Origin of the sequence: Bacillus cereus group sp. BfR-BA-01316 (genome assembly GCF_022664195.1) — a bacterium.
GTDB lineage: Bacteria > Bacillota > Bacilli > Bacillales > Bacillaceae_G > Bacillus_A.
In genome coordinates this window covers 57,672-98,894 of sequence record NZ_JAKUGX010000014.1, presented here as the reverse complement: position 1 = coordinate 98,894, position 41,223 = coordinate 57,672, and the positions used below count along the sequence as shown (strand labels likewise).

Sequence of the window (41,223 nt, the reverse complement as noted above, 5' to 3'; positions counted from 1 at the left end):
AGCTTAGTCTCATTAAGCATCAGCTTAGTCTCATTAAGCATCAGCTTAGTCTCATTAAGCATCAGCTTAGTCTCATTAAGCATCAGCTTAGTCTCATGAAGCATCAGCTTAGTCTCATGAAGCATCAGCTTTCTCATTAAGCATCAGCTTAGTCTCATGAAGCATCAGCTTAGTCTAGCAAAAGCGTAGTTTCGTTTGACGATAGGTCAAATTGTTTTGAGGAAGGGATAGCCCACGTTCTTCCATCATTTCAACTAAATCACGAAAACTGATGCTATACCGTAGGTACCATCTCACGGTTAATAAAATAATATCCGGTTGAGAATGTTTCCACTTGAATAGATTTTTCTCTTCCATACCAATCACATCCTTTTTTAGAGTACTAGTATCAGTATGTCCAAGTTTAGCAGGTCATTGACAAGCGTTTTGGAGTGTTTGCATCAGAACCAAAAAAACTTTATCTGAAGTTCACATTACTCCGTAAATCAAAAAGACGAATCTGCATCATTTTGCAGATTCGTCTTTTTTCTTCGGCATTTCAATCGGGATAAAGATCTTTGAAAAACCAACGCAAACATATTTATAATTCTCTCCGCCTAAATCAAACTCGGTCGTATAGGTTGAGAAGAAAATATAATCATTTCGCTTTGTATAATGATCGATTAATAATCCAACTTGTGGCTCAACATACTTATTTGCCAGTTTTTTACCCGCCGATGCTAAGTCGCCAAGTAAACCCTCTTTATTTTCTTTCTCAACCTCGTCTAGCTTCTTACTCACATCATTACGCTTCATAAATTGTTTTGCTGCCCAATCTGTATATTCTCCCTTACTCGGATTACTGTTTGCTAAATAAACTAAGAGAACAACCGCTAGAGCCATAATAATATACTTTTTCTTCATGATATATCACCGCCTACTCTTTTCTCTTTTCATATATATGTACAAGCGCTGCAAATTAGAAAGACTATCATCTATTGATTGTAAACGAACAATAAAAATTTACAATACGCAACAGAAGATTAATAGAGACTTCTCACAATTCGCATATAGTTATATTGGGAATAAAAATTATATACGGGAGGATTTAAATTTATGGATAATGAAAATGATATTTTTATTTCTAGTTCTACAATGATGATCGAAATTTATAAGTACCCTTATTACCGCACAAAAATCATCAACAGTAGTGGAAGCCACCTACACTCATGCCAAACAGCTCTCCAACTCATAAAGAAATCCTGTCTAACACATGTTCATTCTACTTATCAAGGTAGACGTGCTGCAGTCCAAGCAAAATTTAATTTCAAACAAAATGTGCCAATTCCAATTAATCATAGAGAATATATTTGTACTTTTCCAACAGAATCTCCTTCGTCCCCAAACTGTATATGGTTGTTCTACAACCGTATACAGGATATAGAAATTTTCAAAAAAACTAAACAAGCTAAAATTTATTTTTCAAACGGAGCTACCGTAACGATACAAATCAGTTCCCATAAGTTAAGTCAGCAATTATGGAAAGTCGGATATGTATTATCCCGAATGAACATGCAAGATTCACTACACTTAAAAAACTTTATGCCACATTTACTACCTTAAAATGAATAGAATGGAAGGTAATATTTTTCATGCCTTCCATTCTACTTATTATTTTTATCCCTTTATACTATCTCGCATTTTCTCAAGCGCCTGTCGATATAACCATCTCGTTTGATAGTACGTCATCCCCATTTCATAGGCTATCTCTCCCATCTTTTTCCCTACAAAGAATCGCTCTGAAATAATGTGCCTCTCTCTCATTTAACACACTTATAAAATCTTGTGCTCTTGTTCCCACATCTTCAAATTCAAATCGTTCATCATACTCTCTAACACACACATACCTTTCATAAGCATGCCAAAGACCTATTAAACCACATTGATAATATTCTTCATGATCTTGATAAATATTTAATCTCTTTATTTGATTTATAATCATACCTTCATACAAAACAACCGTATCTGCAAAAGTCACTGGCTTCACACAATACCCATTTCTAAAAGGTATACCTCTCTATTATTCCGCAGTACCTCTACAATATAAGAAGAGAAAAGAATTTTCATTGTAGTTAATTTCAAATGCTGTTGCTGGAATTTGAAATAGGGGTAAAAATAAAAAGGTGACTCTCAGAAGAGTCACCTTTTCAAAATAATATGTTATGCACCAAAATCAGAGAACATGCCGCCTAACATACTAAACCCAATTGTAAGGATAAAGAATATAGAAATTAAAATTATTGCTTGTTTTTTACTTAAACCAGCAACGATATGCAAGCCTAAGCCAGTTAAAATTAAGCTCCAAATGTTAAAGACTTCAAATGCGGAACCAATGCCATATGCAATTGTTCCTTGTTCAAATAAAGGCCCTAAACTTGTATATTTATCAGCACCATTCCCACCAAGAATATATCCTAAAGCTACATTAAGAAGACTACCAACATAAAAGACAACATTGGCATATATATAAATAGATAATATCTTCATATATGGAGTATCATTGCTCATAAACATCATAATAACTTTATAAAATCCTGCTACCACAAAAAGACCAACAGCTGTTCCAACTAGACCTCCAATAGCTCCAAATCCAAGTGTAGTCCACTTCATTATCCCCGTCGCATCATCCTTAACCAGCTTCGCTAGCTCCGGAGTATTAAGTAACCCTAAATAAGCTACCGCTGCTGATAAGATTGTCCCCATTAAAAGAAATAAGAAAAATCCTCCCCAGACTGGGCTTTTCGTCTTCATTCTCTCAAACTGTAAGCCTGGAGAAGTAACCATTCCAAATAATGACGGCTTCTTCGCACCTTCATCTTGCGTATTAATATTCATTTCCATTATAACGCCTCCTTCTATTTATATCCCGTTCTAACGGGCGGTTCACTTCCTCACATAGAGGCTACGAACCGCCCACTAGAACGGTAATGTGTAGTAGAGAGTCCCTCTCTACTACAACTTATTCATAACGTAGTGCTTCAATCGGATCTAACTTCGCAGCTTTGTTTGCTGGAATTAATCCGAAAATAATACCTAGTGTCATAGAAAACAGTACGCCTCCAACAACAACTTCCCATGAAACGAGCGGTGGCCATTTTGCGAATGTAGAAACGATATATGCCCCACCATATCCAAGACCAATTCCGATTAAACCACCTAGAAGCGTTAACATAACGGCTTCAATTAAAAACTGTAATAAAATTTTACTACGCGTTGCTCCAAGTGCTTTACGTATCCCAATTTCACGCGTACGCTCCGTTACAGATACGAGCATGATGTTCATAACTCCAATACCACCAACGACTAATGAAATACCAGCGATACCGCCGATGATCATCGTCATGATATTAGTAACTTTAGAAACATTTTCTTGGAATTCTTTTAAATTCACCAGTTCATATTTACCTGGAATTTCACTTGGCTTACGACTATTTAATACATCAACAGCTTGTTTCCCAGCGGATTCTAAATCGTCTACATTTTTAGCTTGAATTGCGATATTTTGAATATCATCTGTTCCGTATAAAACAGGCCATAACGTAAGGGGGATTAACGCTTCTTCCATTTCAAATCCCATAAACTCATTATCAGATCTATACACACCAATAATTTGCATTGGCTGCCCCTTCATCTCAATAATTTGTCCAACTGGGTTTACGTCCTTAAATAAAGTCTCTTCTGTTTTTGTACTAATCATCACAACGTTATTTGCATGAGAAATATCTGATTCATTTAAAGTACGTCCCTTTACAACCTTTACTTTATTAACTGCAAAATATTCATTATCAAGACCAATAACATTCAGATTTGCTTTTTTATCATTTACATCAAGCACCTCTGAATTCTGGTTTGTCGTAATAACGTGTGAAACATCTTTCACTTGTTTTACTTCCAAAATATCCTCTTCAGTTAACTTTGGTATTTCAAATCCACCCATAGCAAACTCATCATTAATATCTGGTTTAAATTGAATTGGCATAAGGTTATTACCGCCAGAACCTGCGAATTTCGACTTCAACATCGCTTCCCCGCCTTGCCCAATGGCAACGACAGTAATAATAGAACCTACACCAATGATAATACCGAGCATCGTAAGAGCAGATCGCAATTTATGAGCTAAAATAGAAGATAAGGCAATTTTTATACTATCTAGTAAACTCATACTGCACACCTTCTATCTTCTGTAACTTTCCCGTCTCGCAGTACAATACGGCGGGAAGAATAAGCCGCAACCTCTTCTTCATGCGTAACCATAACAATCGTCGTACCTTCTGCATTGAGCTTCGTGAAAATGTCCATAACTTGCTTACCAGACTTCGTATCAAGCGCACCTGTCGGCTCATCGGCCATAATGAACGTTGGATTATTCGCAATCGACCTCGCAATAGCGACACGCTGCTTCTGTCCACCTGATAACTCATTCGGCAAATGATGAACTCTGTCGGATAAACCAACTTTACCAAGTGCTTCCAAAGCCCTTTGACGACGCTCTGCTTTCTTCACGCCACCGTATACGAGCGGAAGTTCAACATTTTCTACTGCTGAAAGACGCGGCAGCAAATTAAAATGCTGGAACACAAAACCGATATATTCATTACGAATTAAAGCAAGCTTTGACTCGTCTGCTGTTAAGATATTCACATCATTCAGCATATATTCGCCTTCTGTTGGACGATCTAAACAACCAATAATATTCATAAGTGTTGATTTACCAGAACCAGACGGTCCCATAATAGAAACAAACTCACCGCTCTGAATTGTTAAACTAATACCATGTAAAATCGGCACTGCCAATTTCCCTTGATAATATGTTTTAGAAATATTATTTAGCGTAATCATTTCTCTTTCACTTCCATTCCGTCATACACGTTGTCGGAAGGATTTTTAACCACCTTTTGCCCCACTGTTACGCCTTCAATAACCTCTGTCCAATCTCCATCATTCGCACCTTTTTTCACATTTTTCTTACTAAGCTTTCCTTTTTCTTCGATATAAACAAATGCATCTTCGCCTTTTTCTACAATGCTCTTACTTGGAACAGCAATCATCGTCTTATTCTCTAAATTTACTTGTAAAGAAACGTGATAACCTGGAGATAAACCATCTTGGCTATCAAGACTTGCCTTATATGTATATTGAGACATATTTTGAGTTCCCTCACCAGCAGCTTGAGCCATCTCCGCACTCGTTGGGAATTCACTTACTTCTGTAATTTTACCTGTCCACTTCTTCTTATTATTTGCTTTCGCAGTTACAGTAAACGTTTGATCCTTTTGAATTTGTGACTTTTGAAGTTCTGTTAAAGTCCCTTGAACTTGGAACGGATCTTTAGAAGCTACTTGTAAGAATGCTTTTCCTTGACCACCTAAAGCTTGGGATGAACTTTGCGCTGCATCTTTATCTAACTTCTGTACAACACCAGCAAAATTACTATAAATCGTAAGTTCTTTCTGTTTTTTATTTAACTCTTCTTTTTGTAACTTTCCTTTTTCCTTCTCAAGGTCAGTTGTTTTTTGTGTCATTTCTAATTCACTTACTTGCTCTTCCATTGGGTCTGTTACTTCTTTCCCAGCCCCGCTATCTTTCACCTTCTTAATTTCTTTCTTCAACGAATCAATCTTCTTTTTCCCTTGATCATAACGCATATCAGCCATCTTCTGATCAAGCTCAGCTTGCTTCATTTGCAGATTAATTTCTTCATTATCATAAGAGAATAATTTCGTTCCCTTTTCTACCTCTTGTCCTTCTTTCACTTCAATATCTTTCACTTTTCCTTTAGTCGGATCTGCATAGAAACTTTCAATATTCCCTGGCTTCACCTGACCAGAAATTAATTTCGTATTATTAAGCTTACGCTCTGTCACTTTCTCAAAACTTACAGCATCTGTCTTCGCTGTGCCTTTCTTCTTACCTTGCATAACAAAAATATTAACTGCTGCAACAATAACAATTAGTGCAATAACCCCGATAATAATCCATTTCTTCTTCTTATTTGGAGTACGAACCGTATTTGGTAACATATTCTCTCTCCTTTTATATCTTATAGTTTAATAGATATTTAATTGTATAAAACTTTCTGAAAATAAATATTCCACTTACATTGTTACACTCATTTTACAAAGTTTTACACAATCATTTATATTGTAACAAAAATTCCAATGATTAGAAATATGACATCTTATCTTTTAAGATAGTTTTAAGGAAAGATTATCCTATAAAAAAAGCGATCCAAAATAATGATTGGATCGCTTTTCCGAATAAACTATTATGCCACTTTAGGACCTTTTCTCTCATGTCCACGTTGAACGATGAATAAGAAGATTGTTGATAAAATACCGCCCGCTAGTAGTAAGATGAAACAGCCATCCCAGCCAGAACGATCAACAATAACACCAATTGCTGCGTTTGCTACAAGACTTCCTCCTACATAACCGAACAAACCACACATACCAACTGTTGTACCTACTGCAAACTTCGGCACTAATTCCATTGCACTTAAACCGATTAAGAATTGTGGTACGTAAATTAAACAACCGATAATAGAAACTGCAATACTTACAACAAGTACGCTAGATGCTTGCCAATATACAACCGTACCTATAACAACTCCGGCCATACTAATAATACATAATGGCATACGTTTCCCTTTAAATAATTTATCACTTAAAAGACCAACGATTAACGAACTTGGAATTGCCATACCTTCAAAGATCGCGTATGCAGCATGTGCTTCTGCTTTTGAAAAACCTTTAACTGTTGTTAAATAAAGTGGAACCCAGTTAATAACACCGAAACGAATTAAGTAAACAAATGCATTCGCAATACATAAATACCAAACGAACTTATTTTTCACTACATATTTCATTAAAATTTCTTTTGGTGACATCTTGTTAGCATTATCTGCTTTTTCAAGATTTTCATAGTCATTACGATACTCATCAATCGGAGGAAGACCTTCCGATTCTGGTGTATCCTTCGCATTAATCCAAACAAGAACTGAAATTACCATTGCGATAATAGCTGGGAAAATAAACACGCCGCCTTGCCAATGGTTTTCACCGAAAATACCTACACCGATTCCGACAAGTGGTGGTACAAGCATTCCGCCAACGTTATGTGAAATATTCCAAATACCTGTTTTCGTACCACGCTCTTTCTTCGAGAACCATTTTGTCATAACGATACTACAAGGTGGTGCTCCCATACCTTGTACAATACCGTTCAGGACAAGTAATGTAACAATCATTCCAAATGAATTTGCAAATCCGAAGCAGATATTTACAAGCCCTGATAAGAATAATCCGACTGCGATAAAGCGCTGGGCAAAAGCTTTATCTGATAAATTCCCCATAAAAAACTTACTAAATCCATAAACAATTGCCATTACTGAACCTAGTAGTCCAATTTGAGCTGTACTAAAACCATATTCTTGTACTAAATACGTACTTGATAACGTAAAGTTACTACGAACTAAATAATAAGCAGCATACCCAACTGAAATTCCAATTAGTACACGAATACGCAGTAATGTATATACTTTAGCAATCATATCCGCTGGTAATCTCTCAATTGCAGGTGCTGGCTTAAGCCATTTAAACATATTTTTTCGTCTCCTTTTCTCACTTTTGAGAGAGACGCTGTCTATTCCATATCTCGATTATTCCACTATTTGATATATTTTGGTTCGTCCTTCTAACTGGCTGGCCTTCTATTTCTTTCTCGTTCTTCGCAAACATCGTTGGTACACCAAACGACACTTTTTCTAGAATATGCCCCGCTTCTTCTGATAAACAATAATCAATAAATAAATCCGCAATAATACCACTCGGCGCACGTTTTAGTTTTGAAATCGCATTGACAGACAAACCTGTTTGCTCAGGTACGTTACTTAAAATCGGAAAGCCTTGTTTTTGAAGCATTCTCTGATCTCCCACGAAATTAATGCCTATCATATATTCACCGCTCGCTACAAGTTCCGCTGGCATATAACCATTCACCGTTACTTCACCAACTTGCCCTGCAAGATTCTTTACATACGCTTTTGCCTCTTCTTCACCTAAAGTATCAATAAGTGATTGAAACAGCGTATATGCTGTACCCGAAACGTTTGGATCTGGCATGACAATCTTTCCAGTGTACGCAGAATGTAATAAATCTTGCCACCTTGATGGATACGGCAGACCAAGCGGCGCTATTTCTTCGTTCCACCGCTCTTTATTAATTGCGATTGCCAATTTCTCCACTTCGTAACCGTACCAATAACCATCTTTATCTTTAACAGTTTTTGAAATACGATTCGCATGCTGACTTGTCACAGGAATAGAAAGATTCTTTTGCTTCATCATTTGATGTGCATCTACTGTGCCACCAATAATAATATCCGCTTTCGGATTTCCAGATTCTTCTTCCACTCTTCGAAGAAGTTCTTCTGTCGAAAGACGAATAAATTCATACGTACATCCACGCGGTTTACAAAATGATGAAAGCAAAGCCTCACCAACCTCCTCACGAGCTGCTACATACGCAACGAGATGACGATCATCCAAAATAGGGAGACCACTTTTATTATATTTAATAGAGGTTGTATCTCGAGAGCAACTAGACATCGCTCCTCCGATTACTAGCAAAAAGAAGAAAAAGGCTACCTTTCTCATGACACATTCTCCTTTACAAAGAAATCTGCTAGGGATCCTTTCATATACATGACATTCCCGTTATTATCACCGAGATATTGCACAACAAAATACGATGGATACACAGAAATCGTAAGAATATCTTCTCGCTCATTCTTAATACGCTTACCTGTTTTATAAGCAGTAATATAAGCGATAGGATCCTTCTGCGATTGCAATAACTTCTGAATTTCTCCGTAATCTGTAATTTGTTTTGCGTATCGAATAGAATCAAATATTTGCGTAAGATTTGTAGTACGTATTACATCCCCTTGCCTCACTACAACTTCCTTTGCCTCTGCAAAGAAATTGCTAATGCGCTCTGGTGTATAATACAGACTTAACAAATACGTTTGAAATGCTGAGATCATCGGATCCGTGCCATTCTTTCCGTATACGTTCGCCTCATACTGGAACAAGTCACCTACTGCAAAAGTACGTTTATGTCCATTCAAGTACGTTACTTCTCCAGTAAATACTTGTTCTTGGCTCTTAGCTTCTCTCGGCTCTATTCGAATTCGGTCAAAGAATGAAACAATCGTATGCAAACGAACTTCATCCGTTACAACAATTTCTCCCCACTTTTCATGCCTTACTTTCACTTCAGTAGGAAGAGATTCATTCACTCTTTGTAAAACAACCTGCTTGTCATCCACAATCCTGATTCGGTTATATATTTGCTTCTCAATAACATAAAACAAAATAAGAGAAACAATAATACAAAAGACAAACATAACAATTTGAAATGATAGCCTTTTCATTTCTGCCTACCTCCAAGATAAAAAAACGTTGTTTCGAAAATACCGCATAATTGTTTCATAAATGTATCATTTAACCGCTTTCAAGTTTTTTATGTCTTCCATCCGTCTCGGAAGTAAAAATGTAATAAATATTGTAGTCCCCATCTCTTCGCTGCTCTCAATTCGCATACTTCCGCCCTGCTTATTCATAATCTCCTGACAAATATACAAACCATAGCCATTCCCGTAACTAGAAGGAAGTACCTTACCTCCTGGAGACTCATTCCACTCCGCAAGCACACCTTCATCTATACCGATACCATCATCATGAACAAAAATCTTCGCCTCATGCTCATTTACAATTACATTCATACGAATTTGCGAGGCATCACTATATTTAATCGCATTATCAAGCACATTTAAGAAAATTTGCTTCGTCTTATCAAAATCCGCAACGACATGTACATCCGTTAACTCATTTATAACTTCAATTTCAAACTGCTGCAAGCGAGGTCTCACAATCGAAATTGCCTCTTCAGCCAAATCCTTAATATTCACAACCGTAGGTGACACTTCAAACGTGCTCGTCCCATACTTCGAAGATTTAAGTAATTCTTCTACAAGTGATAATAGACGCTCACTTTCTACAGTCACATAACGGAGACTCTCCTGAACATCTTCCTTCGATTGTAACTTCGGAATTAAATCGACATAACCGATAATCGCTGTTAGCGGTGTTTTCAGCTCATGTGTAATTCGGTCTAAGAAATCTTTCTGCTTCTCTTTTTCTTCCTTCAGTTGCTTAATGTGCAGTTCAATTCCATCAGCCATCGCATTAAAAGATGCTGAAAGCTGCGCAATTTCCACATACTCATTTAGCTCAATTTTACTTTCATAATCTCCATTCGCAAGCCGATGTGCCATTTGCCTTAATTGATCAATTGGTTTATGAAGAGACTTCGCCAAACGAATCGCAAAGAAAATACCGGCAGCCACTAAACAAAGAGACGTCATTAAAAACGTCCAACTCACATTTGTTAAAACTTCCTTCTCATCCGTTAGCTCATTTATGAAACGAATGCTCCCAATGACATCGTTTCCATAATAAACCGGACTTGAAAACAAAAGAATTGGAGCTGGTTCTCCCTCCTCGAAAACATAAGATTTCTTTCCCTTCAAAGAACTCTCAATGTCGATATTTCGATGAAGTAATGCTCCCTTTTGTGTATCTGCCACAACATCTCCATTCTTCCCAATCATCTGCACACGGACATCCATTCGCTTTGCTAAATAAGAAGCAATTAAAAGCGAATTCGGACCTAGCGTCTCGACTTCCGCTTCCTTCTCTAAATAATTCATCGTATAAATTTGTGCTTCCACACTTAATTTCTCTAAGGAATCTGCCGCATTATGATACACATTCTTCTCCAGTGCAATATACACAACTGCATACAAAAGAACAAGAATTGGAATCAGCAATCCAACTATTCCAAACACCATATTTCGTTTTAAAGACATATCATCACCTTTTAGCAATCAAGCTTATATCCAACACCATAAATCGTCTTAATATACTCCCCACTCTTCCCGAGTTTCTTCCGAAGTCTTTGCACCATAATATCAACCGCTCTCGTATTTCCGATATACTCAAAGCCCCATACTTTCTCAAGTAACTCATCTCTCATAAACACACGCTGAGGATTCGAAACAAACAACTGACATAAATTAAACTCTCGATACGTTAACTGAATTTCTTGCCCACTCACATGTACCTTTCTTTCCTTTGGACAAATTACCAATTCTCCTGCTCGAATCACCCCATGATTAGAAGACACTTCCTCCTTCTTTACACGACGACTCATATTTTTCACACGAAGAATAAGCTCCGCATAATTAAAAGGCTTCGTCACGTAATCGTCTGCACCAAGCTGCAGACCAAGCAATTTATCATTCATCTGACTCTTCGCTGTCAGCATAAGGACCGGAATATCACGATCCTTCTCTCGGAATAAACGTAATAACTCATACCCATCCGTATCAGGAAGCATCACATCTAAAATGAGTACATCTGGCTGCTCATTCCATTTCTCTAAAGCTTCTCTCCCGTCAGCTGCCGTCAATACTTCATATCCTTCCATCTCTAACTGCATCCGAATCAAATTACGAATACTCGATTCATCATCAACTACAAGTATTTTCATCATTCTCCTCCTTCCATCCTGTATTATAGTACAGTTTAGTATAGCAAAAATCATACAAAAAAAGAGAGGGTATTGTCGAACATATGTTGAACGACGATCCCCTCTCTTTTTTATTTTTACTTACTTCTCATAACCATGAGGTTTCTTCTGATGCCAATTCCACGCATGCTCAATAATTGTCTTCACATTTACATGCTCAGGATTCCACCCTAACTTCTCTTTCGCCTTTTGAGAAGAAGCTACTAAACGTGCTGGATCTCCTGCTCGTCTTGGTGCAATCTCTGCTGGAATTTCATGATTCGTAACTTCACGAACTGCATCAACGATTTCTTTCACACTGAAGCCATTACCATTCCCTAAGTTATAGAAATCACTTTCCCCGCCATTTTGTAGATCCTTAAGTCCAAGGAAGTGTGCTCCTACTAAATCATCAACATGAATATAATCACGGATACAAGTACCGTCTGGTGTATTATAATCATCACCAAACATCATAATCTTCTCACGTTGACCTAATGCAACTTGTAAAACAAGAGGTATTAAGTGTGTCTCAGGGCGATGATCCTCACCAATAATGCCACTTGGAGTTGCACCAGCTACATTAAAGTATCTGAAAATCTTATACTTTAAATTAGAAGCTTGGCTATACCAATGAAGCATCTTTTCGATCGCTAACTTCGTCTCTCCATACGTATTCGTTGGATTTGTTACCGTCTCTTCAGTAATAAGATCAACATCTACCTCACCATAAGTAGCCGCAGTAGAAGAGAAGATAAACTTATCTATTTTGAACTCATCCATTACTTCTAGCAAGCAAAGTGCACCATACACATTATTATTATAATATTGAAGAGGTTTCTCCATACTAACGCCAACTAAAGAATCAGCTGCAAAATGCATAACCGCCTCAATATTTTCTTGTTTAAAAACATCTCTTAGAAAACCTTTATCACGAAGGTCCCCTTTATAAAACTTTGCACCCTCTGTAATCGCATCTTCATGCCCAGTTTGTAAATTATCAACTACTACTACAGATAGGCCTTCATCTATTAATTTTTTTACAGCGTGAGAACCGATGTAACCAGCTCCGCCACATACTAAAATTGAAATCATGTTCTTCCTCCTGCTCATATGTTAGAGTCTTATAGTTACTTCCCTATTATAAAAGGTATACGATTCAACGTATACCCTTTGGCACTTGGGAAACCGAACTCCTCTTGTAAGTACGGTAAAATCTCCTTCGTAGTTGCATTTGGCCATGCTTCCCAATGGTCAATATATGCATAACCATTTTACTTCGCAAATTGCTTTAATGCTTCAATTGCTTTCGGATAATTTTTCGCACCATACACTGGGTTTGATGGTTGGATCATAATCGTATTGCCTTTTGCACTACTAGAAAGTTCTCCAACAAATTTTTGTGCATTAGCGACAGAATTTCCATTACCCGTTTTATTATTGTCTGTAATGAACGGTGCTTCAAATAAAATAACATCTGGATTTTCTTTCGCAATATCTTGAGCACGTTTATTCGCAATTAGTTCCTCAGTACTTTCATTCTTATATTCCTTAACCGTCACATTCCATAAACCTTTTCCATAATTGGCATCTAAATTAGATACAAACTTAGACACCCAAGTATCCTTCGCAGGTGAAGAAGCTTCATCACCAACAATAACAATGTTTACTGTCTTCTTATAAGCTGCAGCTTTCTTTAATTTCTCTTTTACTGCATCTGGTAAATTTTTTGCATATGCTTCGTTAAAAGATGCCTTTGCATCTTGCTTTTCTTCTTCCCTTTTCGTCTTCGTATTCTCTACTTTAGTCTTTGTCTTTGTCATTTTCACTTCATTTGTTTGTACTGTTGCATTAACAACCTTCTTATTCCAGTGTATCTTACCACTTACAATAGCAGCTACAAACAATACGAACATAACAAGGACCGTTATTGCTTTCTTACTCATCGATTCACCTTGTCTAATAATCTTACATTATATAATACTAATATAAAGACATAAAAAACAAACCCAGCTCTTTCCAAAAGAGTCGGGTTTATTCGTATTATTACTTATTTTAACTCTAGATGCGTTCTTAATTTATTCGTTAAATCTTGTTTCGCTGCTTCTGGAACATAGTAATACCAAATACCATCAGATGCTTTATGACCATCACCTGGGATTTGAATATCCTCACTATTTTGTAAGCAATCTTTATAATTCTTTTGCATATCAAACATTTGATCTTGCGTTAAGTTTGTTTTCACATTCTTTTGAATCGCTGTTAACACATCACCATAACTTGTAAGTGATGTGAAACTTGCACCCTTTTTAATAACAGCTTGCATCACTTGACGTTGACGCATTTGACGACCGAAGTCACCACGTGGATCTTCTTTACGCATACGAGTGAATGCTAAAGCTTGATCACCTGTTAAATGAATATTTCCCTTTTGGAAGTGCTTTCCTTCAAGAGAGAATTCCAAGTCATTATTTACATCAACACCGCCCACAGCATCAACAATGTCCTTAAATCCTTCCATATTCACTTCTATATAATAGTTAATAGGAATATTTAATAATTTTTCTACTGTCGCAACAGACATATCTACTCCACCGAATGCATAAGCATGGTTAATTTTATCACTTTTTCCTTTTCCAACAATTTCTGTATATGTATCACGAGGGATACTTACTGTCTTCATAGAATTGTTCTTCGGATTTAACGTAATAACCATTAAAGAATCTGAACGACCTTTATCTTCACCACGTTCATCCGCGCCTAATAATAAGATTGAAACAGGCTCAGATTTATTAATTTTCTCTTCTTGTTTATTATTTTGATCACGTTTTAAAGGTTGATGAACTGTATCTAATGTTTTTGAAACTGAGGAATATATATTATAAGCGTAAACTCCTCCACCTATAATCAGTACTCCTATGATTCCTAATATCCAAAATAGAATTTTCTTTTTCATTATCTTACCCTTCTTTCTTAGATTTCCAAAGGAATAAAGTGCCAATTAAATTATACATGGAATTAGCTCTCTTCATCAAATGAAGCTATGTTTCATATCTAACATCTAACTTATATATTTCCTCATATAACCTCTTATCTATACACTAGATAAAACGGAGAATTCCTTTTATTAATACAAAGAAAGCCCAATTGCACAAATAACAATTGGGCTTTCCTTCTCAAACTAAGATTATCTCCCTAAATCTGGATTAGACACAAGCTTCGTATACACAATAAAACGATCTGGTGCGTCACCAATATACTCAAACGGATAGCACGTTGTTAGCGTCAGCGTCTCATAATCAGTTGGAACAATAATTGTTTCATCGTTTGCTCTCGTAATTTTAAAGTCTGTGATTTCATACACAAAATCACCATATGGTGTTGCGAATTTGATTTGATCACCTTTTTTCACATCTTCCAACTTACGAAAACTTGTATTACGGTGTCCACTTAACACAACATTTCCGCCTTGCCCTGGTAACATACTTCCAGAAAAATGTCCAACTCCTGATTTTAACTCTTTCGGATGCGTTCCTTCTACAACAGGAACCTCATATGAAAGAGATGGGAACTTCAGGTCACCCAGTTTCTCCCCTGGATCGGGAATCTTAGACCACATTTGTTTAAACTCTTTTTCCGCTTCCTCTGGCTCATACGATGTAATCACTGTATGAGCTAACAATGTTGTTTGCTTAGTAAGTTCCCAGCCAAAAAAAGCAACAATACCAAGACCTAACAAAATAATGGAAACGGGAATCCCAATGATTACCCATCTCCATTTTGATTTACGTTTATGTACTTTCTTTCTCTTCTTCATAAAATGAATTATGCTTGCTCTGTCTTACGAGCTAATCGCATCGCTGGAACTAATGCAGCTGCACCTAGAAGTACAATTAAGCCACCAATTAACATATACGTTTGTTCATTAGATGCTGTATTTGGCAGTTCAGCATTTGTCATTGGAACAAAGTGACCAGTTGCGTTTAGCTCACGCTTCGCTTCCATCGCAACTTTCAATGCATTTACCATGCTTTTGAAGTTAGCTGCTTGTACCATTTCTCTTGTTGGGTTAATTGTCGCAAGCAGTTTTCCATCTAAATCTTTTAATTGAATTAATAAGTTATTATCCTTACTAATTGTATAGTTTAAAAGATCTAACGACTTCCCACTTTCATCTACAAGTGAAACTTGTAAATGTGCAAGTTTCGCACTATCGAGGAATAAACGAAGCATTTCTACTTTTTGCTCATTCTTTAAACTCATAACATCCTTCGCACCTGAAAGAATTTCACTCACTCGAGCTGCATTTGCATTAATTTGAGCTTGCTCTTGATCAGTTAAGCCCGTCTTTTGTAAATATGCATATAAATAGTCCACGTGATCAAGATTTAAAGTTTTTAATGCACTTACTAGCTTTTGTGAAGCTTCTTTTCCATTCGTATCCGCATGTGCAGCTGGTGCAGCAAACGCTGTTAAGCTAAGACTAAGCGCAGCAACTAATGAACCTTTTTTCATAATGTCTTTGAAATTCATGGTTGTTTCTCCTTTTTATAACAATTTGGTAATTTAAATATATCACGAAGAATCCTATGAGGGATAACTTAAACATGATTTCTCATTATCGGAGTTAGTATAGTCATATGGACACAACTTAGTTAAGTCCTTACAATGGATTTCAAGGAGGAAGTGTCCGTATGACAAACAAGAAATTTAATGAAGACTTTAAAAAAATGGTTGTTGAATTATATCGTTCGGGACAGCCCGTAAAAGAATTAAGCATATACAAGTCAATAATTCCAAAGCATACTCATGAATTATAAAATAAAGTCTTCTTTCAGTAAAAAAGGGTGCCCTTATGACAATGCTCGTATCGAGTCGTTTCATGCCATTTTAAAGAAAGAAGAAGTATATCGTACACAATATGTCACGTTTGAAGAAGTAAATCTAGCACTATTTCAATACATCAAGGGATGTTATAACCGTAAGCGAATCCATAGTAGTATTGGTTATAAAACTCCCCAAGCAATAGAAGATCTAACTAAAGAAGTAGCTTAGATCTTCTATTGTTTGTGTCCAAAATATTGACTCAAATCCACCTTTTTAGTAAAAAACTATTTTGACCATGCTCATTTTAACTTAGCACTTCTTCCCTGTTAGTTATCTGTATACTAATTCCTTAAAACATCCGATTCCTTTTTTATTAATAAAGCTGCAGACTTTTTCTCCCTTGCCAAAATATATCCATAGGTTAACAAATAAAATAAAAAATAATTAGCATTATTTTTCACTCCAAATGAATTATATCCGGAGAGTGCAAAAATAAAAATTATCGCTAATATCTTATACTCTATTCTGCATAGGATAAGAATTAACAAAAGAATGTAGAATAATATAAAATACCCCACATCAAAAAATAAAATAATCCAAGGGTTTTCAGGAATTATAGGGGTATTGTATTGACCGATTATTCGAATATTCTCTGAAGCTCCACCTAAACCCATAATTTGGAATGAAAACAAATGTTTTATAAAATAGTCTATTAACATAAAGCGTGCATCCGTAGAATCACCTGCATTACCAACTCGACTCATCAAAGTAGATCCTAAAGATGTATTAAATGTCAATAAAAATGCAATCCCCATTACACATACAGTGATAAAATATTGCTTAATTTTCTTCGATCCATCCTTGAAACTCTGTCCATTATATAAAAGCACCATAAATGATATAACAAAGATACTTCTTGAACCGGTTAGCAAAATATCGATTACAAATAATAGAAGTAAAGTATACTTTAACTTATTATCCTTAACCCTCATTTGAACAATAATCATTGAAAAAAGGAAGAATACAGCATTATCTAATGGATGTCCAATTATGGTTTTAATTCTGTACCCTTCACGGTATGTTGACTCTAACCATGTCGCATTGCTTGTACTATAAAGTTCTTGAAAAATATTAATTTCTGTAAAATATTCAAAAATCCCTAGTAACCCAATTAATACTGAACAACAAATCATAACATTTACTGCCTTATTGACCTTTTTAATATTAACTTGCTTTTTACAATAAAAAAACAGGAAGAATGCGATAGGCCCAAGATAGTTATGAATTGCTAGTGGTAGTCCATCCATTCCTTTAACAACAAAAGTAACTCCAAAAAATGAAAAGAGTACTAATATACATAACAGAAAAATCTTATCAAAAATTATTTTTTTTGTTAATAAATTTTCTATAAAAAATAGAAAGAAAACAACTAACCAGGCAAGTACAAAAGGATGAATCTTTAATGGATTTAACTCATTATTATTATAAAAATCAAGAAGGAAAAAATCCCCTGTTAAGGCCAAAGCAATACTAAGTACTGGAATTATAAATAAAAAAGGGGTTTCCCGCCCTAAAAATTTTGTTAATAAATAAAAAATAAATCCAAGCAACAAATATATAAAGTATGCATAATAATTTGTTCCCAGTAAAAAAGAAAATGCAATAATGCAAATTAATGGGAGAACCAAATTAATAATAACTTGCTTTAATTTTATTTCCATATTTCCCCTCAACATCTGCTTAATATATTTAACTGAAAAATGTTTCCTTTATAGTATAGGTGTAAAGTGAATTGCACCACTGAACTACTACCCATACCGTATAAGCACCTGAAAATTCATTTATCAAAACACTAAATCAGTTATATATTTAATTATGTTTCAACCAACTACTTGATTGAACTAAACGATATACTTTATCTAGACATTAAGTAAACCATCCATAAAACAGTTAAAAATATTTTTTCCCATTTAAAGTGATGATACTGAATACTCAATGTGTTTTTGCAAACAAAATACAAAAACCTAATTCGAAATCTGCTGGACACAAAGTTCCTACAAGGACAATTCACTCATCTAGACGAATACATTCGATGATACTTAGGCGGCTAATCTAATTTAACATCAAATGTATTTTTCATTGCACTACTCTATAACAATACTTCTTTTCTATAATTTACTTGGTTTCATTAAGAATGTACCTATTTTTATAATTTAAATACATTTTTATTAATATTACCGAATATAATAATCGTGCCAGTGCCACACTAATTGCAGCCCAAATCACTCCAAAAGAAGGTACAGTAAGGAAAATCAAAAGTATAATTAGCCCCATTTGAATATACTTACCTAAAGTAATGAACATTGGTTTTCCTAAGGAATAAATAGCCTGTTCAATAGGAACAATAATAAATCCTAATATTGCCGAAATCAACATTATTTGAAGAATAGTAACAGCCCCTAAATACTTTTCCCCCAGAAAAAATGGGACAATTAGTGGTACTAAAGGTACCATACATAACATGAGGACAGAAACTATTACTGTAGGCTTTATAATTTTTTTAGTTTTGCTCACTACTTCTCGCCCATCTAGCTCTGACATTGTAGGTAGCATTACTTTTCCAAAAGCAAATGGAAGAAATGAAACAATGGCCGATAATTGGAAGGCAGCGTTATAAACTCCAATTTGCTCATAAGTAACCCAAATAGAAATCATAAAGAAATCAATTCTACCTAAAACATTATTAGGTATAGAAATCATTAACATCCACTTTTCATAATGAATAATCTCTTTTAGTAATTTTTTAGGGAAATGTGAAGAAAAGTAAATTTTAATAAATTTAAAATACTTAAATGCAAATGGTAAGGAGATTATAATTGGGATGAAGTATAGAATAAATACATACTTCAATAACAACATATTATTTAATAGTAAACTTAAAACTATAAGTATTAAAGTAAAATACCTAAATATGTTAATCAATGCTCTCAACTTGAATTTTTGAATGGCTTGTAAATAAGTATCATTAACAAATAAAAGTGATTCTCCTATATATCCCACGATTAAATATGGGATATATTGAATTATTTCATCTTTACCTTGGCTAGAAAAAATATGACTGCCAAATAAGATTAATCCTGTAATTACAGTTGCAGTAATAATTATTTTTGTGAAAAAATACAAACCAAATATACTTTGCATTTTCCCTTTATCTCTTGCTGAAAATCTTACTGCTGTATTCTCCATACCAAAATCAAAGAATGCACTACAAAAAGCTACAGTGACAAATACAAATGAATATTTACCATAATCTTCGGGACCAAGTTGCCTAGATAAAATTAAAATACTTATAAAACTCAATGCCTTTGTAATAATACTTTCTAAGAATACGATACTAAGATTTTTGAATAAAGAATGATTGACATACTTGTTTAAATTAACTTTTAAACTTTTCATATAAAAATACCTTTATCTTCATTTTTCATATTTAGTTTGTACATAATCCTCTATAAACTTCGTTATATCTCTGAATCATTTTTTCTAGAGAATATTCACGATTTAAATATTCTAAAGTTCCGTTATTACTCTCATACCGCTGGCGATAATCTTTATCAGTTACTAAATGATATAATTTTTGGGCTAGTTCTTGATGATTTTCCTTTTCAAAATATAAACCATACTCTTCATTTTCTTTTACAATCTCAAGAGGTCCCTCAAGTTTACTAACAACTACCGCACAACCAGCTGCTAAAGCTTCTACTACTACTAATCCAAAACCTTCATATCTAGATGGCAAAACAAAAATATCTACGTCTTTATATAACTTTTCTATATTCTCTACATTGCCTAGAAATTCAACATTTTCTTCTAAATGATATTCTACAATTAAATCATTTAATTCATTAATATGTTTTGGATCTGCCGCGCTTCCAGCAAAAAAGCAATTAAATTTAGCAAACCCATACCGATTCTTTAAAATATTAAGTGCTTTAATTAAAATATCTTGACCTTTTTTTTCTGGTACGATACGAGCGACACAGGCAATATTAAATGCATCTTTATTTCGAACGTTTAACTCTCGGCTACCACCAAACTTTTCAAGGTCTACCCCATTATAAATTAACTTTATTTTTTCTTTTGGAACGTATTTATTCACAACATTATAGACCGTTTTCGAAATAGTAATGTACATATCAACAGGATACTTATTTAATGCTTCATTATATATTTTAGTATCGTGTACAGTAAATACCAATTTTACTTTCATAATTTTCTTAAGCAAATATGCAAACTTTAAACTAAACGTATCATGACAATGAACAACATCAATTTTATTTTTCTTTATAAACTTACACGCTTTATAGATAGTACCTATATTTATAATGGGATTTCTCGTTCCTTCTTTTCTATTACATAATAAAAGGGAGTCTTTATTAAGAATTTCTATATACTCTTGACTCCACCTATCATTTATCACGCAAAGATAATGAGGAATTTCACTGTTTTTCACCATTAAGTCTACAATAATTCGTTCTAAGCCACCGCCAAGAAACAATTCGGAATTCAAATGCATTATTCTCATCCTAATTCTCCTATTCTACTTTAAGTTTAGCCTTTCTTGCTTTAGAATATCCGAATTACATGATATATTTATTCATTTGATTCACAAATACTAAAAATGTAACTACTTGATCTTTTTCAAGTGTACTCCCTTCCCTAAATAAATCTGCACAATCATTTTTTAAAGTCGTATCCTGGATTAAATTAATATTTTCATCATATCTTTCCTCATAAAACTCTTTTAGATATTTATTTGTTCTATACCAATAATCCATCGGATGCATATGATTTTTTGAATTTAATTTTAAACCCAGTTTATTTTTAACTAATTTAATACCTGCTGCTGGAATGCTCGTCCAAGGAACTGGAACTCCCTTCACAGTTATTACTTTTTTGTTTATTTTACCTTTTACTTTTTCATAAATAAAATCTGCAGCTTCCGGATAATATTCGTTTATCCATTTAATATAAATTCTGTGTCCTTTTCTATACTCTAGTGGCAAAGTTAAGCAAAATTCCATAAAATCAATATCTAAAAATGGAGAAATTGTCTCAGTATATTGGAACATAGGCTTTAATCCAGTATTTACTCCTGTAAATCCTCTATTATAAAATTTAAAAACCTCTTGGTCTTCTAAATGAAAAGCCTTATCTACATCGTACTCCACCTTATCAATCAGTTTAGTAGAATATGCTCCTGCGCCTGGTGCAAAACTTTTTCGTTCGCCCTTATCATAAAAAGTTCCAATTATTGCATCGCCAATTTGTCCAGTATGGATTATCCCATATTTATCTAGGTTGATATTACTAACCATACTTAACGTATGGGCAATAGTACAAGCTTGACTCCTCGCCCCCGATATTTTAACTGATTCATCAAAATATTTATAAATATATGTTCCATTGTCTAATGCTTTAAACATCCACTCTGTTTTTAATTTATCAGAAATTTGTTTGGGTATTTTTTCATCCAAGTAATCTGTTTGAGAGAAAGTATAGTTAAGCATATTAGTATATCCCATAGTATGAGCAACCCAGGCGGTCATTCTAGAATCTAATCCACCACTTAATGCTACCAAATGTTTATAACCATACTCTAAATCTTTTTCGAATGCTCTCTTAATTGCATTCTTAAAAAGAACGTCTAATTTTTCCAACGCCTCTGCTTCTGAAATCTCAATAGGCCTATTATTTAAAGTATAGTAACACTTTTTGTCAATTCCACTTGTAGAATACTCAATGTAATGCCCCGGTGTTAACCTATACACATCTTCAAACAAAGTTTCATTACACAACACATGAGAATGCGTCATTAAACTATAAGCAGCATTATGATTAATACGGAATTTTCCACCTGTTTTTTCACAAACTAACTTTATAAGCACTTCAAATTCAGTAGCAAAATAAAGTGTGTTCTCCTTCTCATGAATATGGTAAAAAATCTCTTTATCACCTACATGATTTGTATATAGGGTAAAGAGATTTTCGTCTTTGTTAAGCAAAGCCCCTCCAAAACTTCCTCTAAACTTTTGGAAGAACGTTTTAGGATCTATATTAGACATCTTATTTAGCAACGTCTCTATTCTGTCTTCATTAACATTATATTCTCTATACAAATCGCCCTTATTTAAAATAACACCATCTAAAATGGAGAAATGATTTTGATTTTCTTTAAACATTTTATCTTTTTCAAATTTCTTAATTGTATTTCTGAAAAATTTCCCATATAACAGTGGAGTAGTAATTTTTCTTTCCTCTTCAATTAAATGCTGATTTTCATCGATAATGTCATAAATATTAATATCCTTATCTAATATCTCTTTTTTATTTGAAATAAAGCCAAAAAATCCAGGCACTACGCTCAACTCACTTTAACTAAAATTTTTAGCTATAACTTTTATTAGGGTTTTTTTATAACTTTTTCATATAACGCAACAACATGATCTAACGAATTATAAACATTATATTTTGAACTTATTTTCTCAACATTATGTTCGCTCATTGAATTACTTATTGAATTATCATTCAATAGGTAGATGATTTTATTTTTTAACTCATCTATATCTCCAGGCTTAATAATGAATCCATTTTCCTTCTCAACTACAGAAGGAATAGATCCAACGTCAGTAGATATAACAGGTAACCCATAGCTCATTGCCTCTAAAACAGACATGGGCATACCTTCATTGTACGATGGTAATACATATATAACACTTTTGTGATAAATGTCTTCTATTTTCTTTTCATCTGATACCCAACCAGGAATAATAAACAAATCATCTAAATCTAATTCACTGATTTTTTGCTGAGCTTTTTCAATTTCACCATCACCAGCTAATACAAACTTATATTTACTATCTATTTTTCCTTTTAGTTTCGCACCAACTTCAATCAAATCATATGTACCTTTTCTCTGGGAAAGTACTCCCATTGTTGTGATGTATATTCCTTCTTCGGAATTATTGGACACCTGTTTCGGAAATACGGCATTGTCCAATGACACAACTTCCGTTTTACAGATTGACTCATAATATTCTTTCCACTGTTCTCCTAAAGCTAGTATAACAGTAACTTTATTTAACGTATCTATGATTTGTTCCTTACGTTTATCTGAGCTTTCATTATAAAAATCTTTAAATTGTGACCCATGCATATGTAATATGATAGGAATATTTTTTCGATTCAATAACTGTATAATCTTTCTCTTACGTACAAAACTACCTCTATAAGACATATGAATATGTGCTACATCATACTTACGACTTAATACATTCAGTTGGAAAAATAACTTTATATATTGACCTATAAAGTACATGATATTCACGAAATGATTGCTACCATAATACGTTGGGAAATATTCTAGATTTGTTTTTTTATTAAGGCCAGCTTGCATATAATTTTTCACCACTCTGGTAATCCCACCTGTTACTTTTAAGTGAGATCCGATCATGATAACATTCATTGATTCACCTTTTTTCTGATATTTTTTCTAAATCTCTTTTCCAATAAAATTATTAGGATACATCTTAATTTTTTAATGGAAAATTATACGTTTTCCATTAAAAAATTCTCTAATACACCTATAATGTTTTCGGTATTAGACTCATATTTTCTAAATTTCATATCCTTTACGGACTTTAATGCATTTTCTATTTCACTAACATCAAAAACTCCGTATATTAAATTGGAGTTTTTGAACTGCTCTATTATTTCAAATTGGTGATTGTCTACATGTTCACCATGTTCTACCATTCTAGGGATACCAATAACCTTTTTCTCTTTCTTTACTCCATTAATAATGGATCCTGTTCCTCCATGGGTAACAATTATTTCACTTTTATCTATTAAATTTAGAAATTCTTCCTTATTTAAAAATTTTTGATATGAATAAAAACGTGGTTCATATGTCGAATAACCAATTTGAGCAAATACGTCTTCAGAACTCACTTGTTTTTCTTCAATCAAACGATCAATTTCTTTTAATAGTCTATCAAATTGAAACTTTTGGGAACCTACTGTAATAAAAATCAATATATTCCACCTCCGTACTTTGCGTCAGGATAAAACTCCTTCATATCTTCCCATTGCACTAAAAATAAATCTGCATGCTTATACAATAATTTCCCAGTAATAGTCGGCGAAGTTATCTTAGAAAAGGATTCAATAAATATTAATTTCTTCCTAAACAATTTAGCTAATAGGCACATTGGCACTGTCGCTAATGCACCAGTTGAAATAACAACATCAGGTTTTTCCTTTAATAAAATTATTAAAGTTTGTACAAATAAAATTATTAATTTAAAAAAGAAAGTAAACTCTCTTCTGTTAATTTGAACTACATCATAATGCTTAATATCTCTTGAGTTAAATTGATAATTTGTTTTTTCTGTCAAAATAAAACTTTTATTTTTTTTCATCATGGGATATAACATCATTAATTGCTCTAAATGTCCCCCTGATGAAGCTGCAAAACATATTTTCAAAGCTCTCCCTCTTTCACTGGCTTTTCCTAGAAAATTAGTAAACTGGCGTATTTGCTATTCTTACTTCTATTTACTTTTTATATTAATGAAATCAAACACACACTTGTTTTTTATCAACTGCTCTCCTTCCTATAGAACGATACTTGATATCACTATTTTGAGCATCTTCTATTGCAAAACAGTTTCTACCATCGTATATATTTACTTCTTTCATTTCATTTTTAAATGTTTCTAGCGATATAGATTTTATTTCATCCCACTCTGTTAAAATAAATACAATATCAGTATCTTTAATGGCCTCAATGACTTCGTTCACATATTCTACTGCATCCGGTAATGCTCTCTTTGCATTATCCATTGCAATTGGATCATAAGCTTTTACATGAACCCCCATTTTGACTAGTTCTGGAACAATGACTAAAGATGCTGCCTCACGAATATCATCCGTATTTGGTTTGAAAGCTAATCCCAGTACACCCACTTTTTTTCCGTCCAATGTACCAAAATCTTCTACCGCCTGATCAAGTAACCTACGTTGCTGTTTATTATTAAACTCAATTACTGCGCTCAATAAACTGAAATCATATTCTACATTTTCTGCAATTTTCTTAAGAGCCTTCGTATCTTTAGGGAAGCAAGAACCACCGTATCCGATACCCGCCTTTAAAAATTGATTACCTACACGACTATCTAATCCCATTCCTACCGCTACTTGCTCAACATCTGCCCCTACTTTTTCGCATACGTTAGCAATCTCATTAATAAAACTAATCTTTGTAGCTAAAAATGCATTAGATGCATATTTAATCATTTCTGCACTACAAATATCAGTCTCATATATAGGAATACCAAATGGTTCATTAACCTTACGGATAGTCGCTGATGCCTTTTCACAATCTGATCCAATTACAATTCGATCGCCATTAAATATATCATACACTGCAGATCCTTCACGAAGAAATTCTGGATTTGATACCACTTCAGCTTTAACACCTTCTGATAACAGTTTATTTAATTTGCTTTTAATGTAATGGTTCGTCCCTACAGGTACGGTACTTTTCGTTACCACAATCACGTCCTGTTGAACATTTTGAGAAATTTGTTCTACAACTTGATTAATATAAGTTAAATTTGCAGTTCCATCTTCATTTTCTGGGGTACCTACTGCAATATAAATAATGTTCACTTCTTTAAATGCTTTGAAATGATTAGTAGTAAATCTTAGGCGCCCTGCTGCGATATTTTTCATCATCAAAGTATCTAATTCAGGTTCATAAATAGGTGATTGTCCACTTCTCATTTTTTCTACTTTTTGTTCATCCGTATCTATACAGACAACATTATGTCCCACTTCTGATAGACCGACGCCTGTAACTAACCCTACATAACCAGTTCCTACTACTGCTATATTCATATTAGTGTATCTCCCTTGCAATCATTCTTTTTTGAATACAAGTTAGAGCGTATGCCATAACTTTTTATTAAATATGTATCCTATTGGTAATTCTGATGTATATTCCATGCTATTAGAAAGCATCTTTAGATCCAAATAACACCAAAACTGTTTTAAACATCAATTTAACATCAAACCATAAACTACGATGTTGTATATATGTTAAATCCAGTTCAACCATCTCTTTAAACCCAACACTATTTCTCTCCGTCACTTGCCAAAGCCCTGTACATCCTGGCGTAACAAGTAATCTCTGTTTATCATAAGAGGTATATTCCTTCACTTCTCTTGTAAGAGGTGGCCGTGGCCCAACTAAACTCATCTCACCTTTTAAAACATTTAATAATTGAGGTAATTCATCAATGCTTGTTTTGCGAATAAATTTTCCGATTTTTGTTACACGAGGGTCATCTTTCATTTTAAACATGGCACCCGATACTTCATTATGTTGTAATAAATCTTTTAATTTCTCTTCTGCATCAGTTATCATAGAGCGAAATTTATACATCTCAAATTCTTTCTCATTTTTCCCAACTCGGTTTTGTTTAAAAAAGATTGGACCCTTTGGATCTTCTAACTTAATAAGTAGTGCAATGATAAGAAAAATAGGCGAAAGAAGAATAAGACCACATAACGCACCTACTATATCCATTAAGCGCTTCATAAATAAATATAACCACTTTTGATTTACCTCTTCAGCAGCAAGTAATCCATTTTTCTTGACCGTTTCACCTGATACTTTCATTAAGGCCACTGCTATTCCACCTCACCTTTTATACATATACATTTTCTTTTTGTACAAGCTCATTCATATATTTAATTAATTCGTCTTTTAGCTCATCGTGCTGAAGTGCCATTTCAATCGTCGTCTGAATAAATCCTAATTTCTCGCCAACGTCATAACGTTTACCTTCAAAATCATATGCAAATACACGTTGGATTTCATTTAATCTTTGGATCGCATCCGTTAACTGAATTTCTCCACCGGCCCTTGTTTCTTGATCCTCTAGGAACATAAAAATTTCTGGTGTTAATACATAACGTCCCATAATTGCGAGGTTTGATGGAGCTGTTCCTTGTGTCGGTTTTTCAACAAATCTGCTCACTTGATAACTACGCCCTTTTTGTTCTAGTGGATCGATAATACCATAGCGATGTGTTTCATTTTCTGGAACTGTTTGGACACCAATTACCGATGACTTTGTTGCTTCATATTGATTCATTAATTGACGTAAACACGGTGTTTCCGCTTGAACAATATCATCACCAAGCAATACGGCAAATGGTTCATTCCCAATAAACTTACGTGCACACCATACTGCGTGTCCGAGTCCCTTTGGTTCTTTTTGTCTTATGTAGTGAATGTTAATTTTGGAAGAAGCTTGTACTTTTTCAAGCATTTCATACTTCCCTTTTTCTAATAAGTTCTGTTCCAGTTCAAAGGAATGATCAAAGTGATCTTCGATTGCACGCTTTCCTTTACCAGTTACAATAATAATGTCTTCAATTCCAGATGCAATGGCTTCTTCCACAATGTATTGAATCGTTGGCTTATCAACGATAGGTAACATCTCTCTCGGCATTGCTTTCGTAGCTGGTAAAAACCTTGTCCCCAGTCCAGCAGCTGGAATAATTGCTTTCCTTACTTTTTTCAAATCAGTACCCCAAAGCATTTTTTCATATATATGTATGTAGCGATAACAAAAAACCCTATCTATAGAGTCATATTTATAACCTCATAGGTAGAGTTTCTATCATAAATAAATTATGGGCATCTAACCCTACCTCACATCATGCTTTTGACAACAAACGCGTCTAAGGTAGAAATTTACTCTACCCACAGCATAGCCGAGTGTCTCCATTGATATTGGTTAGGAGGCATCACCAAGTTGTTTTCTCTTTAAAAGAGACCGAATATTTTTTTTCGTCTTATTTTCTCGGGCTCTTCTCGATAAATCATTTTTCCACTTATTAGTTCATACGTATTTTCCTTGAAGTAGTACAATGTAGAACTCCCAAATGTTTTCTCTACTGTTTCATACGCAGCTTGCAAGTGAAAGGACCGCGTTGTTGTGTTATGAGCATCTGATGATATGACATGTGTTAAATGATGCTCAATAAGTTGCAATGAAAACTTATTGATTTTCTTTCCGAACTTCCCTGTGACGCTTCCTGCGGTAATTTGTGTTAGTGCCCCTTGATTGACGAGCTTATACAACACATCGGGGCGTTCAATAATTTCCATATTCCGTTCTGGATGAACTATAACCGGCGTGATCCCTTTCACACGTAATTCATATAACATTTTTTCTGCATAGCGCGGGACATGGTTTGCTGGAAATTCAATTAATATATATTTATCGGTACGATTCAGTGTAACAATACGTCCCAAATCATAGTCTTCTAATAACTCTCCGTACAACCTGATTTCTTGACCAGGTAAAATGGTTAAATTGATATCCTCTTCTTTTAATCTTTCATTTAACTGCTTTACCTGATGAAGAATGCTTTCTGCTAGATTCATATAAACCCCATTTTGGTGATGAGGAGTAGCAACGATTGTATGAATTCCTTCTTCGCATGCTGCCTTTGCCATTGCAATGCTGTCTTCGATTGATTGTGCTCCGTCATCGACATTAGGCAAGATATGACAATGTAAATCAATCATTCTATTTCATCCCCTCTTCACATATTCTTCACATACTGAATACAAGAAGAAAAGATGAATGTTCACCTTTCCTTCTTTTGCATTTAGTTAGAACCGTAATAGTAATATTCGGATCCATTTTGTTCTTTATCATTTAAGACAACGCCAAGTAATTTACCTTTTGCGCTATCTAATGATTGTTTTGCTTTAAGTGCCGCCTCTTTTTCTGTTGCACCACTTCGAATAACAAGTACAGAAGCATCACATTGATTTGCCATAATTTGTGCATCTGTAACTGGTAAGATTGGTGATGAATCAAAAATGACAAGGTCATACGTGCCATAAGCTTCTGAAAGTAAATCTTTCATCGAGCTTGCACCCAGTAATTCCGCTGGATTTGGTGGGATTGGACCACATGGTAAAAATGTTAAATTACCGATTTTCGTTTGTGTCACACATGTTTCTAGTGTTTTACTACGTGTTAATACACTTGTTAAGCCAAATATATTCTCCACTTGCATCATTTGATGTAATGCTGGTTTACGTAAGTCTGCATCGATAAGTAATACTTTCTTACCTTGTTGTGCGAAAACAACTGCAATATTAGCAGCCGTTGTTGTCTTTCCTTCACTTTGATTCGCAGATGTTACGATAAGAGAACGAATCTTCTTATCAATAGATGCAAATTCAATATTTGTTCGTATATTTCGGTATTGCTCTGACACAGATGATTTTGGTTGTTCATATGCAATCAGCTGACGGCGAGCACGTAATATTTTTTTCTTAATAACCAATTGTATGACCCCCTACTCTCTTCGTTGCTGATAAACTACCGCTCTTTGTACCATCTTCCTCCATATGAGAAACGACGCCAAGAACCGGTACACCAAGTAGTTTTTCAATATCTTCTTCTTTTTTCATCGTGTTATCTAAGTACTCTAGTAAGAATGCAATTCCAACAGAAGCCATTAATCCAACAACAAATGCAATTGCTATATTTAACTTTTTATTTGGTTTGATTGGTGACTGACCTTCTGCTACTTCTGCTTTTGATAAGATCGTTACGTTATCAATACTCATAATTTTTGCAATTTCGCTTTTGAATATTTCCGCTGTTGTATTTGCGATATCACGAGCTAGTTTTACATCTTTATCTTGAACTGTAACAGCTATTACTTGTGAATCTTTCTCATTTTCTACATTAATTTTTCCATTTAACTCTTGAGTAGACATGCCTAACTTTAATTCACTCTTCACCTTATCTAAAATTACAGGGCTTTTTACAATGATCTTATATGTATTAGTTAATTGCACATTGGTTTGCACTTCGTTATACTGAATGATTTTCTCATCTTGTTTCTTTTGGTTAACAAGAATTTGCGTCGAAGTCTGATAAATCGGCGTTATAAAGTAGAAACTTACGATCGCGCTTACAAGTGCTGCACCAATCGTAATTACAAGGATCATAACTAATCGTTTTCTTAAAATAGCAAATAACTCTTTCAAACTTATTGTTTCTTCCATGCCTTCCTCCAGCTTTCAATAATTTGTTATAAAAACTTCTGAAAATAAATAATTTGTCAGGTTTTAGGCTGACAAAAAAAATCTGGTATCTAGCCCTAAAGTTGTTTAGCGATAAATAACCATTTAACATATTACAGAACTTACATTAGTATAGCAAGAATGGTTGAGAAAATTGTTGGAGAAATTGACAAATATTATACTGCCGAATATGACGAATTTCGACACAGTTTTTAATGTATAGGTTTTCATTTGTTATATACTGTCGATATATGGGTATTATTAATATTACTAGTGAATATACCATTGATTGATCTGTGTATTTATACTATCCTGTTCATAAAAATCTTACCTTTGTTAATTTTTATTTTGTTTTTTCTTAATCTTTCAATATCTTTTTCAGACTTTAGTTGATAAACTTTTTTCGAAGGTCCCCTATATTTTTTAATCAAACGTTTGTTTAAAAGTAAGAGAACTTACCTATCGACAAATCCTCTTACCTTTCGTCCATTTCTTCATAATTCGCTTCAATAACAATAAAAAAGATGAATGACCATACTCTCTTCATTCATCTCCCAACGTAAAGTTATGTTAACAAATCTTTATTCTTTCTTATCACCAATTGCAAATGTGATTTCAGCTTCACAAGCGATTTCACCATTTACAGTTGCTACTGCTTTTCCTTTTCCAATCGGTCCACGGACACGTGTCATTTCGACTTCTAGACGAAGTTGATCACCTGGGCGAACTTGACGTTTGAAGCGGCAGTTATCAATACCAGCAAAGAATGCAAGGCGACCGCGATTTTCTTCCTTCTTCAGTACCGCAACAGCACCCACCTGCGCTAATGCTTCTACAATTAGAACACCTGGCATCACAGGATAATCTGGAAAGTGTCCATTAAAGTATTCCTCATTTGCCGTTACATTTTTAATCCCAACCGCACGCTTTCCTTCTTCTACTTCTAAAATTTGATCGACTAGTAGAAATGGATAACGATGTGGAATAATTTCTTTAATCTGTTGAATATCTAGCATATCATTCTCTCCTTATATACCAAATTGGTCATACCACCAACACACTGTCCTTATTATCCCATTCTCCATTGTTTTTGTCACGAAAAACAAGAAATGCTTTCTACCCAAAATATCTATTAGGACTATTCATACAAAAAAGATACACCCTTTTCCCTTCGCTAATCGGTATAACAAAATAATAGCAATTAACACGGAGGTTGGAAAAAGGTGTATATCAAAGTTAGGGAGAGAAAATATACATTATTTTCCTCGTATGTCGTATTCATAGCTCATTATAAAGGACAAAAACAAGAAAGAAAAATTCAATATTTACTCCTTTTTACCATCATACCCTTAATTTTCTACAAATTTCTACAAATTTCTTCATTTTTCTTATATTATCTTAAATAGCATATCTAGAAATTAAGATTCGTAATCCAGAACACTATGCTTTATAAAAAAATAAATCTTCGTGGATTAGCCTTTAATAAAAACCCTATAAAATATCATCACAAAAGATACATTTTCATTTTACATAAATGTCCAATATTACATATAAATTCTTTTAAATCTATTTAACGATACATGAAAATAGAGTATAACTAATAAGAAATTGTTACTTTTCCTTGTTTATCTGTTAAATAAGGCATTCCGGAGTATTTGAAAGAAAAATTCAAATGAAATTAAAAGAAATACTTATATAATATTCTTCACTATCTCTCTTTCATTTCCTCAAATCGTTTCCCTTCTTAATTACTTATATAAAATTAGTAGCAATTCAAAATACCAACAATTCATTAGGCACTACCTCTCATTAATCACTGACCATAAAAATGTCTACAAGGTGCTTCAAAATATATTATCACAACTACACTAATAAACCTTTATATACAAAAAGCAGCGAGACCTCTAGTCCTAAAGACGAGGGGTCTCGCTGCTTTTTGTATATGGTATAAATAAAATCAGGTTCCATGTTAAATTATAACACGGATATTTATACATGTATATAGATGGTATATTAATAAGTCACAAAAAGTATTTCTAGTTTTTTTTACTGGTCACACAATTAAATTAAGCTCATATTTCCATAAAAAGACCAGTACACAAATACCAATTATCCCCCAAACCATAAATAATCAAATTGTGTTACCGGCCCGAAAGAAATAAAGGCAGTGTATTCCTTAAATTTATAAAAAATAATTGTGACTAGTCATATTTAAATGTTTACCTTAGCCTGTTGTCCAAGTAGACTACTAAATAAACCACTTTCATCTTTTGCCAGTTGTGCGAAACTACCGTGTTGAATAATTTGTCCTTGATCCATTACAATTACTTGGTCAGCTTTACGTATAGTAGATAGTCTATGTGCAATGACAATAATTGTCATGCTTCCTTTCAATCTTTCCAATGCTTCTTGTATTTTCGCTTCATTTTCAGCATCTAACGCACTTGTTGCCTCATCTAATACTAAAATAGAAGGCTTTCGAAGTATCGCTCTAGCCAGAACAAGACGTTGTCGTTCTCCCCCTGAAAGTTTGACTCCCCTATCGCCAATCAGTGTATCCAATCCTTGCGAGAGCTTGCTAACAAACTCAGCGGAAGCAGAAAATTCCAAAGCTTCCCAAAGCTGCTCCTCACTTGCATTTGGTTCAACCATTCTCAAATTGTCTCTTATACTGGCATTGAATAGAAATGGATCTTGAGGAACATAGCTAATAGATTTCCTCAATGATAATAGGTCCTTACTTGTCAACGGTTTGTTATCTATTAATAACTGACCGCTCTCCGGCTGCATAAGTCCCATTATGATATCAATTAATGTACTCTTTCCAGCACCGGAACGCCCTGAGATAGCCGTCATACAATTTGCAGGAATACGCAAATTAATATCTTTAAGTGAGTACACAGCATTTTCTTTATTGTAGCGGAAAGAGATATTTTGACACTCAATAGATTGTTCTATCTGCATAGGATTTATACAATCATAATCCTGCTCTATATCTTGCAATTCTATACTTTTCTTACACTCTTCCTGTAATTGCAGCAAATCTTTAAAAGCGGGAAGATTCGCTGCAATTTGTTCCATGTTTGATTGTATACCTGCAAATCGTGGCCACAAACGAGAAAATATAAGAATAATTAATAATAATTGCTCCGTTTTCGTCTGAAACAGCTTAACAGATAAAAAGATAAGAATAGCAATGAAAACAGCTGATGCAATTTTATAAAAGAGTTGAGAATTATTTCTCACCTTAATATATGCAAACTGTTCACGTTCCACATCTTCTACCCAATTACGTAACCACATATAACGAGATCGTTCGAGTGTATTGCTCTTAATATCCTTAATTCCATTAAAATGATCAGTTATACCTGCAAGATACGCTTTTGAATTCTCTGAGGTTCGACCACCTAATCTTTTTGATTTTTTAATAAATCTTCGTGAAAGAAAGGCAAGTACCACAGCGCAACATAGTAAAAAAATTGTTATATCTGCCGCTAACCAAAAAGCGAAACCAATCTGTATAAATGTAAACATTAAAGAAGTGAGCAACTGTAAAAATAAATTAGTGCCTGCGCTAACACGCCCTAATTCCGTTGTCAAAGAATTGATAAGATCTGATTTTCTCTTTTTCACAAAAAAACTCCAGTTGGCCTGCAACAATCCACGATAAGTTTCCAATCTCAAATGATTAATAAAACGTATCTGGATTTTTGCATTACGAACTGTTATATTCCTTTGTAAAAGCGCTTGTCCCACGACCAATATAATATATATTCCTAATACAAGTGGTAATCCTAAAGTAGTTGGAAACTCACCTAGGAATCCAAGAACCCCTGAAAGAGGACTTGTCTGTTCATTCATCTTCGCAATACCGCTAATACTTATCATAGGAATTAATAATAAAATGCCGATTCCTTCTACAAGACTGACCAATACCATTCCCATGAGATTAACAATGAGAATGTTTCCAGTAAAAGAGTATAACCGCTTTGTAAAATATAAAATATTTCTCATTTTCACTTCTCCTTACGGTACCTCATTTCCCTCCAAATCCATAAAACCGGCCGCAAAGGGAAATATAAAACATGCAGCTGTTTTGGCAGTGGTAAAGTTTCCACATCCTGAGGATAAGGATACAACCAACTAAGATGAAACAGTAGCTTTTGAGAGCTTGTCTTTAACAAATATAAATATCGCTCATGATATTTTGAAACTTCTTCTGGGACAGGATCTGTATGCAAGTTAATCATACTTTCCAAGTAATATATAGCAAGCTTCGCTAATTGCGTTACCCTTCTCCCTGACATTAATACTTTTGTCTCTTCTTCTATTATAAGAGTATCTAAAAGCTTAGAAGATAAAATAAGGGCCTGACCTACCAGTTGTTTGCATCCGTATTTTTCCAACATAACAATGAGTTCTTTCCAATCTATTTCTTGCCTTACCATACGGTCAATGTCTGTTAACCATCGAAGCCTGGACCAACCATGCCTAGTCCCATGAGTCACAAGAAACATAAACAAATCCTCTCTACCTAAAAAATAGACAGGATAATTTGTGACAGGACTCGTCCTCTTTCGCTCCCATAACTCATCAAAGCGTGGTTCCTTTCCCGGCCCTGGGTGTAGTCGCCAATGAATCTCCAATTTCACCTTACTTATCGGATGCATGTAAGTTGTATGGTGGCGTCTCCACTTCCATTCATTCATAACCGTCGGAAAATCATCCTCTTTGACATAACCATTCTTTACAAGTAATTCGTTCACTTTTCCAAGATCATCTATAGGAACAAGGGCATCCAGATCCCCTGATGTTCGAAGGGAAATATCTCCATATAGATCCGTACCAAGAATAGGGCCCTTCAAAAATAGAAGTCGAAGTTGGTTTTCAGCAAATAATTTACTTACCTTTCCCATTTCTCCACTTAAATGAAGCATATGGAATGTATTCCTTTTAAAATATGTACTTAATACTTGCATAACATTTGATGGAACTAACTGTTTATCAATAGATTTCATTTTTGGATAAATGAACGCATACATACGATGATGCAGCGCCAGTTTCAAAAATTTGTTCCAATCAATATTTATGAACCAGTCTTCCGGGATTTCTTGTATCTCTTTATCTTCCTTCTTTATAATTTCAAGTAACAATTTTAGTTCTTTAGGTAAATGACTCAAATCAAGATTACAACCGGTATACATCTCATTCTCCTTCAAGATTTTTTTACCCTATCCTCTTTGCAAATTTACCAACAACAGTAAATCTCTTCATTTCTTCTACGCCAGTAATATAAAAGGGCCCGCTACGTAACCACGCATGGGCAATCATATTTCCTGTCTCATCTTTCGCGGTCCCTAAGTAAAGGGTACTTTCAATTTGACGCTTCTCCAACATTTTCATTGCAGCGATAGCTTTAACGAGACACTGGCTTTCCCAAAATGTATAACGGCTCATCATATGCACTGCTTGAGAAATTTTCCTTAACGTAATCTTTTCCGATTCATCATAGCTTAAAGACGTTTCTGCCATATGAATTCCTAATATAGGAGCAGCTTTAGAAAACGGTATACTTTTAAGAATACGAGCCCAGCCTAAATAAAAGAAAGCTTCTATAAGTAATAATTTTGTTCCCATATCGAACGACAAGAAAGCTTTGGCTTTATTTATGATATTCATCGATCCTACTCCTAATCTATTAAATCTGGAACGTTCAATTAAAAATCAAAGTTTTTCATCAACCGAGATTAACCCTTCTGCATACAAATGATTTAAGAAAGAGAGTACTTGTTCCTTACATTCTGCCTCTTCAATCATATATCGAGACAATAATATATCAATCACTTGATTGACAGATATTAATTCATTAATTAAACTCCAAATTTCACCACCTATACCTCCTAAGTTATAGTATTTCCCATTATGGATGCTCATCATCACTTTCTCCCCATCCATATCGCTCACTACATTTTCCTGACCTTGTACAACAAAACTGTGTAATGAAATTGTTTGTTTACTACTCATTATTTTTCCTCCTCTTTTAAAGACTCTAGAATTTTGGATACTAAATCATGTGCCGTAAACTTTGAAATAGGACGTCTCAATTGAAACATATCTATTTTGTTTACGATATTTGTAGAATGCATAAAATGCCATTCCATCATCCCCAATCGTGGGATTAATGAATTCCTATATGTATGACGCAGCAATGTGCGTAGTCTCTCCAGTCCTTCAATCTGCTGAAGTTCAACATCCCCATTTTCTACTTTCACTAATTCGAATACACCTGCCAATGGTAATGGTTCCTCGAAAAAGTTAGCTGTAACGGGGACAGCATATTTAGTTTCCCTTTCAAATAATGGCTGATAATGCGCTGTCTCCATTCCAAACTGATCAAGACTCTCTTTCCATAACTTTTGTTGCGGATAAGATGGTGTAACAAAAGGAGTATTATCCTCAGAAAGAGACACAGCAATTACATCATCGCTTAAAAGCTTATAGCCTTTGCTTAAAAGGGCTGATGCAAGAGTTGATTTTCCAGCTCCTGATCTTCCTACAAAAGCATACGCCTTTCCATTGATGGCTATTACACTTCCATGCAGAGGGAGTATTTTTCTCTGCATCAACAATGCCCCCATACAAGTCCCAAGAATATAAAGCCGAATCTTATCTTGATCAGACCCTTTCATAGGTGAAACAATGATTTTTTCTCCATTTTGAATACAAAACGTAGCAGTTTCGGGGATTTGAAACATAATTAATTCTTTTTCAACTACAAACACTGACTTCGGAGAAGATAACTCTCCCCATAATTGGGACAAATCTGCAGTTTCTATTTTTACGTCTACTTCATTTTCGTAATTACTTACTTGAGGCAATTCCGGCAGGGGAATCTCACTTAATAGGGCTAATCCGAAGGCTTTGTAAATCTCTTTCTTTACAGTATGTATCATCTTTCTCACTCCAAATAGTTGAAAAATTGATTAAAAAAACCCTTATACCGTAATTAAACTATATAAGGGCTGTAAAGCATATAAATCTTATTTAAATATTAGTGCATTAGCTGTGGTGAAGAGCGCCTTGCTCATCCTCATCTTCAAAAACTTGGTCAACAAGTCTCTTTCCAGGTCCAGCCATTGTCATGTTGATATCAAGTACTTCTAATACTGGTGATTGCCATTCTTGTTTCATAATTTCACCCCCTTTCAAATATATTTTTTGATAAATCGATAGACAATAAGACTACGCATTAAAATTCTAAAATCTGGATCAAACACGTATTCTACTCGTGGTTCTCCTTGAATTTTCAAAATCGCGCTCTTAATAATCTCCATATTAAAAAAGTTAGAGGCCACTGGGTCTTTACTAAGCTGCTGAAGTTCCTCGATAAACATTTTCCATGAAGGAATCATGCGATGAACCACATCAGCTGCCTGTATTCCCCGCACACGCTGATTTAATCTTACTTTGTCAGGAAGAAATCCTTTTGTGGACCTCCGGACAAGTGCACGATTTAAGCCATTTTGAACAAATTGTTCGAGTGGTAACGATAAACAGAATCGAATTACCCGTAAGTCATTCGTTGGATCATGCCCTTGTAAACCATAACGCAAGGAGAGCTTTGTTCCACTTGTACCCGTTGTATTCCACAAGTTTAGCTGTTCAAAATGTTTCTGCCTTATTTCATATATATTTGGGATAGAAGCCCCTGTTACTTTCACACCATGTTCTTCAAGCTTTCTAAATACATCAGTACGTTTTGCAAGTTCTGGACTAACTAACGTTGGCAGTTCGTATTGCTGTTCCGAGGAAAACATGTTTTTTATCGATGGAAATGCTTTCTCCCCTACGACTTTCAGTATTCTCGATTTTTTGACCCCAACGTTCTTACCATACAAATCAATTTCACGATAAAGCTGCAACCAGCTGAACTTTTTAAGTAAAATCGCATAATAATCTAAAGCTGGCCCCCAAGAGATTGTGAAATTTCCTCTCGCTCCATTTAAGAGCACCCCAATCCCTTGTTGTTGGGCTTTTTCATAAATTCCTTTCACCCAGACGGAATTTTCGAAAAATTTATATGGCATCTCCATAATCTCAAGCCAATCATCAATTTCTGAGAAAGAATTTTCTCCCGGAAAATTCAAATAATTCCCTTTAATATTCCCTACATGTTGTACTGTAGTTTGAATAAATGGCTTTTCATCAGCAATCGTATGACCACGAGTCCAATCAGTAAACCCTTCCGCAGGTACTGAGCTGAATGTATATAATTTTTTGTTCTCTTTTTGCAGGGCTCTCGCAGCAAAGCTAGCAACAGCTCCTGAATCTAATCCCCCACTTAAATGAGAACCAACATTACGATGAGTACGTAACCTTGATGTTACTGCGCTTTCAAATACGTCCCTGAACGCCTCTTCATAATCTTCATTTGATTTGAGTTGCAACTGCTCCTTTACAAATAACGTGTCGTATTTCGCAATACTAACTCTTCCCTTAACTACGGAGATAGTATGAGAAGGCGGGACTTGCTCTATATTTTTATGCACTGTTGAAAATGCATCTATTGTATCAAGCATATTAGGTATCGCTAAATATTCAGCTAACCATTGCTCATTCAATTCCTTCCCGACGTACGGTAAAGAAAACAGCGGTTGTATGCTAGTACAAAAAGCAAATTGATTTTGATTGCGGTAAAAGTAAAAAGTCCGACTTCCTGAAAAATCACGTGCACCAAAGAGCAATTGCTTTCTCTCATCCCAAATCATAAAAGCAAAATCACCAATTAGATACTTTGGTACATGCTCTCCCCACTTTTGATAAGCGAGTAAAATCAACTTACTATCAGGCATCTCTCTTCTATGTACCTTGTCTACTTGCAATCTATCGAATAATTCATTGCGATTATCAATAATAGCATCAGCAGTTATAACCAACTGTGTTTCATAATCATAGTAAGGTAATTGTTCATTAATAGATTCAGATGTTATCCATTTTGCATGGGAGCCAAAAAAAATATTTTCCTTGTGCCATATATCGGTATTGTCACCTGGATAACGAGATAAATCTTTCATGATTCCAATCCTATGTTCAGGCGGTATCGGTTCTCCATTTAAATGATAAATTCCGGTTATTGCACTCATTTTTTCCTCCCACTACGAGACAATTAAGGGAAAACCCGATGGATAAGCAAATTACTAGATATATCAAAAAAATGTTATTAATATACCAGAAAACCCTTTCCTCAAACTACCTCGTTTACGCATAACAGATTTTAAAACCCAATTTTATAGCCTTAAATCTTTTTTCAGTTGAAGTATTCAAGCTTTCAGGCTACCTATCCTATTGTAAACCCTCGCATTTTAATTTTCTCAAAAAAAGAACAAAGGTGTGATTTTCTTAATTCGAATCAAAATATTACCATCTGAATTTTATATAAATAAAAATCACTGAATTTAATATATCAATAAAACGTTTATATTCTTTATAAAGAATATAAACTCAGATTACCATTTCACTATTGCATTGTCAAGTATCTATATACTCAAGAAAACAAATATTTATGTATCTTTTTTAGTAACTGTAAGAACAAATAATACAGTAAAACTTTAATCGGTAGGAGGCTTTACATCCCTACCGACTATTAATCTCATCAATCGAGCTTTTACGAACATTCCATCTATCTTCTAAGTTTCCCTAAAATCTTAAGGTAGTGCTCTTAATGTTCACAAATAGCAGGATAAACATTATATCTTACAAATACACAGGAGAATTTTCATCTTTTTATATTTTGAAAATTTCTGTGCTATGATATTTCATATAATTTATTATTAACCTATTAATTAACGCTGATTTTCATATTTTATGTTCTCTATTACTTCATTCCCCTGCTTATTTAATCAAAACAGGAGAATAACCTTTTTATATTTATACCATTTTCACAAAAGGGATGATATAATATGCGTTTACCACTAATAATGCTAGCAAAGAATATAATTCGCATTTACCACAAGATTATGTACGCTTACTATTTCACTCTTTATAGGGATTGCCGTGACTTTCATTCAAAAAAAATTTTTTTCCGTAAAATGAAATTTCACAAAAACGGCACTGACTGAGATATTAAATCCTCCTAGTTCATTAACGCCTTTCTTAATTGAAGCTCTTTCTATTTTTTATCTTTACATGCTAGCACTTACCGTCAATATATTCTTAATACATGTAATAACTCTTGTCTGATCTTTTTCTGTCATACCTGATCCAGATGGAAGACATAGACCGGTTTCAAATAGTTTTCTAGCAATATCTTCACGTTCACTATGAGAATAATAAGTTATTCCCTCAAATAGCGGTTGCATATGAAGAGGTTTCCAAACAGGACGCGCCTCAATGTTTTCATTTTCCAGTTGTTTCAGTAATGCCTGAATCGATACTCCTGTTTTTTCTTCATCTACAGTAAGAACTGTAAGCCATCGGTTTGAATAGGTATCCTCTAACTCAGGCATAAACTGTACCCCTGGAATATGAGATAATTCTTGATA

General features: G+C 34.4%; 38 protein-coding genes and 4 pseudogenes (1 of these 42 cut by a window edge). 3 read left to right on the top strand and 39 right to left on the bottom strand.

Annotation, left to right across the window (positions count from 1 at the left end; genetic code table 11):
* Positions 1 to 207 precede the first annotated feature (207 nt).
* Together MR071_RS13220 and MR071_RS13215 are read right to left on the bottom strand one after the other, a co-directional pair.
* Positions 208 to 357, bottom strand: a pseudogene (locus MR071_RS13220) (IS6 family transposase); the annotation flags it as partial.
* Between the two features lie 147 nt (positions 358 to 504).
* Positions 505 to 903 (bottom strand): DUF4359 domain-containing protein, encoded by a 399-nt coding sequence (locus MR071_RS13215; protein WP_025147131.1) that lies wholly within the window; start codon positions 901 to 903, stop codon positions 505 to 507.
* A gap of 192 nt (positions 904 to 1,095) precedes the next feature.
* On the opposite strand from MR071_RS13215, the gene MR071_RS13210 reads away from it, so the two are divergent.
* The gene (locus MR071_RS13210; RefSeq protein WP_105585677.1) at positions 1,096 to 1,602 is read left to right on the top strand and encodes a competence protein ComK; all 507 of its coding nucleotides are present in this window, start codon (positions 1,096 to 1,098) and stop codon (positions 1,600 to 1,602) included.
* Positions 1,603 to 1,656: 54 nt separating this feature from the next.
* Here MR071_RS13210 and MR071_RS13205 read toward each other — a convergent pair.
* From MR071_RS13205 to MR071_RS13135, 15 genes and pseudogenes are all read right to left on the bottom strand, one after another.
* Positions 1,657 to 2,026 (bottom strand): annotated as a pseudogene (locus tag MR071_RS13205) (sigma factor-like helix-turn-helix DNA-binding protein).
* 173 nt (positions 2,027 to 2,199) lie between these two features.
* Positions 2,200 to 2,880, bottom strand: coding sequence for a YknW family membrane protein (gene yknW / locus MR071_RS13200; protein ID WP_105585678.1), 681 nt, complete (start codon positions 2,878 to 2,880; stop codon positions 2,200 to 2,202).
* A gap of 118 nt (positions 2,881 to 2,998) precedes the next feature.
* A complete protein-coding gene (locus MR071_RS13195; RefSeq protein WP_000054366.1) occupies positions 2,999 to 4,201 on the bottom strand; it encodes an ABC transporter permease in 1,203 nt (400 codons plus the stop codon).
* Positions 4,198 to 4,878 (bottom strand): ABC transporter ATP-binding protein, encoded by a 681-nt coding sequence (locus tag MR071_RS13190; protein ID WP_070143032.1) that lies wholly within the window; start codon positions 4,876 to 4,878, stop codon positions 4,198 to 4,200. The genes MR071_RS13195 and MR071_RS13190 overlap by 4 nt, the downstream gene beginning before the upstream one ends.
* The gene (locus MR071_RS13185) at positions 4,875 to 6,059 is read right to left on the bottom strand and encodes an efflux RND transporter periplasmic adaptor subunit (protein WP_242236346.1); all 1,185 of its coding nucleotides are present in this window, start codon (positions 6,057 to 6,059) and stop codon (positions 4,875 to 4,877) included. Before MR071_RS13185 ends, MR071_RS13190 begins: the two co-directional genes overlap by 4 nt.
* 245 nt (positions 6,060 to 6,304) lie before the next feature.
* Complete coding sequence (pgtP, locus tag MR071_RS13180; protein ID WP_105586020.1) at positions 6,305 to 7,639, bottom strand: MFS transporter; 1,335 nt, start codon at positions 7,637 to 7,639, stop codon at positions 6,305 to 6,307.
* 19 nt (positions 7,640 to 7,658) lie between these two features.
* Positions 7,659 to 8,693 (bottom strand): ABC transporter substrate-binding protein, encoded by a 1,035-nt coding sequence (locus tag MR071_RS13175; RefSeq protein WP_242236344.1) that lies wholly within the window; start codon positions 8,691 to 8,693, stop codon positions 7,659 to 7,661.
* Complete coding sequence (locus tag MR071_RS13170) at positions 8,690 to 9,472, bottom strand: DUF3919 family protein (protein ID WP_105586022.1); 783 nt, start codon at positions 9,470 to 9,472, stop codon at positions 8,690 to 8,692. Before MR071_RS13170 ends, MR071_RS13175 begins: the two co-directional genes overlap by 4 nt.
* A gap of 66 nt (positions 9,473 to 9,538) precedes the next feature.
* A complete protein-coding gene (locus tag MR071_RS13165; RefSeq protein WP_105586023.1) occupies positions 9,539 to 10,969 on the bottom strand; it encodes a HAMP domain-containing sensor histidine kinase in 1,431 nt (476 codons plus the stop codon).
* A gap of 11 nt (positions 10,970 to 10,980) precedes the next feature.
* Positions 10,981 to 11,652: a response regulator transcription factor gene (locus MR071_RS13160; RefSeq protein ID WP_078213850.1), complete on the bottom strand. Its 672-nt coding sequence runs from the start codon at positions 11,650 to 11,652 to the stop codon at positions 10,981 to 10,983.
* A 120-nt stretch (positions 11,653 to 11,772) separates the two neighbouring features.
* On the bottom strand, positions 11,773 to 12,765 hold the full coding sequence (gene galE, locus MR071_RS13155) for a UDP-glucose 4-epimerase GalE (RefSeq protein WP_105586024.1): 993 nt from the start codon (positions 12,763 to 12,765) through the stop codon (positions 11,773 to 11,775).
* A gap of 35 nt (positions 12,766 to 12,800) precedes the next feature.
* Positions 12,801 to 13,616, bottom strand: a pseudogene (locus tag MR071_RS13150) (SGNH/GDSL hydrolase family protein).
* A 104-nt stretch (positions 13,617 to 13,720) separates the two neighbouring features.
* Positions 13,721 to 14,626, bottom strand: coding sequence for a polyisoprenyl-teichoic acid--peptidoglycan teichoic acid transferase TagU (tagU, locus tag MR071_RS13145; protein WP_105586025.1), 906 nt, complete (start codon positions 14,624 to 14,626; stop codon positions 13,721 to 13,723).
* A 231-nt stretch (positions 14,627 to 14,857) separates the two neighbouring features.
* Positions 14,858 to 15,487, bottom strand: a complete 630-nt coding sequence (locus MR071_RS13140) for a class D sortase (RefSeq protein ID WP_078213853.1) — start codon at positions 15,485 to 15,487, stop codon at positions 14,858 to 14,860.
* Between the two features lie 8 nt (positions 15,488 to 15,495).
* Positions 15,496 to 16,203 (bottom strand): LPXTG cell wall anchor domain-containing protein, encoded by a 708-nt coding sequence (locus MR071_RS13135; RefSeq protein ID WP_078213854.1) that lies wholly within the window; start codon positions 16,201 to 16,203, stop codon positions 15,496 to 15,498.
* 161 nt (positions 16,204 to 16,364) lie between these two features.
* On the opposite strand from MR071_RS13135, the gene MR071_RS25480 reads away from it, so the two are divergent.
* Both MR071_RS25480 and MR071_RS13130 read left to right on the top strand, forming a co-directional pair.
* Complete coding sequence (locus tag MR071_RS25480; RefSeq protein WP_255291059.1) at positions 16,365 to 16,490, top strand: hypothetical protein; 126 nt, start codon at positions 16,365 to 16,367, stop codon at positions 16,488 to 16,490.
* Positions 16,465 to 16,725: pseudogene (locus MR071_RS13130) on the top strand (integrase core domain-containing protein); the annotation flags it as partial. The gene MR071_RS25480 and the pseudogene MR071_RS13130, both read left to right, overlap by 26 nt.
* 113 nt (positions 16,726 to 16,838) lie before the next feature.
* Here the strand turns inward: MR071_RS13130 and MR071_RS13125 are convergent.
* From MR071_RS13125 to MR071_RS13020, 22 genes are all read right to left on the bottom strand, one after another.
* A complete protein-coding gene (locus MR071_RS13125) occupies positions 16,839 to 18,218 on the bottom strand; it encodes a hypothetical protein (RefSeq protein WP_242236342.1) in 1,380 nt (459 codons plus the stop codon).
* Positions 18,219 to 18,672: 454 nt separating this feature from the next.
* Entirely contained in the window at positions 18,673 to 19,953 is a 1,281-nt protein-coding gene (locus MR071_RS13120) for a flippase (protein ID WP_078213856.1), read from the bottom strand.
* 31 nt (positions 19,954 to 19,984) lie between these two features.
* Positions 19,985 to 21,079, bottom strand: a complete 1,095-nt coding sequence (locus MR071_RS13115) for a glycosyltransferase family 4 protein (RefSeq protein WP_242236339.1) — start codon at positions 21,077 to 21,079, stop codon at positions 19,985 to 19,987.
* A gap of 55 nt (positions 21,080 to 21,134) precedes the next feature.
* The gene (locus tag MR071_RS13110; protein ID WP_231348241.1) at positions 21,135 to 22,913 is read right to left on the bottom strand and encodes an asparagine synthetase B family protein; all 1,779 of its coding nucleotides are present in this window, start codon (positions 22,911 to 22,913) and stop codon (positions 21,135 to 21,137) included.
* Between the two features lie 44 nt (positions 22,914 to 22,957).
* The gene (locus MR071_RS13105; RefSeq protein WP_078213858.1) at positions 22,958 to 24,019 is read right to left on the bottom strand and encodes a glycosyltransferase family 4 protein; all 1,062 of its coding nucleotides are present in this window, start codon (positions 24,017 to 24,019) and stop codon (positions 22,958 to 22,960) included.
* A gap of 83 nt (positions 24,020 to 24,102) precedes the next feature.
* Entirely contained in the window at positions 24,103 to 24,588 is a 486-nt protein-coding gene (pssE, locus tag MR071_RS13100; RefSeq protein WP_105586029.1) for a PssE/Cps14G family polysaccharide biosynthesis glycosyltransferase, read from the bottom strand.
* Positions 24,585 to 25,040, bottom strand: coding sequence for a PssD/Cps14F family polysaccharide biosynthesis glycosyltransferase (gene pssD / locus MR071_RS13095; RefSeq protein WP_078213860.1), 456 nt, complete (start codon positions 25,038 to 25,040; stop codon positions 24,585 to 24,587). Before pssD ends, pssE begins: the two co-directional genes overlap by 4 nt.
* Before the next feature lie 91 nt (positions 25,041 to 25,131).
* Positions 25,132 to 26,454, bottom strand: coding sequence for a UDP-glucose dehydrogenase family protein (locus MR071_RS13090; protein WP_078213861.1), 1,323 nt, complete (start codon positions 26,452 to 26,454; stop codon positions 25,132 to 25,134).
* Positions 26,455 to 26,566: 112 nt separating this feature from the next.
* Entirely contained in the window at positions 26,567 to 27,247 is a 681-nt protein-coding gene (locus tag MR071_RS13085; protein WP_078213862.1) for a sugar transferase, read from the bottom strand.
* 19 nt (positions 27,248 to 27,266) lie between these two features.
* Entirely contained in the window at positions 27,267 to 28,148 is an 882-nt protein-coding gene (galU, locus tag MR071_RS13080; protein ID WP_242236337.1) for a UTP--glucose-1-phosphate uridylyltransferase GalU, read from the bottom strand.
* Between the two features lie 245 nt (positions 28,149 to 28,393).
* Entirely contained in the window at positions 28,394 to 29,161 is a 768-nt protein-coding gene (locus MR071_RS13075; protein WP_199672786.1) for a tyrosine-protein phosphatase, read from the bottom strand.
* Between the two features lie 83 nt (positions 29,162 to 29,244).
* Positions 29,245 to 29,934 (bottom strand): CpsD/CapB family tyrosine-protein kinase, encoded by a 690-nt coding sequence (locus MR071_RS13070; RefSeq protein ID WP_105586031.1) that lies wholly within the window; start codon positions 29,932 to 29,934, stop codon positions 29,245 to 29,247.
* Positions 29,924 to 30,664, bottom strand: coding sequence for a YveK family protein (locus MR071_RS13065; protein ID WP_105586032.1), 741 nt, complete (start codon positions 30,662 to 30,664; stop codon positions 29,924 to 29,926). Before MR071_RS13065 ends, MR071_RS13070 begins: the two co-directional genes overlap by 11 nt.
* A gap of 599 nt (positions 30,665 to 31,263) precedes the next feature.
* Positions 31,264 to 31,698 carry a 3-hydroxyacyl-ACP dehydratase FabZ gene (fabZ, locus tag MR071_RS13060; RefSeq protein ID WP_002184592.1) on the bottom strand — a complete coding sequence of 145 codons (435 nt, stop codon included), beginning with the start codon at positions 31,696 to 31,698 and terminating at the stop codon, positions 31,264 to 31,266.
* Positions 31,699 to 32,893: 1,195 nt separating this feature from the next.
* Complete coding sequence (locus tag MR071_RS13055) at positions 32,894 to 34,696, bottom strand: ABC transporter ATP-binding protein (protein ID WP_078213866.1); 1,803 nt, start codon at positions 34,694 to 34,696, stop codon at positions 32,894 to 32,896.
* Between the two features lie 2 nt (positions 34,697 to 34,698).
* On the bottom strand, positions 34,699 to 35,886 hold the full coding sequence (locus MR071_RS13050; RefSeq protein WP_242236334.1) for a nucleotidyltransferase domain-containing protein: 1,188 nt from the start codon (positions 35,884 to 35,886) through the stop codon (positions 34,699 to 34,701).
* Positions 35,887 to 35,908: 22 nt separating this feature from the next.
* Positions 35,909 to 36,361: a lasso peptide biosynthesis B2 protein gene (locus tag MR071_RS13045; protein WP_001021513.1), complete on the bottom strand. Its 453-nt coding sequence runs from the start codon at positions 36,359 to 36,361 to the stop codon at positions 35,909 to 35,911.
* Positions 36,362 to 36,406: 45 nt separating this feature from the next.
* Positions 36,407 to 36,706 carry a lasso peptide biosynthesis PqqD family chaperone gene (locus MR071_RS13040; protein WP_000095761.1) on the bottom strand — a complete coding sequence of 100 codons (300 nt, stop codon included), beginning with the start codon at positions 36,704 to 36,706 and terminating at the stop codon, positions 36,407 to 36,409.
* Entirely contained in the window at positions 36,706 to 37,635 is a 930-nt protein-coding gene (locus MR071_RS13035; protein ID WP_078213869.1) for an aldolase, read from the bottom strand. Before MR071_RS13035 ends, MR071_RS13040 begins: the two co-directional genes overlap by 1 nt.
* 106 nt (positions 37,636 to 37,741) lie before the next feature.
* Entirely contained in the window at positions 37,742 to 37,873 is a 132-nt protein-coding gene (locus MR071_RS13030; RefSeq protein ID WP_000808480.1) for a paeninodin family lasso peptide, read from the bottom strand.
* A 14-nt stretch (positions 37,874 to 37,887) separates the two neighbouring features.
* Positions 37,888 to 39,825: a lasso peptide isopeptide bond-forming cyclase gene (locus tag MR071_RS13025; protein ID WP_078213870.1), complete on the bottom strand. Its 1,938-nt coding sequence runs from the start codon at positions 39,823 to 39,825 to the stop codon at positions 37,888 to 37,890.
* A gap of 1,038 nt (positions 39,826 to 40,863) precedes the next feature.
* Positions 40,864 to 41,223: the 3' portion of a DegT/DnrJ/EryC1/StrS family aminotransferase gene (locus MR071_RS13020; RefSeq protein WP_105586034.1), read on the bottom strand. Its footprint extends 810 nt past the window's final position; 360 of the gene's 1,170 nt are visible here — the last part of the coding sequence; its start codon lies beyond the right edge, outside the window; the stop codon is at positions 40,864 to 40,866.

What these genes read in the sequence shown, in the direction of transcription:
- MR071_RS13215 (WP_025147131.1), bottom strand. Translation starts at nt 903, where the DNA reads ATGAAGAAAAAGTATATTATTATGGCTCTAGCGGTTGTTCTCTTAGTT.
- MR071_RS13210 (WP_105585677.1), top strand. Translation starts at nt 1,096, where the DNA reads ATGGATAATGAAAATGATATTTTTATTTCTAGTTCTACAATGATGATC.
- yknW (WP_105585678.1), bottom strand. Translation starts at nt 2,880, where the DNA reads ATGGAAATGAATATTAATACGCAAGATGAAGGTGCGAAGAAGCCGTCA.
- MR071_RS13195 (WP_000054366.1), bottom strand. Translation starts at nt 4,201, where the DNA reads ATGAGTTTACTAGATAGTATAAAAATTGCCTTATCTTCTATTTTAGCT.
- MR071_RS13190 (WP_070143032.1), bottom strand. Translation starts at nt 4,878, where the DNA reads ATGATTACGCTAAATAATATTTCTAAAACATATTATCAAGGGAAATTG.
- MR071_RS13185 (WP_242236346.1), bottom strand. Translation starts at nt 6,059, where the DNA reads ATGTTACCAAATACGGTTCGTACTCCAAATAAGAAGAAGAAATGGATT.
- pgtP (WP_105586020.1), bottom strand. Translation starts at nt 7,639, where the DNA reads ATGTTTAAATGGCTTAAGCCAGCACCTGCAATTGAGAGATTACCAGCG.
- MR071_RS13175 (WP_242236344.1), bottom strand. Translation starts at nt 8,693, where the DNA reads ATGAGAAAGGTAGCCTTTTTCTTCTTTTTGCTAGTAATCGGAGGAGCG.
- MR071_RS13170 (WP_105586022.1), bottom strand. Translation starts at nt 9,472, where the DNA reads ATGAAAAGGCTATCATTTCAAATTGTTATGTTTGTCTTTTGTATTATT.
- MR071_RS13165 (WP_105586023.1), bottom strand. Translation starts at nt 10,969, where the DNA reads ATGTCTTTAAAACGAAATATGGTGTTTGGAATAGTTGGATTGCTGATT.
- MR071_RS13160 (WP_078213850.1), bottom strand. Translation starts at nt 11,652, where the DNA reads ATGAAAATACTTGTAGTTGATGATGAATCGAGTATTCGTAATTTGATT.
- galE (WP_105586024.1), bottom strand. Translation starts at nt 12,765, where the DNA reads ATGATTTCAATTTTAGTATGTGGCGGAGCTGGTTACATCGGTTCTCAC.
- tagU (WP_105586025.1), bottom strand. Translation starts at nt 14,626, where the DNA reads ATGAAAAAGAAAATTCTATTTTGGATATTAGGAATCATAGGAGTACTG.
- MR071_RS13140 (WP_078213853.1), bottom strand. Translation starts at nt 15,487, where the DNA reads ATGAAGAAGAGAAAGAAAGTACATAAACGTAAATCAAAATGGAGATGG.
- MR071_RS13135 (WP_078213854.1), bottom strand. Translation starts at nt 16,203, where the DNA reads ATGAATTTCAAAGACATTATGAAAAAAGGTTCATTAGTTGCTGCGCTT.
- MR071_RS25480 (WP_255291059.1), top strand. Translation starts at nt 16,365, where the DNA reads ATGACAAACAAGAAATTTAATGAAGACTTTAAAAAAATGGTTGTTGAA.
- MR071_RS13125 (WP_242236342.1), bottom strand. Translation starts at nt 18,218, where the DNA reads ATGGAAATAAAATTAAAGCAAGTTATTATTAATTTGGTTCTCCCATTA.
- MR071_RS13120 (WP_078213856.1), bottom strand. Translation starts at nt 19,953, where the DNA reads ATGAAAAGTTTAAAAGTTAATTTAAACAAGTATGTCAATCATTCTTTA.
- MR071_RS13115 (WP_242236339.1), bottom strand. Translation starts at nt 21,079, where the DNA reads ATGAGAATAATGCATTTGAATTCCGAATTGTTTCTTGGCGGTGGCTTA.
- MR071_RS13105 (WP_078213858.1), bottom strand. Translation starts at nt 24,019, where the DNA reads ATGAATGTTATCATGATCGGATCTCACTTAAAAGTAACAGGTGGGATT.
- MR071_RS13090 (WP_078213861.1), bottom strand. Translation starts at nt 26,454, where the DNA reads ATGAATATAGCAGTAGTAGGAACTGGTTATGTAGGGTTAGTTACAGGC.
- MR071_RS13075 (WP_199672786.1), bottom strand. Translation starts at nt 29,161, where the DNA reads ATGATTGATTTACATTGTCATATCTTGCCTAATGTCGATGACGGAGCA.
- MR071_RS13065 (WP_105586032.1), bottom strand. Translation starts at nt 30,664, where the DNA reads ATGGAAGAAACAATAAGTTTGAAAGAGTTATTTGCTATTTTAAGAAAA.
- fabZ (WP_002184592.1), bottom strand. Translation starts at nt 31,698, where the DNA reads ATGCTAGATATTCAACAGATTAAAGAAATTATTCCACATCGTTATCCA.
- MR071_RS13055 (WP_078213866.1), bottom strand. Translation starts at nt 34,696, where the DNA reads ATGAGAAATATTTTATATTTTACAAAGCGGTTATACTCTTTTACTGGA.
- MR071_RS13050 (WP_242236334.1), bottom strand. Translation starts at nt 35,886, where the DNA reads ATGTATACCGGTTGTAATCTTGATTTGAGTCATTTACCTAAAGAACTA.
- MR071_RS13045 (WP_001021513.1), bottom strand. Translation starts at nt 36,361, where the DNA reads ATGAATATCATAAATAAAGCCAAAGCTTTCTTGTCGTTCGATATGGGA.
- MR071_RS13040 (WP_000095761.1), bottom strand. Translation starts at nt 36,706, where the DNA reads ATGAGTAGTAAACAAACAATTTCATTACACAGTTTTGTTGTACAAGGT.
- MR071_RS13035 (WP_078213869.1), bottom strand. Translation starts at nt 37,635, where the DNA reads ATGATACATACTGTAAAGAAAGAGATTTACAAAGCCTTCGGATTAGCC.
- MR071_RS13030 (WP_000808480.1), bottom strand. Translation starts at nt 37,873, where the DNA reads ATGAAACAAGAATGGCAATCACCAGTATTAGAAGTACTTGATATCAAC.
- MR071_RS13025 (WP_078213870.1), bottom strand. Translation starts at nt 39,825, where the DNA reads ATGAGTGCAATAACCGGAATTTATCATTTAAATGGAGAACCGATACCG.